The sequence below is a fragment of the Streptosporangium brasiliense genome (assembly GCF_030811595.1).
GTDB lineage: Bacteria > Actinomycetota > Actinomycetes > Streptosporangiales > Streptosporangiaceae > Streptosporangium > Streptosporangium brasiliense.
Genome location: NZ_JAUSRB010000001.1, coordinates 628380 through 684678, shown reverse-complemented (window position 1 = coordinate 684678; position 56299 = coordinate 628380). Strand labels below are relative to the sequence as shown.

General features: G+C 71.8%; 51 protein-coding genes (2 of these 51 only partly in view). 27 read left to right on the top strand and 24 right to left on the bottom strand.

The window, feature by feature from the left end; genetic code table 11:
- Positions 1 to 258, bottom strand: the 5' portion of a protein-coding gene (locus tag J2S55_RS03025) for a MarR family winged helix-turn-helix transcriptional regulator (RefSeq protein WP_306857101.1). The gene continues 231 nt to the left of window position 1, outside the view; only the first 258 of its 489 coding nucleotides appear in the window; its start codon is at positions 256 to 258; the stop codon falls past the left edge of the window.
- 75 nt (positions 259 to 333) lie between these two features.
- Here J2S55_RS03025 and J2S55_RS03020 point away from each other — a divergent pair, with 75 nt between their 5' ends.
- Complete coding sequence (locus tag J2S55_RS03020) at positions 334 to 1227, top strand: EamA family transporter (RefSeq protein ID WP_306857100.1); 894 nt, start codon at positions 334 to 336, stop codon at positions 1225 to 1227.
- A 113-nt stretch (positions 1228 to 1340) separates the two neighbouring features.
- Here J2S55_RS03020 and holA read toward each other — a convergent pair whose 3' ends face one another.
- From holA to hutI, 6 genes are all read right to left on the bottom strand, one after another.
- Entirely contained in the window at positions 1341 to 2312 is a 972-nt protein-coding gene (holA, locus tag J2S55_RS03015) for a DNA polymerase III subunit delta (RefSeq protein WP_306857099.1), read from the bottom strand.
- 459 nt (positions 2313 to 2771) lie between these two features.
- Positions 2772 to 3239: a nuclear transport factor 2 family protein gene (locus J2S55_RS03010; RefSeq protein ID WP_306857098.1), complete on the bottom strand. Its 468-nt coding sequence runs from the start codon at positions 3237 to 3239 to the stop codon at positions 2772 to 2774.
- Between the two features lie 173 nt (positions 3240 to 3412).
- Positions 3413 to 5821, bottom strand: coding sequence for a ComEC/Rec2 family competence protein (locus tag J2S55_RS03005; protein WP_306857097.1), 2409 nt, complete (start codon positions 5819 to 5821; stop codon positions 3413 to 3415).
- A gap of 259 nt (positions 5822 to 6080) precedes the next feature.
- Entirely contained in the window at positions 6081 to 6512 is a 432-nt protein-coding gene (locus J2S55_RS03000; protein WP_306857096.1) for a ComEA family DNA-binding protein, read from the bottom strand.
- A gap of 1141 nt (positions 6513 to 7653) precedes the next feature.
- Positions 7654 to 8502, bottom strand: a complete 849-nt coding sequence (locus tag J2S55_RS02995) for a DegV family protein (protein WP_306857095.1) — start codon at positions 8500 to 8502, stop codon at positions 7654 to 7656.
- Between the two features lie 91 nt (positions 8503 to 8593).
- Positions 8594 to 9802 carry an imidazolonepropionase gene (gene hutI, locus J2S55_RS02990; protein ID WP_306857094.1) on the bottom strand — a complete coding sequence of 403 codons (1209 nt, stop codon included), beginning with the start codon at positions 9800 to 9802 and terminating at the stop codon, positions 8594 to 8596.
- Between the two features lie 880 nt (positions 9803 to 10682).
- Here hutI and J2S55_RS02985 point away from each other — a divergent pair.
- From J2S55_RS02985 to J2S55_RS02960, 6 genes are read left to right on the top strand one after another with little or no spacing between them, the layout of a single operon-like run.
- Positions 10683 to 11567 carry an STAS domain-containing protein gene (locus tag J2S55_RS02985; protein ID WP_306857093.1) on the top strand — a complete coding sequence of 295 codons (885 nt, stop codon included), beginning with the start codon at positions 10683 to 10685 and terminating at the stop codon, positions 11565 to 11567.
- Positions 11567 to 11947: an STAS domain-containing protein gene (locus J2S55_RS02980; protein ID WP_306857092.1), complete on the top strand. Its 381-nt coding sequence runs from the start codon at positions 11567 to 11569 to the stop codon at positions 11945 to 11947. Before J2S55_RS02985 ends, J2S55_RS02980 begins: the two co-directional genes overlap by 1 nt.
- Positions 11944 to 12345 (top strand): anti-sigma regulatory factor, encoded by a 402-nt coding sequence (locus tag J2S55_RS02975; RefSeq protein WP_306857090.1) that lies wholly within the window; start codon positions 11944 to 11946, stop codon positions 12343 to 12345. Before J2S55_RS02980 ends, J2S55_RS02975 begins: the two co-directional genes overlap by 4 nt.
- The gene (locus J2S55_RS02970; protein ID WP_306857089.1) at positions 12333 to 13343 is read left to right on the top strand and encodes an ATP-binding SpoIIE family protein phosphatase; all 1011 of its coding nucleotides are present in this window, start codon (positions 12333 to 12335) and stop codon (positions 13341 to 13343) included. The genes J2S55_RS02975 and J2S55_RS02970 overlap by 13 nt, the downstream gene beginning before the upstream one ends.
- Positions 13340 to 15031 (top strand): ATP-binding response regulator, encoded by a 1692-nt coding sequence (locus tag J2S55_RS02965; protein ID WP_306857086.1) that lies wholly within the window; start codon positions 13340 to 13342, stop codon positions 15029 to 15031. The genes J2S55_RS02970 and J2S55_RS02965 overlap by 4 nt, the downstream gene beginning before the upstream one ends.
- Positions 15024 to 16619 carry a fused response regulator/phosphatase gene (locus J2S55_RS02960; RefSeq protein WP_306857085.1) on the top strand — a complete coding sequence of 532 codons (1596 nt, stop codon included), beginning with the start codon at positions 15024 to 15026 and terminating at the stop codon, positions 16617 to 16619. The genes J2S55_RS02965 and J2S55_RS02960 overlap by 8 nt, the downstream gene beginning before the upstream one ends.
- A gap of 184 nt (positions 16620 to 16803) precedes the next feature.
- Here J2S55_RS02960 and hflX read toward each other — a convergent pair whose 3' ends face one another.
- A complete protein-coding gene (gene hflX / locus J2S55_RS02955; protein ID WP_370879586.1) occupies positions 16804 to 18261 on the bottom strand; it encodes a GTPase HflX in 1458 nt (485 codons plus the stop codon).
- A gap of 132 nt (positions 18262 to 18393) precedes the next feature.
- Positions 18394 to 19089, bottom strand: coding sequence for a DUF4097 family beta strand repeat-containing protein (locus J2S55_RS02950; RefSeq protein WP_306857084.1), 696 nt, complete (start codon positions 19087 to 19089; stop codon positions 18394 to 18396).
- Between the two features lie 249 nt (positions 19090 to 19338).
- Between J2S55_RS02950 and aceB the strand changes: the two genes are divergently transcribed.
- The 9 genes from aceB (at position 19339) to J2S55_RS02905 (ending at position 29602) form a co-directional block, all read left to right on the top strand.
- Positions 19339 to 20925: a malate synthase A gene (aceB, locus tag J2S55_RS02945; protein WP_306857082.1), complete on the top strand. Its 1587-nt coding sequence runs from the start codon at positions 19339 to 19341 to the stop codon at positions 20923 to 20925.
- 168 nt (positions 20926 to 21093) lie between these two features.
- Entirely contained in the window at positions 21094 to 22551 is a 1458-nt protein-coding gene (locus J2S55_RS02940; RefSeq protein ID WP_306857080.1) for an FAD-linked oxidase C-terminal domain-containing protein, read from the top strand.
- Positions 22551 to 23837: an FAD-binding oxidoreductase gene (locus J2S55_RS02935; RefSeq protein ID WP_306857078.1), complete on the top strand. Its 1287-nt coding sequence runs from the start codon at positions 22551 to 22553 to the stop codon at positions 23835 to 23837. The genes J2S55_RS02940 and J2S55_RS02935 overlap by 1 nt, the downstream gene beginning before the upstream one ends.
- A gap of 1 nt (position 23838) precedes the next feature.
- Positions 23839 to 25077 (top strand): (Fe-S)-binding protein, encoded by a 1239-nt coding sequence (locus J2S55_RS02930; RefSeq protein WP_306857077.1) that lies wholly within the window; start codon positions 23839 to 23841, stop codon positions 25075 to 25077.
- Positions 25078 to 25165: 88 nt separating this feature from the next.
- The gene (locus J2S55_RS02925; protein WP_306857076.1) at positions 25166 to 25906 is read left to right on the top strand and encodes an IclR family transcriptional regulator; all 741 of its coding nucleotides are present in this window, start codon (positions 25166 to 25168) and stop codon (positions 25904 to 25906) included.
- 186 nt (positions 25907 to 26092) lie between these two features.
- Complete coding sequence (locus J2S55_RS02920; protein WP_306857075.1) at positions 26093 to 27001, top strand: ABC transporter ATP-binding protein; 909 nt, start codon at positions 26093 to 26095, stop codon at positions 26999 to 27001.
- Positions 27002 to 27008: 7 nt separating this feature from the next.
- Positions 27009 to 27716 (top strand): ABC transporter permease, encoded by a 708-nt coding sequence (locus J2S55_RS02915; RefSeq protein ID WP_306857074.1) that lies wholly within the window; start codon positions 27009 to 27011, stop codon positions 27714 to 27716.
- A 7-nt stretch (positions 27717 to 27723) separates the two neighbouring features.
- Positions 27724 to 28968: a sensor histidine kinase gene (locus tag J2S55_RS02910; protein WP_306857073.1), complete on the top strand. Its 1245-nt coding sequence runs from the start codon at positions 27724 to 27726 to the stop codon at positions 28966 to 28968.
- The gene (locus J2S55_RS02905) at positions 28961 to 29602 is read left to right on the top strand and encodes a response regulator (RefSeq protein WP_306857071.1); all 642 of its coding nucleotides are present in this window, start codon (positions 28961 to 28963) and stop codon (positions 29600 to 29602) included. Before J2S55_RS02910 ends, J2S55_RS02905 begins: the two co-directional genes overlap by 8 nt.
- A 111-nt stretch (positions 29603 to 29713) precedes the next feature.
- On the opposite strand, the gene J2S55_RS02900 is transcribed toward J2S55_RS02905, so the two are convergent.
- Positions 29714 to 30646: an SPFH domain-containing protein gene (locus J2S55_RS02900; protein ID WP_306857070.1), complete on the bottom strand. Its 933-nt coding sequence runs from the start codon at positions 30644 to 30646 to the stop codon at positions 29714 to 29716.
- A gap of 168 nt (positions 30647 to 30814) precedes the next feature.
- On the opposite strand from J2S55_RS02900, the gene J2S55_RS02895 reads away from it, so the two are divergent.
- From J2S55_RS02895 to J2S55_RS02880, 4 genes are all read left to right on the top strand, one after another.
- On the top strand, positions 30815 to 31405 hold the full coding sequence (locus tag J2S55_RS02895) for an RNA polymerase sigma factor (protein ID WP_306857069.1): 591 nt from the start codon (positions 30815 to 30817) through the stop codon (positions 31403 to 31405).
- Positions 31402 to 32499 carry a CU044_5270 family protein gene (locus J2S55_RS02890; RefSeq protein WP_306857068.1) on the top strand — a complete coding sequence of 366 codons (1098 nt, stop codon included), beginning with the start codon at positions 31402 to 31404 and terminating at the stop codon, positions 32497 to 32499. The genes J2S55_RS02895 and J2S55_RS02890 overlap by 4 nt, the downstream gene beginning before the upstream one ends.
- Positions 32500 to 32566: 67 nt before the next feature.
- Positions 32567 to 33508 (top strand): pirin family protein, encoded by a 942-nt coding sequence (locus tag J2S55_RS02885; protein WP_306857066.1) that lies wholly within the window; start codon positions 32567 to 32569, stop codon positions 33506 to 33508.
- Between the two features lie 143 nt (positions 33509 to 33651).
- Complete coding sequence (locus J2S55_RS02880) at positions 33652 to 33990, top strand: PepSY domain-containing protein (protein ID WP_306857064.1); 339 nt, start codon at positions 33652 to 33654, stop codon at positions 33988 to 33990.
- On the opposite strand, the gene J2S55_RS02875 is transcribed toward J2S55_RS02880, so the two are convergent.
- The 6 genes from J2S55_RS02875 to miaA form a co-directional block, all read right to left on the bottom strand.
- Positions 33991 to 34659 (bottom strand): HNH endonuclease family protein, encoded by a 669-nt coding sequence (locus J2S55_RS02875; RefSeq protein WP_306857062.1) that lies wholly within the window; start codon positions 34657 to 34659, stop codon positions 33991 to 33993.
- A gap of 90 nt (positions 34660 to 34749) precedes the next feature.
- Positions 34750 to 35112: a phosphomannose isomerase type II C-terminal cupin domain gene (locus J2S55_RS02870; protein ID WP_306857060.1), complete on the bottom strand. Its 363-nt coding sequence runs from the start codon at positions 35110 to 35112 to the stop codon at positions 34750 to 34752.
- 123 nt (positions 35113 to 35235) lie between these two features.
- Positions 35236 to 35994 (bottom strand): SDR family NAD(P)-dependent oxidoreductase, encoded by a 759-nt coding sequence (locus tag J2S55_RS02865; RefSeq protein WP_306857058.1) that lies wholly within the window; start codon positions 35992 to 35994, stop codon positions 35236 to 35238.
- A gap of 245 nt (positions 35995 to 36239) precedes the next feature.
- Positions 36240 to 38516, bottom strand: a complete 2277-nt coding sequence (locus J2S55_RS02860) for a tetratricopeptide repeat protein (protein WP_306857057.1) — start codon at positions 38514 to 38516, stop codon at positions 36240 to 36242.
- A 61-nt stretch (positions 38517 to 38577) separates the two neighbouring features.
- Positions 38578 to 39384 (bottom strand): diaminopimelate epimerase, encoded by an 807-nt coding sequence (gene dapF, locus J2S55_RS02855; RefSeq protein WP_306857056.1) that lies wholly within the window; start codon positions 39382 to 39384, stop codon positions 38578 to 38580.
- Between the two features lie 94 nt (positions 39385 to 39478).
- Entirely contained in the window at positions 39479 to 40384 is a 906-nt protein-coding gene (gene miaA, locus J2S55_RS02850; RefSeq protein ID WP_306857055.1) for a tRNA (adenosine(37)-N6)-dimethylallyltransferase MiaA, read from the bottom strand.
- 181 nt (positions 40385 to 40565) lie between these two features.
- On the opposite strand from miaA, the gene J2S55_RS02845 reads away from it, so the two are divergent.
- Complete coding sequence (locus tag J2S55_RS02845; RefSeq protein WP_306857053.1) at positions 40566 to 40913, top strand: antitoxin; 348 nt, start codon at positions 40566 to 40568, stop codon at positions 40911 to 40913.
- Positions 40914 to 41000: 87 nt separating this feature from the next.
- On the opposite strand, the gene J2S55_RS02840 is transcribed toward J2S55_RS02845, so the two are convergent.
- Entirely contained in the window at positions 41001 to 41516 is a 516-nt protein-coding gene (locus tag J2S55_RS02840) for a methylated-DNA--[protein]-cysteine S-methyltransferase (protein ID WP_306857052.1), read from the bottom strand.
- 19 nt (positions 41517 to 41535) lie between these two features.
- On the opposite strand from J2S55_RS02840, the gene J2S55_RS02835 reads away from it, so the two are divergent.
- Complete coding sequence (locus J2S55_RS02835; protein ID WP_306857051.1) at positions 41536 to 42516, top strand: ribonuclease Z; 981 nt, start codon at positions 41536 to 41538, stop codon at positions 42514 to 42516.
- Here the strand turns inward: J2S55_RS02835 and J2S55_RS02830 are convergent.
- The 4 genes from J2S55_RS02830 to miaB form a co-directional block, all read right to left on the bottom strand.
- Positions 42468 to 43601: an aminotransferase class I/II-fold pyridoxal phosphate-dependent enzyme gene (locus tag J2S55_RS02830; protein ID WP_306857050.1), complete on the bottom strand. Its 1134-nt coding sequence runs from the start codon at positions 43599 to 43601 to the stop codon at positions 42468 to 42470. The two genes, J2S55_RS02835 and J2S55_RS02830, sit on opposite strands and share 49 nt — an antisense overlap.
- The gene (locus J2S55_RS02825) at positions 43598 to 44215 is read right to left on the bottom strand and encodes a helix-turn-helix transcriptional regulator (protein ID WP_306857048.1); all 618 of its coding nucleotides are present in this window, start codon (positions 44213 to 44215) and stop codon (positions 43598 to 43600) included. The genes J2S55_RS02830 and J2S55_RS02825 overlap by 4 nt, the downstream gene beginning before the upstream one ends.
- 119 nt (positions 44216 to 44334) lie before the next feature.
- A complete protein-coding gene (locus J2S55_RS02820; protein ID WP_306857047.1) occupies positions 44335 to 45003 on the bottom strand; it encodes a class III extradiol dioxygenase subunit B-like domain-containing protein in 669 nt (222 codons plus the stop codon).
- A gap of 313 nt (positions 45004 to 45316) precedes the next feature.
- On the bottom strand, positions 45317 to 46813 hold the full coding sequence (miaB, locus tag J2S55_RS02815; protein WP_306857046.1) for a tRNA (N6-isopentenyl adenosine(37)-C2)-methylthiotransferase MiaB: 1497 nt from the start codon (positions 46811 to 46813) through the stop codon (positions 45317 to 45319).
- Positions 46814 to 47052: 239 nt separating this feature from the next.
- Between miaB and J2S55_RS02810 the strand changes: the two genes are divergently transcribed.
- The 5 genes from J2S55_RS02810 to J2S55_RS02790 all read left to right on the top strand — a co-directional run bounded on the left by J2S55_RS02810 (position 47053) and on the right by J2S55_RS02790 (position 52368).
- Entirely contained in the window at positions 47053 to 47808 is a 756-nt protein-coding gene (locus J2S55_RS02810) for an amino acid ABC transporter ATP-binding protein (RefSeq protein WP_306857045.1), read from the top strand.
- Between the two features lie 34 nt (positions 47809 to 47842).
- Entirely contained in the window at positions 47843 to 48652 is an 810-nt protein-coding gene (locus tag J2S55_RS02805) for a glutamate ABC transporter substrate-binding protein (protein ID WP_306857044.1), read from the top strand.
- 59 nt (positions 48653 to 48711) lie between these two features.
- Positions 48712 to 49380, top strand: coding sequence for an amino acid ABC transporter permease (locus J2S55_RS02800; RefSeq protein ID WP_306857042.1), 669 nt, complete (start codon positions 48712 to 48714; stop codon positions 49378 to 49380).
- A complete protein-coding gene (locus tag J2S55_RS02795) occupies positions 49377 to 50315 on the top strand; it encodes an amino acid ABC transporter permease (protein WP_306857041.1) in 939 nt (312 codons plus the stop codon). Before J2S55_RS02800 ends, J2S55_RS02795 begins: the two co-directional genes overlap by 4 nt.
- A gap of 175 nt (positions 50316 to 50490) precedes the next feature.
- The gene (locus tag J2S55_RS02790; RefSeq protein WP_306857039.1) at positions 50491 to 52368 is read left to right on the top strand and encodes a S9 family peptidase; all 1878 of its coding nucleotides are present in this window, start codon (positions 50491 to 50493) and stop codon (positions 52366 to 52368) included.
- 1 nt (position 52369) lies between these two features.
- On the opposite strand, the gene rny is transcribed toward J2S55_RS02790, so the two are convergent.
- The 3 genes from rny to recA form a co-directional block, all read right to left on the bottom strand.
- Complete coding sequence (gene rny / locus J2S55_RS02785) at positions 52370 to 53986, bottom strand: ribonuclease Y (protein ID WP_306857038.1); 1617 nt, start codon at positions 53984 to 53986, stop codon at positions 52370 to 52372.
- 429 nt (positions 53987 to 54415) lie between these two features.
- Positions 54416 to 55312 carry a recombination regulator RecX gene (gene recX / locus J2S55_RS02780; protein ID WP_306857037.1) on the bottom strand — a complete coding sequence of 299 codons (897 nt, stop codon included), beginning with the start codon at positions 55310 to 55312 and terminating at the stop codon, positions 54416 to 54418.
- A 13-nt stretch (positions 55313 to 55325) separates the two neighbouring features.
- Positions 55326 to 56299, bottom strand: partial view of a recombinase RecA gene (gene recA, locus J2S55_RS02775; protein ID WP_306857036.1) — the 3' portion only. It continues 124 nt past the right edge of the window; the window shows 974 of its 1098 coding nt (coding positions 125-1098); its start codon lies beyond the right edge, outside the window — the gene reads right to left on this strand; it ends in the stop codon at positions 55326 to 55328.

The following is a 56299-nucleotide window of genomic DNA, read 5'->3' as shown; positions in this document are numbered from 1 at the left end:
GCCGCCGGAGGTCAGCATGAGCGTGGCGGTCATGGCCTTGGGTGACAGCGTGTACGGCTCGCCGGCCCGGCGGAGGGTGGCGAGCACGTCGAACTCACCCCGGCCGATGCCGTAGGCCGCGTACACCTCCTCTATGCGGTCCCCCATGAGCCGGGCGATCCGGTAGATCCGCCCGAAGATCCCCATCGGCGACGGCTCCAGGTCGGGCCGCTCCCGCTGCCACTGCATCACGATCCGGTCAACCGGGTCCTCAGTCATGCGATCAGGATAGCTTGACTATAAATAACTTAGTGCTAAGTTACTTGCTGCTGATCTTATTGAAGGAGTCCCCCCGTGACAGCCCCGCGTCCGGCCCTCATCGCCGCCACCGCTCTCGCCCCCGCCGTCTGGGGCACCACCTATATCGTGACCAGCGAGTTCCTCCCTCCGGACCGCCCGCTACTGACCGCCCTGCTCCGCGCGCTACCCGCCGGGCTGCTCCTGATCGCCGTGACGCGAGTGCTGCCCAAGGGCGACTGGTGGTGGCGCGCGTCGGTGCTGGGCGCGCTGAACATCGGCATGTTCTTCCCCCTGCTCTTCCTGTCCGCCTACCGGCTGCCCGGTGGTGTCGCGGCGGTCCTCGGCGCCATCCAGCCACTCCTGGTCGCCGGGTTCACCCGCGCCGTGCTGCGTGAGACCGTCCCGGTCCACCGCGTGCTCGCCGGGATCATCGCCACGGTCGGGGTCTCCCTCGTCGTGCTGCGGGCCAACGCCGCTCTCGACGCCGTCGGCATCGTGGCGGGCGTCATCGCCGCGGCGGGCATGGCGGCCGGAGTCGTCCTCACCCGCTCCTGGGGGAAGCCCGCAGGCGTGGGCGACCTGGCCCTCACCGGCTGGCAGCTCACCGCGGGCGGCTTGGTGATCGCTCCGGTGGCCCTCGCCATCGAGGGCATGCCGCCCGCGCTGGACGGAGCCGCCATCGGCGGCTACCTCTGGCTGGGCCTCGTCGGCACGGCCGCCGCCTACACCCTGTGGTTCCGCGGCGTCTCCCGGCTGCCCGCCCCCCAGGTCTCCCTGCTCGGCACCCTCAGCCCGCTCACGGCGGCGCTGCTCGGCTGGATCGCCCTCGGCGAGTCCCTGAGCCCGCTCCAGCTCACCGGCTTCGCGCTGGCCCTCGCCGCGACCGTGCTCGGCCAGCTCCCCTCGCTCCGCCGCACCCGCGCCACCACGAACCCGCAGACCGCCTAGACACCACCACGAACCCGCAGACCCCCCAGGCACCGCCCGAGCTTTCCGGCCATCGGGGCGCCGGGCCCCGCCCCGGACGGCACCTCGCCGCGGCAGAGCCGGCAGGACAGGGGCTAACGGCCCGTACGGCTGGCGACGACGGTCTGGATCATGTGCTCCAACGCGTAGGCGGGGTCGGCGCCGCCACCCTTGACCTGCTCGTCGGCGGCGGCGGCGGCCTGGAGCGCCCGGGCGATGCCGTCGGGGCCCCAGCCGTTCAGCTGCCGCTGGACCCGGTCGATCTTCCAGGGCGGCATACCGAGATGGCTGGCGAGCTGCCCGCCACGCAGGTTGCGCGGGGCTCCACCCACCTTGGCCAGCGAGCGCAGCCCTCCGGCGAGCGCGCTCACCAGCAGGACCGGGGCCGTCCCGGTGGCGAGCGCCCAGCGGAGCTGCTCAAGGGCATCACCCAGGCGTCCTTCGACGGCGGAGTCGGCCACGGTGAACCCGCTGACCTCTGCCCGGCCCCGGTGATAGCGGGCGACGGCCGCCTCGTCGATGGCCTTGCCCGGAGTGTCGAAGGCGAGCTGGCTGCAGGCCGCGGCGAGCTCTCGGAGGTCGTTGCCCACCGCGTCGAGCAGGGCGGCGGCCGCGTCACCGCCGATGGTCCGTCCCGCCCGCTTCAGCTCGGCCTTGACGAACGCGAGCCGTTCGGCCGGCTTGGTCAGCTTGGTGACGGTGACCACGTGGGCGCCGGCCTTCTTGACCCCGTCCACCAGAGCCTTTCCCTTGACCCCGCCGGGGTGGACCAGGACCAGCGTGACGTCCTCGGCCGGATGCGCGGCGTAGGAGACGATCTCGGCGATGACCTCCTTGGCCAGATCCTGGGCCGAGCGGATCGCCACCACCGACCTGTCGCCGAACAGCGACGGCGAGGTCAGCCGGGTCAGCTCCCCCGACTCCACCTTCCCACCGGTCAGATCGTGCACCTCGGTCCCCGGATCCGCCGCCCTGGCCCCCGCGATCACCTCTCCCACCGCACGGTCGGCCAGCAACTCCTCGTCGCCGAGTATCAGGGTCACGGGTGCTGGAACGGTCGCCGCCATGCTCAGCAGCATGCCATGCGCCGGTGACCGGATCACAACAAGCAAGCCATTCGCAATCCGAATGCAGGCGGCCTGGGGCAGTCTTGGAGCGAGCAAGAAAGGCGAAACCCACGATGAACTCCACCACCTGCCGCCAGGCCTGCCCGCACTGCGGGACGGCCCTCGACGAGGGCCCCATCATGTACCGCTGCGCACCCTGCAGCCGTTCCGTGTACGCCGCCGACGTGGACACCGAGTTTCACCGCCCGGCCAAATCCTCAGCCTGACCCCCATACGGGAGGACCTGCCCCCCGCATGGGGACCTGTCCCCCACACGGAGGGATCTGATCCCGCACGGGAGGGCCTGACCCCCGCACGGGGGGAGACGGGGAGAGCACGTGCGGGGGCCCACCGGGGAGCCGGCGTTCCTCGCGGCCCTGGCCGGCAGGGAGGTCCGTGGAGCGGGCGGCCGTAAGGCGGTCAGGCGCTCTGCGGGGCCTCATTCCATGCCTCGGCCCACCCTCCCTGCACCATGGTCTGGAAGACCCACCTGCCGCCGGCCTTCACCAACAGGTCCGCATAGCGCATGCCGTACGCCTCGCCGTTCATGGTCATCGTCGCGTCGGTGACCACGACGACCAGGTTCTTGGTCAGGAAGTGCGGCGTGCGGGTCGACTCCATCTGGATCTCTCCCTGCTCACCGCCCCCCATCACCTCGGACATCGTGCGCATGAACCGCTCGCGCGTCCACTGGGCCGCGAGACCTTCGCCGTCGGCGCTGTCGGTCACCACGTTGAGGGGGAACATCGCCATGTCCGCCATCCGCTCGACGTCGACCTTCGCGCTGTGGGCGTCGTACTCGGCGAACCACGCCTCGACGCTCTGCCGGTCCTCGGCCGTCGGGGTGAAGGCACCGCCATCGAACGGGGATCCCTGGGTTTCCGTCACTGTCTGCTCCTTCGTGATCGGCACTCTGCCCGGCACACGGCCACCGACCCTCCGTCCTCGACGGGGCCCGCCCCGGGCCTCCTCCGGCGCCATATGAACCGTACGCTGTACCGTACATGGTACGGCAGATTCCGGCCACCCGGCGCCGCCGCACGGCCGGCTGGTCGACGCCGTCAGGGCCATGGAGATCCCATCCGGCCGGGACGGCCCCGAGGGATGACGGCCAGTCCGCCTTGGCGGGCCACCACGGCGAGGTCTCCCGACAGGTCGGTCCGGTAGACGCGCACGCCGAGCCCGTTCAGCCGGGCCAGAGTCGACGGGGCCGGATGGCCGTAGTCGTTGTCCGTTCCCACGCTGATCAGCGCGGCACGGGCACCCGTGGCCGCGAAGAACGCCGGGTCGTGGCCGGCCGATCCGTGATGGGGGATCTTGAGGATGTCGGCCCGGGGAAGACCTCTCCGGAGCAGCTCCGCCTGAGCCTCGGTCTCGATGTCTCCGCTGAGCAGCGCCGTCCCGGCCGTCCAGCGCACATGGACCACGACGCTGGCGTTGTTGACCACCGCCCCTTCCCCTCCTCCCACCGGGGGTGCCTCGGTCGGCGGGCCGAGGACGGTGAGCTCGGAGGGGCCGAACCGCCAGGTCGCGCCGGGCCGCGCCAGCCACTCGACGGTCCGGCGACGGGCGAGGCCGGCGCTCAGCCTGGTGCTCTCCCGCTCCGCGACTCTGTGCGGGGTCACCACCACCGCCCCCACACGGCGACCTCGGAAAACGCCGTCCAGTCCGCCGACATGATCGAAGTGTGGGTGGGTGAGGACGACGAGCGGCACCTCGCGGACCCCCATGGACCGCAGGCACCGGTCCATCAGCACCGGGTCCGGTCCCGCGTCCACCACCACGGCCCGGCCCGGCCCGGCGGCGACCAGCAGCGCGTCCCCCTGGCCGACGTCGCACGCGACCAGCAGCCAGTCTCTGGGCGGCCAGCGAGCGGCAGCCGGCGTCACCACGGCGACGGCGACGACCACCCCGGTCACCACGGCCAGGGCGGCCCGGCGCGACCACCGGCGGCGCAGCACCAGGACGGCGATCGGGGCGGCGACGGCCAGGATGATCAGTCCGGTGACGCCGCCCGGCCACGGGATCACCGCCAGAGGGAGTCCGGCGGCGTGCTCCGCCACCTCGATGATCCACCCGGCGGCGAGACCCGCCGGCCGCACCAGCGATTGAGCCAGCCCCATGTGCAGGGGCGCGACCAGCGCCACGACGGATCCGAGCAGGGTCGCGGGTGCGACGGCGGGCCCGGCGAGCAGGTTGGCGGGGATCGCCACCGGTGCGAGCTGGCCGGACATCAGGACCAGCACCGGGGTGACCGCCGCCTGGGCCGCGGCGGGCACGGCGATCGCCTCGGCGGCCCAGCGGGGCATCCGCCCCGCGAGGCGGTCCCGCCATCGGGGGGCGAGGACCAGAATGCCGCCGGTGGCGCAGACCGACAGGGCGAAGCCGTAGGACCGGGCGAGGACGGGGTCGAAGAGGATCAGCCCCAGGACGGTCACCGACAGTGCCGCGACACCGTCGCGCGAGCGGCCCGTACCGAGCGCCACCGCGGCGACGGTGCCCATGAGGAGGGCACGGAGCACGCTGGGCGACGGGCGGGCGACGACGGAGAAGGCCAGCATGGCCGCCACCGCCAGCAGTGCCCGGGCCGCGAGCGGCAGCCCCGCGGTCCGGGCCAGCGCGACCGCCGCCCCCGCCATGACCGCCAGGTTCGCCCCGGAGACCGCGGTGAGATGGCTGAGCCCCGCCTCCTTGAAGTCGGCCCTGACCTGCCGGTCCAGATGGGAGACGTCACCGACCACGAGCCCCGGCAACAGGCCGCGCTGCAGCGGCGGCAGCACACCGGCCGCCTCCCGCAGCCCCAACCGGAACATCCCGGCCGTGCGCTGCACCCATGAGGGACCGCTCATGACTCGCGGCGGTCCTCGTACGAGCACCACCGCCGCGAGCAGCTCTCCGGAGCCGGCCGGGCCGAACCGTCCCTGGACGGCCACCCGCTGACTGGGCAGCAGCGACCGCCATTCACCTCCCGAAACGAACATCACCACCGGAGCGCGCAACGTGATCCTGCCCGCCGGCGTCGCGATCGACTCGATGCGGGCGGGCACCACGGAACTCTCCCTCCGGAACGTCCCCCCGCGCTGGGGCAGCTCCCGGGGGTCGTCCGTGATCACCGCCTCCACCACCGCCGAAGCGCGCCTGTCCACCAGCTCGGCCACCGGCCCCGTGCCGACCGCGTGCACCCGGAAGGCCACCGCCGCGGCCACGGCCGCCGCGCATCCCAGCACCGCGATCAGGACGTTCCGCCAACCGGCCATCCCTCCGCCGGGGACCGCCACGGCCACCAAGAGCGCGCCCACAGCCGCCACCACGGCCACCGCGGCCCCCGCCGAGGGAGAGCAGCCCAGCAGGACGAGAGCGGTCACCCAGGACGCGAGGGCGGACGGGACCAGGTGGAGAGCATGTGCGCGCAGGCCCCTCTCGGCGGGGCCGTCGTCCCGGACCATGGCGGAGGCACCGAACCGGCTCATGACCGCGCCCTCCGGAGACAACGGGCCGACGACCGCATCCCCCGAAAGGTCCGAGCCGACGACCGCGCCTCCAAAGGCGCCAGATCAGAACCCACAGCTCCTGAAAGCACCGACCCGATGACAGCGCCCCGAGAACACCAGCCCGACGGCCGCACTTTCAAAGACACCAGATCAGAACTCACAACTCCTGAAAGCACCGCCCCGATGACAGCACCCCGAGAAAACCAGCCCGACGGCCGCGTCTTGGGAAGGAGCCGGGTCATACGTGGACCTTGTCTTTCAGCTCGGCGTATTTCCGGTCGCCGATGCCGCTGACGTCGCGGAGCTGCTCGACTGTGCGGAAGCCGCCGTGGCTGTCGCGGTATTCGGCGATACGGCGGGCGAGCACCTCGCCGACACCTGGCAGTTGTTCGAGCTGTTGCTGAGTCGCGGCGTTGAGGTCGAGGACGGCCGCGGCGGGGTCGGCCAGAGCGGGTGCCGCGACGGCGGGACCGGAGGCGCCCACGACGATCTGCTCGCCGTCGACGAGCTTGCGGGCGAGGTTGAGAGGGCCGGCGGCGGCCCCTCTACGGACGCCGCCGGCGGCCTGGACCGCGTCGGCGACTCGGGAACCGGCGGGCAGAGTGATCACTCCGGCGCGGCGGACCTTGCCGGTGACGTGAACGGTCACCTCGATGGCACTGCCGGACAACGGAGCACCGGGCTGCGGAGAACCGGGCCGTGAGGAACCGGACTGCGGGGAAGCGAAAAGGGTGGAGGCCGGTGTCGGGAGAGGAGGACCGGAGACGGGCGAGGGCGGCGCCAGGGGCTCGGGCTCCGGCTGCGATCGCCAGAGGTGGACCCCACCGGCGACGGCCGCGACCAGGGCGATGAGGAGGAGCAGGCGCAGTCCTGGGCGGCCGGGGGCGAGCATGGGCCCCTGGGTGGCGACAGCCGTACGGAGGGCCTCGAAGGAGGGCGGGATCGGGCCGGAGCGTATCCGGGCGGCGGGTCCGTCAAAGTGCGCCGGACCACCTGCAGAGGCGACGCCACTTGCAGAGGTGGAGCCACCGGCCCGCGCCCGCCTCTCCGGACCTGCGACACCACTCACCCATACCCGACGGGCCAGATCAGACGGGCCACCGGCCCGCGCCCGTCCCTCCGAACGCTCGGAGCCACCCGCCCGTGCCCGACCACCCAGATCGGACGGGTCATCGACCCGTGCCCGTCCCTCCGGACCGGCGACGCCACCCGGCCATGCCCGACGGACCAGACCGGCGGCGCCATCGGGCCGTGCCTGGCTGTCCAGATCGGCGGAGGCGGCAGAGTGGACCGGGCTGTCCGGAGCGCCGGGTGTCACGGAGGTGTCGGACCGTGCGGGAGCGACCGGGCCGTCAGAACGGGCCCGGGGGCCCGGGCGGTGGGGCAACGGCGGAAAAGGGGTGGGGGCAGGAGCGCCGGACGCCGTCAGCATCCGCAGTCGTGACGCGGCGCGCAATCGCTCGGTGGCCTGCTCTGTGGTCCGCACAACCCGGACGCTACGGCGGTGCCACCGGGCGATCGCTGGCCGAACGCGGCTCTGTGTACAACCTGTCCGCCCTACGGCGAGGCTGTGGACATCGCTGTCCGGACACACCCGGGCATACTGTTCGAGGTCGACGCCACCGCGGTCCGGCCCTGATCCCGGGTGCGGCACCCGTGACGGGCGAGCGCGGCCGATAAGGCGTTACGCCACGTCGGTCCGGTGATCGTTCCGACGCGCCATGTCGGCGACCGACCGCGACGAGTACGGCGGCGCGCCAGGAGAAACCGGGACGCCAAGAAGGACCGAGGCGCCAGGAGGGATCGGGGCGTCAGGCGCAGGGCGAGACGGTCAGGCCGAGCATGCCGGGGCCCGCGTGCGCCCCGATGACCGCGCCCATCTCGACCACGGTGACCTTGGCGATCCCGGGGACGCGCTGGGGCAGGCGTCCGGCCAGGGCCTCGGCACGGGATCGGGCGCCGAGGTGCTGGACGGCGACGTTCACCGGCCCGGTCCCGGCGGCCTGGACGGCGAGGTCTTCGAGTCGGGCGATGGCCCGGGCGGCGGTGCGGACCTTCTCCAAGGGGACGATCGCCCCCTCGGCGATGTGCAGCAGCGGTTTGATCATCAGAGCGGATCCGAGCAGGGTCGCCGCGGCGCCGATCCGGCCTCCCCTGCGCAGGTATTCCAGGGTGTCCACGTAGAAGAAGCTACGGGTGGAGGCCATGCACCGATGGACGGCGTCCGCCACCTCGGTCCGGGTCGCGCCCCGGGCCGCGGCTTCGGCGGCGGCGAGGACGGGGAAACCCAGCCCCATGGCGATCGACCTGCTGTCGATGACCTCGACGGGGATCAGCGCGTCTTCGGCCCCGGCACGGGCCGCCTCGACCGTGCCCGACATCTCCCCGGACAGGTGGACGGAGACGACGCCGACCGCGCCCCGCGCCGCGGCCTCGTCGTAGACGTCGGCGAAGCGCTGGGGAGCGGGCCGGGAGGTCGTCACCGGGGCCCACTCCCTGAGCGCGTCGTTCATCCTCGCGCCGTCGATCTCCGCCACGTCGTCGAGCGGCCGGCCGCCCACCACGACCTGGAGCGGCACCACACTGATCCCCAGCCGGGAGGTCTCCTCCCGCGGAAGATAGGCGGTGGAGTCCGTGACGACGGCTACCGGTGGCGACATATGCAGAGATTACCCAGCTGAGAATGCCTGATCGGGACCGGCGTCACCGCCGGGCCGCTCTCCGTACCGCGCGCCGGACGGCGGCGCGGCCTTACTGGACGGGGGTGCCGCCGCGCCAGACCCGGCGGGGCTTGAGACCGAAGGCCCAGGCGAAGGCGCCTTCGTGGTCGGCGTCCCACTGGACGATGTCGGCCAGGCGGCCAGGTGCGAGGACACCTCGGTCGGGGACGCCGAGGACGGTGGCCCCGCCGAGCGTGGCGGCACGGAGCGCGTCACCGACGCTCATGCCGAAGGCGGCCACGGCGAGGCTGATGACCAGGGACATCGAGGTGATCCCGCAGTGGCCGGGGTTGTGGTCGCTGCCGAGGGCCACCGTGACGCCCTGGGCGAGCATGCGGCGGACCGGGGGCAGGCTGCCGCGCTGCAGGGCGGTCCCCGGGCAGACCACGGCGGGGACGCCGTAGCGGGCCAGGATCGCGATGTCCTCGTCGGAGGTGTGGTGGAGCAGGTCGGCGGAGGCGCAGCCGAGCTCGGCGGCGAGCTGGACGGCGCCGCGGCGGCTGTAGGCGCCGGCGTGCACGCGCGGCAGCAGGCCGACGTTGCGCCCCGAGGCGAGGACCCAGCGGGCCTCGTCGGTGGTGAAGTGACCTTCGTCGCAGTAGACGTCTACGCTGTCGGCCCCGGCCGCGGCGGCGTCGGCGCACCAGGCGCCCACGGCCTCGACGTAGTCGCGCTGGCGGCCGAAGTATTCCGGCGGGACGACGTGCGCGGCCATGAACGTGACGTGCACACGCGGCATCATCGGCTCTTTTTCGAGCTCACGCAGGAGCCGCACGTCGGCCAGCTCGCCGTCGCGGGTGAGGTGGTAGCCGGTCTTGGCCTCCACGGTGGTGGTGCCGCTGAGCAGCCAGTCGCGCAGGCGCTCGCGGACGCCGTTGCACAGGGTCCACGGGTCGGTGCCCCGGGTCACCGTGACGGTGGAGCCGATGCCGCCGCCGGCCGCGGTGATCGCGGAGGGGGTGGAGCCGCCGGAGCGCATCGCCATCTCGGCGTAGCGGTTGCCCGCGTAGACCGGGTGGGTGTGGGCGTCGATCAGGCCGGGCGTGACCAGCGCGCCGCCCAGGTTCTCGACGTGGTCGACGTCGACGATGTCGTCCACCACGCCGGGGACGCTCTGCGGCAGGTCGGCGGCACGGCCGACCCAGGCGATCCGGTCGTTGTGGACCAGGATCGCGGCGTTGCTGCACACGTCGTTGCCGGTCCAGAGCCGGCCGATGTTGGTCAGAAGGCGGACCGTCATCGCATCACCGCCTTGTCGCAGGGGAAGACGTCGGGAGGGAGACCGCTTCCGGGAACGAGGGGCGGACCCAGCCGATGCCGGGCTCCATGCCCACCGGATCCATTGTGAGTCCGGACGACATTGGGGGGTCTCCTGCTCTCATCCGCATATTCGTGGTGCGGCGACAGTATCGCCGGGATCATGATCAGGCGATTTCAGTTCAGTTACGTTATTTCACAAGTGAGCTCGCTGTACAGGCTAATTGGGAAGAACGCCGCTTCGCCGTAGCCGCCTCCGGCGGACCGGTTTCTCGGTCACACTCGGCCTTGAACGTGTTTTCACTGCTCAGACCACTTCTTTCCCGCCTGTCACAGCAGTCGCCGGGATAACTTGCACCCTAACATCTCGGCAGATTTGCCTTATGGTAGCAATCCAAACCGCGGCCGACCACTGTCATCTTTGGGGCTTTTGTACCGCTTTCGCGTGCCATCAGTGCACATCACAAGGCCCCCCCAGGGCAAGCCCGCTCATTGAAACATGGCATCCGATCCCCCTAGCCTGGAAGATCCGTCCAGTCCGGAAGCGGGAGGACCGGCGGGCGGGCCGCCGCCGGGCCCCGTCCCGCTCCACGGGCGATCACGTTCCCTCCCGGCCCCCGAGCTCTCCCGGCCCCCGAGCGGTCACGCCACCGGAGAAGTCGGTCACGCCACCGGAGAAGTCACTGGAGAAATCACGGTCACGTCGCCGGAGGGATTCTCGGAACGGGTGGCGGGACCGGCTACGGTCCCCCGGTTCGGGGCTCCCGCGACTCTGCGCGGGACCTGCCCGCACCCCCGGAAATAGGCTCTAAGCAGGACGTTCAGTGTAATCTTTCGTGCGAGCTGTCCATAAGGCCGCACATATGGGAGTTACCTTGTCCGTCCACGCGGACGCCAGCCGGCGTCGCATCGAAGAGCTGCTCCAGGAGAACGAGGCGCCCGTCCTCAAGCGTTGGCTGGAGATAGCCGGCTCCTCCTCCAACGGTCAGGTGGACCGCGGTGACCTCGCCGGCCAGCTCCGTGAGCTCTACCAGGCGCTGCGCCGGTCGTTCGGTGACTCCACCGACTCCAGCGACTCCAGTGACCTGCGCGGACTGCTGGCCGAGCTGTCCCGGACCCGGGCCCGCCAGGGGTTCACCCCGACCGATACCGCCATCGTGGTGTTCGGACTCAAGGAGGCGCTGTACGAGCTCGTCGAGAGCGACGGATCTCCCGAGGCCCTGCGAGGTTTCATCTGGTTCTCTCAGGTCATCGACGAGCTTGGGCTCTTCACGGTGGAGAGCTACGCGGCGGCGAGGGAGAAAATCATCATCGATCAGGCCGAACAGCTCCTGGAGCTGTCCACCCCGGTGGTCAAGCTCTGGGAGGGCATCGTGGCGGTGCCGCTGGTCGGCACGCTCGACTCGGCCAGGACCCAGGTGGTGATGGAGAAGCTGCTGCAGACGCTGGTGGACACCGGTTCCGAGCACGCGGTCATCGACATCACCGGTGTGCCCGCGGTGGACACCCAGGTCGCCCAGCACCTGCTCAAGACCGTGGTGGCGGCACGGCTGATGGGCGCCGAGTGCGTGATCTCCGGCATCCGCCCGCAGATCGCCCACACCATCGTCACCCTCGGCATCGAGTTCGGCGACATCGTGACCAAGGCCTCGCTGGCCGACGCGCTGGCGCACGCGCTCCGGGAGAGCGGCGTCGAGTTCGTCAAGCACAGGGGGACCCGCATCGCCGTACGGACCGTGGAGGAGTGATGGACCGCGTACCCGTCCTCAAGCTCGGGGACATCCTCATCGTCTCGATCCAGATCGACCTGCAGGACCAGAGCGTGCTCGCGCTGCAGGAGGATCTGGCGGACCGGGTGGTCGCGACCGGCGCGCGAGGGGTGATCATCGACATCACTGCCGTGGAGATCGTCGACTCCTTCATCGGGCGCATGCTCGCCACCATCGCCGCCATCTCCCGCATGCTCGACGCCGAGACGGTCGTCGTCGGCATGCGGCCCGCGGTGGCGATCACCCTTGTGGAGCTGGGCCTCTCGCTCGGCGGCGTGCGCACCGCGCTCAACCTCGAAAAGGGCGTCGCGCTGCTGAACCACATCGACGGCGCGCAGATCGTCGCGGCCGACCGGTGACGACCTCCGACGAGCTGCCCATCAAGAGCAACAGCGACGTCGTCCTGGTGCGCCAGCACGTCAGGACCGCCGCTGTGAACGTCGGGCTCTCCCTGGTCGACCAGACGAAGGTGGTGACCGCGGCCAGCGAGCTGGCCCGCAACGCGCTCGTCTACGCCGGAGGAGGGCAGGTGCGGATCGAGATCGTGCACAACGGCATACGCCGGGGGCTACGGCTGGCCTTCAGCGACGACGGGCCCGGCATTCCCGACATCGAACAGGCGCTCACCGACGGATGGACCACCGGCGGCGGCCTCGGCCTCGGCCTCAGCGGCTCGCGCCGTCTGGTGGACGAATTCGACCTGCGGTCGGCTCCCGGTGAAGGAACGCTGGTCACGGTGACGAAATGGGCACGGTGATCCGTTCCCAGAACGACACCTGGACACGGGCCGAGGACGCCAGCGCGATCGGCTCCCTCCGCCGTGCCGCCGTCACGCTCGCCGAGGCCCGGGGGTTCGACGAAGAAGACGCCGGGCGGGTGGCCGTCGCGGTGAGCGAGGCCGCCTCGAACCTGGTCAAACACGCCGTCGAGGGGACCATGCTGATCCGGCCGCATCCCGAGCTGGACTCGGCGATCGAGGTCATCGCGATCGACCGGGGGCCCGGCATGCGCGACGTCTCCCGCGCCCTGCGCGACGGCTACTCCACCGCGGGCACGCTCGGCATCGGCATGGGCGGCATCGCGCGGATGGCGAGCGGATACGAGGTTCACTCCATGCCCGGCCGGGGCACGGTGCTCGGCATGTACTTCACCGCGCGCGGCGCCCCGCGCCCCGAGTCGCGGCTGAGCGGCGTGACCCGGCCGATCGGCGAGGAGGCCGTCTGCGGCGACGCGTTCGCCAGCGCCGGTACCGGCACGACGACGAGCGTGATGCTCTGCGACGGGCTCGGCCACGGCAGCGCGGCGGCCTACGCCTCGCAGGAGGCGGTACGGCTGTTCCTCCGGCACGCGGACCTCGCCCCGGCCACCGTCCTGGAGCGGATCCACCAGGGGCTCGGCTCGACCAGGGGCGGCGCGGTCGCCGTGGCCCGGATCGACCGGGCGGCGGGCGTGGTGAGCTTCGCCGGCCTCGGCAACGTCGCGGCGTGGATCACCCACCAGGAGGGCCGGCAGGGAATGATCTCGGTGCCGGGCATCGCCGGGCACAAGGCCCGCACCCTGCGCCAGTACGAATACGCCGTGCCGCCGCACAGCATGATCGTGCTCCATTCCGACGGACTCTCCGACCGCTGGGACATCACCTCCTATCCCGGACTCGTCACCCGCACCCCCTCCGTCGTCGCCGCCACGCTGCTGCGCGACGCGGGCACCCGCAGGGACGACGCCTGCGTGGTCGCCGTGAGGCCGTGGACATGACGGCCGACACGACCGGGCAGGAGCTGATCCGGATCCCCGTCCTGAACGACCAGGACGTCTTCGCCATGCGCAAGCTGGGCCGTGAGGTGGCGGAGGCGGTCGGGCTGGAGAGCCAGGACCAGATCCGGGTGGCCACCGCGCTGAGCGAGATCGGGCGGGAGGTCCTGAGCGAGGGCACCGGCGCGTCCGCCGCCTTCCTGCTCGGACTCGACAGCCTGATCATCAGGATCGACCTGTCGGCACCGGCCGACCTGCGGCCGGCCGACGGCGTGACGCTGGCGGGGCGTCTCGTCGACGCGATCGAGCTCGATCCCGCCATGGGACGGATAAACATGCTCAAACGGCTCCCGAGCGGCCGCCCCAGGCCATCCGTGGAGGAGATCCGCGCCAAGCTCGGCCGGCTGACCCCGGCCACCGCCCTCGAGGAGCTGCGCCAGCAGAACCGCGAGCTCGCCGCCACCCTGGAGGAGGTCCTGCAGCTCAACACCGAGCTGCAGGAGACCAACCAGGGCGTGCTCGCCCTGTACAACCAGCTCTCGGAGGAGCTGGAGGAGACCAACCGCGGCGTCGTGGCGCTGTACGCGGAGCTGGATGAGAAGTCCGCGCAGCTGCGGGAGGCCAGCGACGCCAAGAACAGGTTCTGGGCCACGGTCAGCCACGAGCTGCGCACCCCGCTCAACTCGATCATCGGCCTGGTCCGCCTCCTGGTCGGCCCCGGCGGCGACCCGCTGGCGCAGGAGCAGCTCCACCAGATCCAGCTCATCGGCTCCTCGGCGGAGACCCTCCTGTCTCTGGTGAGCGAGCTGCTCGACATGGCAAAGGCCGAGGCGGGGCGGCTCGACCCGCAGCCGTCCGCGGTGGACCTGGTCGCGCTGGCCGAACGGCTGCGCATGACACTGCGCCCCACCAGCGGCACCGACCTGGTCACGCTCTCGGTCGAGGTCACGGACGGGGCGGAGGAGCTGTTCGCCGACGAGGTGATGCTCACCCGGATCCTGCGCAACCTGCTGTCCAACGGGCTGAAGTTCACCGAGGAGGGCGAGGTCGGGCTCAGCGTGCGCGTCGACGCCGGCACCGAGGAGATGGTCTTCGAGGTGACCGACACCGGGATCGGCGTCCCCGCGGAGCATCTGGAGCACGTCTTCGAGGAGTTCTTCCAGGTGCCGGGGCCGATCCAGCTACGGACCAGGGGGACCGGGCTCGGCCTGCCGTACGCCCGCCGCCTCGCCCAGGCGATGGGGGGCACGCTCCGGCTGGCCAGCGCGGTAGGTGAGGGCACCACGGTGACCCTGCGGCTGCCGCACCGGCACGGCGCGGCGCCGGTGATCGGCCGGGTGCTCGTCGCCGACGACGACGAGGAGTTCCGCGCCACCGTCCGGCGGATGCTCACCGGGTTCGCCGCCCACGTCGACGAGGCCTCCGACGGGCTGGTGGCACTGGAGGCGATGACGGAGCACCCGCCGGATCTCGCGCTGATCGATCTGCTGATGCCCCGGCTCGACGGCGCGGCCCTGATACAGCGGATGGCCGACGACGAGCGGCTGCGCGGGGTGCCGGTGCTCGTGGTCACCGTGGCCTCCTCCAGCCAGTACCCGCGGGGAGCCGCTACCGTGATCTCCAAACACGGGCTGAGCAGGGAGAGCCTGCTGGAGGCCGTACGGAACACCCTGGGGCATCGCGATGAATGAGGGATCCGCGACGGTGCTGGTCGTGGACGACACGCCGACCAAGCTCTACATCCTGTCCAGCTGGCTGCGGCGCTCGGGGCACCAGGTCGTGCAGGCCACCGGCGGTCTGGAGGCGCTCGCCAAGGTCAGGGAGCTCCGGCCGGACCTGGTCGTCCTCGACGTGCGGCTGCCCGACATCAGCGGCTACGAGGTCTGCGAGCAGATCAAGGCCGACGCGGCGACCTCCTCGATACCCGTCATCCAGATCTCCGGGGCGGCGATCAGCCCCGCCGACCGGGCCCAGGGCCTCGAACGCGGAGCCGACGCCTACCTGGCGGAGCCGGTCGAACCCGACGAGTTCGCGGCGACGGTCGAGGCCACGCTGCGCTACTACCGCGCGCGGCAGCGGGCGGAGCGGATGGCCGAGCGGCTGGCGTCCCTCACCGAGGTCACCCTCGCGATGAACTCCGCCGACACCTTCGAGCGGCTCCTCGCCACGGCGGTCGAAGGCGCCGCCCGGATCCTCGGCAGGCACGCGGGAGCGCTCGCGCTCCCGCCGGACGGCCGGATCCGCAGGTTCACCGCCAAGCCTCCGCAGAGCGTCGCCACCTCCAAGGCCGCGGCGCCGGAGACGCTGCTGGCGCTGAGCGCGATGTCCCTGGGCAACGCGGCCGGCACGGAGGTCTTCACGATCTCGACCGGCGACTGGCTGAAGCTGATGCCCGACGCCGACATCAGCGGCGACGTCTCGGCCGTGCTGTGCCGCACCAAGGTCGGCAGACCGCCCGTCTATCTCGGGGTGGAGGCGGCCCAGCCGCTCGGCGGGGACGAGCTCAACATCCTTCGCCAGCTCGGCCAGGCCCTGGCCCTGACGGTGGACGCGCTGCGCGCCTACACCGAGGAGCACGCGATCGCCCTCACCCTGCAGCGCAGCCTCCTGCCCGCGCGGATCCCGGAGACGCCCGGACTGGCGATCGGCTGGCGATACCAGCCGGCCGTCGACAACATCGAGGTCGGCGGCGACTTCTACGAGGTGCTGCGGCTGGGCGAGCGGGTGCTCGTCGCCATCGGCGACGTCCAGGGGCACTCCCTGCTCGCCGCGACGGTCATGGCGGAGCTCCGCCACGCGCTGCGCGCCTCGCTCATCGGCACGGTGGACCTGGGCACGTCCATGGCCCTGCTCAACGACGTGCTCCGGCGCTACCACCCGGGCATGACCGCCACCGTGTGCCTGATCCTCATCGACCCGGAGACCGGGGAGATGGAGATCGCCAACGCGGGCCACATCCCGCCCCTGCTCGTCGGCGGCGGCGAGCCCCGCTACCACCTCCTGGGCAACCTGCTGCTCGGCGTGGCCGAGGAGACCTACCGGGTCGACCGGCTGACCCTGCCGCCGGGGGGATGCGCGCTGATGTTCACCGACGGGCTCATCGAGGACCGCGACAAGCTGCTCGACGAGAGCCTGGAGATCGTGCGGCAGCTGGCGGAGACCGTGGAAGACGATCTGGAGCTCTTCTGCGACCGGCTCATCAAGCAGTTCGGCGCCCGCGAGGACGACGTGGCGCTGGTGGCGTTCCGCCGCGTGGCGGCCGGGAGCGCCTCTCCCTGAGCCCCGTCCGGTGCCGCCGCGGCACCGGCCCGCGGCCCCGCCGACCCTGGACATGCCCGGCCCCGGCCCGCGGCCCCGCCGGCCCCGGACGTGCCCGGCCCCGGACGTGCCCGGCCCCGGACATGCGACGCCCCGCCGTACCGCCCCCGGAGGGGGGTAGGGCGGGGCGTGACGTCGGCGGCCGTCAGACGGTCTCGACCGGCTTGGCGGTCCTCTCCAGCTCGGCGAAGAGGCTGGGCAGGACCCTGGCGTGCAGGATCGTGCCCTCCTCGGTGTGCTCGATCCCGAGCACCTCGCCCTCCTGGTGCGCCCGGGAGATCAGGTCACCGCGCTGGTACGGCACGAGCAGCCTGACCTCCTGGTCGAAGCGGGGCAGCTCACGCTCGATCACGGCCAGCAGCTCGTCGATCCCGGCGCCGGTGCGGGCCGAGACCACGACGGTGTGCTTCTCGCGCGCGGTCAGCTGGGCCAGCACCACCGGGTCGGCGACGTCGGCCTTGTTGATGACCACGATCTCCGGGATGTCGCGGGCGCCCTCGATGTCGGCGAACACCTCCCGCACGGCGGCGAGCTGCGACTCCGGGTCGGGGTGCGAGCCGTCGACCACGTGCAGGATCAGGTCGGCGTCGCCGACCTCCTCCAGCGTGGAGCGGAAGGCCTCGACGAGCTGGTGCGGCAGGTGCCGGACGAATCCGACGGTGTCGGCCAGCGTGAACAGCCGGCCCTCGGGCGTGTGCGCCTTGCGGACCGTCGGGTCCAGCGTGGCGAACAGGGCGTCCTCGACCAGCACGCCGGCCCCGGTCAGCCGGTTCAGCAGCGAGGACTTGCCCGCGTTGGTGTAGCCGGCGATGGCCACGGCCGGGACCTCGCGCTCCAGCCGCCGCGCCCGCTTGGTCACGCGCGAGGTGGTCATCTCGGCGATCTGGCGGCGCAGCTTGGCCATCCGCTCACGGATCCGGCGGCGGTCCAGCTCGATCTTGGTCTCACCGGGGCCACGGCCGCCCATGCCGACGCCGCCCGCGGCGCGTCCGCCCACCTGCCGGGACAGGTTGCCACCCCAGCCGCGCAGGCGCGGCAGCAGGTAGTTGAGCTGGGCGAGCTCCACCTGCGCCTTGCCCTCACGGCTCTTGGCGTGCTGGGCGAAGATGTCGAGGATCAGCATGGTCCGGTCGATGACCTTGACCTTGACGACCTCTTCGAGCTGGCGGAGCTGGCCGGGGCTCAGCTCGCCGTCGCACACGACGGTGTCGGCGCCGGTGGCGGAGACGATGTCGGCGAGCTCCTGGGCCTTGCCCGAACCGATGTAGGTGGCCGTGTCGGGCTTCTGGCGGCGCTGGATCACACCTTCCAGCACCTCCGAACCCGCGGTCTCGGCGAGGAGCTTCAGCTCCAGGAGTGAGTTTTCGGCGTCGGTCGCCGTGCCCGAGGTCCAGACGCCCACCAGAACGACCCGCTCAAGTCGCAGCTGGCGGTATTCGACCTCGGTGACGTCCTCGAGCTCCGTGGAGAGCCCCGCGACCCGGCGTAGCGCCTGGCGCTCGGCCAGGTCCATCTCACCGAGATCGGGCAGGTCGTCGAACTGGTCAATGTCCAGCGGCTCACGAGTGTCTATGTCGTTGCTCCATTCAGGTGCGTGGTTCATATGCGTCCTCTCCGAAGAGTTGAACGCCTGAACCCCTCGGGTCTCTTCCCTTCGATGGTGCCACGTGAACGCCCGCGTCTCATCTGGTTATCGACCGTTTTCGGCAGAGAACCCGGGGCGGGGCCGGCGTCCTCAGGAGGGCAGGACCTTGGCGTCCCCGGAACCCGTCCTCACCACGACGGTCCTGGGAGCGGAGGGGTCGTCGGTGACCTGGACGACCTTCTCACCGGCGCCGGCCTCGGCGGTGATGTCGTAGGGGCCCTGCGGCAGCCGTACCGTGGCGCCGCCCGAGCCGGTGCGGACCTCGACGTGGTCCGGCGCGGAGGTGAACTTCACCTCGACCTCGCCGCTGCCGGTCTCGGCGGTGAAGCGCTTGGAGCCCAGGGTGCCGGCCTCGACGGTGCCGGAGCCGGTGTCGGCCTCCACCTCGCCCGCCAGCCCGCGCAGCGTGAGGTTGCCCGAACCGGTGTCCAGCTTGACGCTGAGCCCCTTGGGGATCTCGATCCTGTAGTCGACCGAGCAGTTCCCCTTGGGGCACTTGTGGCGCAGCGAGAGCGTCCCGCCGGCCACGGGGTGCTCGGTCGTGGGCCTGTCGCCGCTGTCTCCGCTCCAGTGGAGCGTCTCGGTCACCCGCGCGCCGGAGCGGTCGGACCCGGTGACCACGATGTCCCCGGATCCGGTGTGGGCGTCCAGGACTTTCAGGTCGCCGGTGACGTCGTAGGAGACGACCTCCTGCTCCTGCCTGCCGAAGTCGAAGTTCATCTGGCAACCGGACAGCAGGAGCACCGAGCCCAGAAGCGCCCCCGCGACGATCGTGTTCTGCTTCATGAGCCCAATCCTCAACTCCGGGGAGGGATTCCGCCTCCCTCTCACGATCCGTTCTCGACTCCCTCCGCGGAGGGAGTCCCCCTCCGCGGAGGGAGTCGACTCAACTGTGACCGGGCGCGGGGCCCCGGCGTATCAGGGACTCCCCCGACTCTGCCCTTAGCCGACCCTGTCTTTGACCGGGAAGGGGCCATCCAGTAGCGTCGATTCCACAATTCAGAAGTTTTTTTCCATGATGTGGAAAGGAAGCTCATGGACGGCGTTGAGATCACCGGCCCCTCGCAGGACCGCTACGACGAGATCCTCACGCCGGAGGCACTGGCCTTCCTGGCCGCCCTCCAGCGCGAGTTCGGCGCCCGGCGCCTTGAGCTGCTGGAGGCCCGGCAGGTTCGCCAGGCCGAGCTGTCGGCCGGCGGCACCCTCGACTTCCTGCCCGAGACCAGGCACGTGCGCGAGTCCGAATGGCGGGTCGCCCCGCCCGCGCCCGGCCTGACCGACCGCCGCGTGGAGATCACCGGCCCGGTGGACCGGAAGATGACGATCAACGCGCTCAACTCCGGCGCCAAGGTCTGGCTGGCCGACTTCGAAGACGCCAACGCCCCCACCTGGGAGAACACCGTCAACGGCCAGCTCAACCTGCGCGACGCGCTGGACCGGGCCATCGACTTCTCGGCCGGCGGCAAGAGCTACGCGCTCAAGCCCGACGAGGAGCTCGCCACCATCGTGGTCCGCCCGCGCGGCTGGCACCTGGAGGAGAAGCACCTCACCCTCGACGGCGCCCCGTTCTCCGCCTCGCTGGTCGACTTCGGCCTCTACTTCTTCCACTGCGCGCAGCGGCAGATCGCCAAGGGCAAGGGCCCCTACTTCTACCTGCCCAAGATGGAGTCGCACCTGGAGGCGCGCCTCTGGAACGACGTCTTCGTCAGGGCCCAGGACCTGCTGGGCATCCCGCAGGGCACGGTCCGCGCGACCGTCCTGATCGAGACCTACCCGGCCGCGTTCGAGATGGAGGAGATCCTCTACGAGCTCCGCGACCACTCCGCCGGGCTGAACGCCGGCCGCTGGGACTACCTGTTCAGCGTGATCAAGAAGTTCCGCACCCGGGGCCGGGAGTTCCTGCTGCCCGAGCGGAACGCGGTGACCATGACCGCCCCGTTCATGCGCGCCTACACCGAGCTCCTGGTCCGCACCTGCCACAAGCGCGGCGCCCACGCCATCGGCGGCATGGCCGCGTTCATCCCCTCCCGCCGCGACCCCGAGGTCAACAAGGTCGCCCTGCAGAAGGTCACCGCCGACAAGACCCGCGAGTCCGGCGACGGCTTCGACGGCTCCTGGGTGGCCCACCCCGACCTGGTCCCGATCTGCCGCGACGTCTTCGACGGCGTCCTCGGCGACCGGCCTAACCAGCTCGACCGCCTGCGCGAGGACGTCTCCGTCTCCGCCGCCGACCTGCTGTCGGTCTCCAAGACCCCGGGCGACATCACCGAGGCGGGCCTGCGCAACAACGTGGACGTGGCGCTGCGCTACCTCGCCGCCTGGATGGGCGGTCTGGGCGCGGTGGCGATCCACAACCTGATGGAGGACGCCGCCACCGCGGAGATCTCCCGGTCCCAGATCTGGCAGTGGATCCACAACGACATCGAGCTCGCCGACACCGGGACCGTCGTCACCAAGGAGCTCGTCGAGCGGATCATCGACGAGGAGCTCGCCAGGATCAAGGCCGAGCCCGGCTACGACGAGGCCCGCTACGCCCAGGCCACCGCCCTGTTCAAGGAGGTCGCCCTCGACGACGACTTCGCGGAGTTCCTCACTCTGCCCGCCTACGCGCGCATGCCGTGACAGCGCGCCCGCCCCTGGACCGGTGGTCCGGGGCGGGCACGGTCATCGGGGCGCCGGCACCCCGATCCTGAGCGAGAATGCGACATAGAGGGATGTTGTCCTCGATCAACCGGGTGGCCGCGGGAGCAGGGGCACTGCCCAGCTCCCGCGCACGCGGGAGGAGGAACGATGGGGACGAAGACACTCGACGGACTGGCCGGGCGCCTGCTGGAGGTGCTCGGCCACGGAGCGGTGATCACCGATCCGGTGCGGCTGCGCACCTATGAGTGCGACGGGCTGACCCATCACCGGGCCACGCCCGGCGTCGTCGTGCTGCCGGAGACCGCCGAGCAGATCGCGGCCGTGGTACGGCTCTGCAACGACCACGGCGTGCCGTTCGTGGCCAGGGGCGCGGGGACGGGGCTGTCGGGCGGGGCGCTGCCGCGGACCGACGGGGTGCTGATCGTCACCTCGAAGATGCGGCGGATCCTCTCGATCGACCTGGCGGACCGGCGGGCCGTGGTGGAGCCGGGCGTCACCAACCTGGCGATCACCGAGGCGGTCCGCGACCAGGGCTACTACTACGCGCCCGACCCCTCCAGCCAGCAGGTCTGCTCCATCGGCGGCAACGTCGCGGAGAACTCCGGCGGCGCGCACTGCCTGAAGTACGGCTTCACGGTCAACCACGTGCTCGCCCTGGAGGTCGTCACCCCCGACGGCGACATCGTCGAGCTGTCGGACGCCGACCCCGGCTACGACCTGCTGGGCGCCTTCGTCGGCTCGGAGGGCACGCTCGGCATCGCCACCAAGGTCACCGTACGGCTGACGCGGGCCCCGGAGACCGTGACGACCCTGCTCGCGGCGTTCGACGGCATCGAGCGGGGCGGCCAGGCGGTGTCGGCCATCATCGGCGGCGGCATCCTGCCGGCCGCGATCGAGATGATGGACGCCCTGGCGATCGAGGCGGCCGAGGCGGCTGTGGCCTGCGCCTACCCCGAGGGCGCCGGGGCGGTGCTCATCGTGGAGCTGGACGGCCCCGCCGCGGAGGTCGCGCACCAGTTCGGCGAGGTGACCCGGATCTGCCGGGAGAGCGGCGCGTTCGAGCTGCGGGTCGCCGCCGACCCGGTGGAGCGGGCCGCGATCTGGAAGGGCCGCAAGTCGGCCTTCGCCGCGGTGGGCCGGATCAGCCCCGCCTACATCGTGCAGGACGGGGTCGTGCCCAGGACCGCGCTGCCGGAGGTGCTGGCGAGCATCGACCGGCTGTCGCGCGAGTACGGCATCCGGGTGGCCAACGTCTTCCACGCCGGTGACGGCAACCTGCATCCGCTGGTGCTGTTCGACGACGCGGAGCCCGGCGCGGGCGAGCGGGCCGCGCTGGTCTCGGGGAGGATCCTCGACCTCTGCGTCGAGCACGGCGGATCCATCACCGGCGAACACGGTGTCGGCGTGGACAAGTCGCGATATATGACAAAAATGTTCTCCGACGACGATCTCGACACCATGCAGCTGGTGCGCTGCGCCTTCGACCCCCGCGGCCTGTCGAACCCGGGCAAGGTCTTCCCCACCCCGCGCCTGTGCGGCGAGGTCCCGGGAGTCCGCAAGGGCGTGCACCCGCTGGTCGAGTCAGGACAGGCGGAACAGTTCTGATGGACGCCTTGCACGGGACGGGCGCGGCCCCTCTGACGGACGCGCTGCGCGAGACAGGCGTGACGGTCCGGCGGGCCGGGCCGGGCGACGCCGTGGCCGGGGTCCTGCCCCGCTGGGTGGCGCTGCCCGGAACCACCGAGGAGGTCGCCGCGCTGACGCGCCTGTCGGCCGAGCACGATCTCGCCGTGGTCCCGGTCGGCGGCGGCACCAAACTGCACTGGGGTCCCCCGCCGGAGCGCTGCGACCTGCTGCTCGACACCTGCGGCCTGAACCAGGTGCTCGAACACGCCTCCGGCGACCTCGTCGTCCGCGTCCAGGCGGGCGTGACCACGGACTCGCTGGCCGAGACCCTCGCCGCCAGGGGGCAGGAGCTCTCCCTCGACGTCCCGCTCGCCGGCGCCACGGTCGGCGGCGTGCTCGCCACCGCCACCGCCGGCCCCCGCAGGTTCCGCTACGGCACGGCCCGCGATCTGCTGATCGGCGTCACGGTCGTGCTGGCGGACGGCACGGTCGCCAGATCCGGCGGCAGGGTCGTCAAGAACGTCGCCGGCTACGACCTGGGCAAGCTGTTCACCGGCTCCTACGGCACGCTCGGCGTCATCACCGAGGCCGCCTTCCGCCTCCACCCGATCCCCGGCGACCGCCGCTGGATCACCGTCCGGATGCCCGCTCCCGGCCCCCCGGACGGCGACGGCCGGCCCGGCCCCCTCCCCGGCGTGGACGCGCTCGCCCTCGAACTCGCGGCCTCCCAGGCCGAGCCGAGCGCGATCGAGCTGGACTGGCCCGACCTCCGGGACGCGCCCACCGTGGCCGCCCTGGTCGAGGGGAGCGCGGCCGGGGACCGGGCGCAGGCCGTACGGGCCCTGATGGGTGAGTACGGCACCGCACGGGTCGCCGACCGCCCGCCCGGCTGGTGGGGGACGCTGCCCGGCGACGAGCCGCTGCTGGAGCTGCGGGTCCGGCCCGCCCGCGTGGGCGACGCGCTGCGGACGGTCGCGGCGCACGGGCCGCCCGCGCGGGTGCGCGGATCGGTGGCGTCGGGGATCCTCCAGATCGCCCTGCCTCCGGACGTCGAGGGCTCGGCGTTCGCGGGGTTCGTGTCGTCCGTACGCGACGGCCTCGGCCCCCTCGGCGGCGGGCTGACCGTGCTCGCCGCGCCGTACGGGCTCGCGCGCCGGGTGGACCGCTGGGGCCCGGTGAGCGCGCTGCCGCTCATGCGGCGGGTCAAGGAACGGTTCGACCCCGGCCGGAGGATGTCTCCCGGCCGGTCGGTGGGAGGGATCTGACATGGACCCCGAGCTGATCAACGACTGCGTGCACTGCGGGTTCTGCCTGCCCACGTGCCCGACATACGTCCTGTGGGGCGAGGAGATGGACTCCCCGCGCGGCCGGATCCACCTGATGAAGCAGCATGTCGAGGGCACGCCGCTGACGCCGGAGATGGCCGGGCACTTCGACGCCTGCCTGGGGTGCATGGCGTGCGTGACGGCCTGCCCCTCGGGGGTCAGATACGACCGGCTGATCGAGCAGACCCGGGCCGAGGTGGAGCGGACGCACGTCCGGCGGCCGGACGACCGGGCGCTGCGCGCCCTGGTCTTCCAGCTCTTCCCCTATCCCCGGCGGCTGCGGGCGATGCGGCTGCCGCTGCGGCTCAGCGCGGGGCTGCGCCGCAGGATCGCCCCGAGGCTGGAGCGGATCAACCCGTCCCTGGCGGCGATGGCCGACCTCGCTCCCCCGGTCCCGGCGAGGGTGCGGCTGCCCCGCAGGGTCGAGGCGAGGGGCAGGCGCAGGGCCACGGTCGGGATGCTCACCGGATGCGTGCAGGGCGAGTTCTTCCCCCAGGTCAACGCGGCCACGGCCCGGGTGCTCGCGCTGGAGGGATGCGAGGTGGTCATCCCTCCCTCGCAGGGCTGCTGCGGGGCGCTGTCGCTGCACTCCGGGCAGCAGGGGCAGGCGGAGCGGTTCGCCAGGCGGACGATCGCCACCTTCGAGCGGGCGGGCGTGGACACGGTCGTGGTCAACGCGGCGGGCTGCGGGTCGACCATGAAGGAGTACGCCGAGATCCTGGAAGGCGGGTGGGCGGACCGGGCCCGGGCGATCCGGACCGTCGACCTGACGGAATACCTCGCCGAGCTGGGCCCCGCGGCGCGGCGGCACCCCCTGCCGCTCACGGTGGCCTACCACGACGCCTGTCACCTGGCCCACGCGCAGGGGATACGATCCCAACCCCGTCAACTGCTCACCGCCATCCCCGATCTGGAGTTGAGAGAGATCGCCGAGTCAGCCATCTGCTGCGGTTCCGCGGGAACCTACAATCTCTTCCAGCCCGAGGCCGCCCGGGAGCTCGGAGACCGCAAGGCGGAGCGGGTGCTGGCCACCGGCGCCGACCTGCTGGTCTCGGCCAACCCCGGGTGCACCATGCAGATCACCTCGGCGATCCGCCGCCGGGGAGCGGCGGCGATCCCCGTCGCGCACGTCGCCCAGGTCCTGGACGCCTCCCTGCGCGGCCTGCCGGCGGTGCCATGAGCCGGCGGATCAGAGCGCGCAGCGAGCGGATCAGAGGGCACGGGACGTCCGCGGACGCGGACTCCGAGCCGCCGGGCGAGGAGGTCGCATGAGTGGGGTGCAGTCGGTCGACCGGGCGCTGGACGTGCTGGAGGCCCTCGCGGAGCGGGGCGGGCAGGCCGGGCTGTCGGAGATCGCGGCCGGCACCGGCCTGCCGTACGGGACGATCCACCGGCTGCTGCGCACGCTGCTCGACCGGGGGTACGTGCGTCAGGAGTCGGACCGCCGTTACGCGCTGGGCGGCGCCCTGGTACGGCTCAGCGGGGTCGCCGAGCGGATGGTCGGTGTCCGGGCGCAGCCGTACCTGACGAAGATGGTCGAGCTGTCCGGTGAGACGGCCAACCTGGCGGTGCTGGAGGGCGACTTCGTCGTCTACGTCGCCCAGGTCCCCTCGCCGCGGCGGCTGCGGATGTTCGCCGAGGTCGGCAGGCGGGTGCTGCCGCACAGCACCGCGGTGGGGAAGGTCCTGATGGCCGGGCGCCCGGACACCGAGGTGGCCGCGCTCGTCGAGCGGACCGGCATGCCCCGGCGGACCGCCGGCACGATCACCGACCTGCCCGGCATGCTCGCCGAGCTGGGGCGCGTGCGGGAGCAGGGATACGCGATGGACCTGGGCGAGGAGGAGTTCGGCGTGCACTGCCTGGCCGTGGGGGTGCACGACGGCTCGCGGATGGTCGCCGCGATGTCGGTGTCGGGTCCGGCCGAACGGATCGACGCGCTCGACCGGGAGGACCTCGCCAGGGACATGCGGAAGATCGCGCATGACTTCGGCTCCGAGCTGAGCTTCTGAGGCCCCCGGCCCGGCGGACCGGGCCCGCCCGGCGGGAGCGGGCCGCGGGACCCGGGCGGGAGGGGACGGCCGGGTCCGATGTCCCGCATCCACCGATCGGTGGATGCGGGACATCGACCGCGTACGGCTCCGGTCATGGCCGGCCGGGCGATCCGCGCGGGCACCCTCGGGGACCACGATTGGCCCATGGCAATCATCGAGGTGAACGACCTGGTCAAACGCTATGGGAAGCACACGGCCCTGTCGGGGGTGTCCTTCTCGGTGGAAGAGGGCGAGATCTTCGGCATCCTCGGGCCCAACGGGGCGGGCAAGACCACCGCGGTGGAGTGCGTGGAGGGGCTGAGGCGGCCGGACGGGGGGTCGATCCGGGTGCTGGGGCTGGACCCGGTCGGGGACGGCGACCGGCTGCACCGGCAGATCGGCGTGCAGCTCCAGCAGACCCAGCTGCCCGAGAACATCAAGGTGTGGGAGGCGCTGGAGCTGTACGCCTCCTTCTACCGTGATCCGCTCGACTGGCGGACGCTGCTGGAGCGGTGGGGGCTGGCCGACAAGCGCGGCGCGAGGTTCGGGAAACTGTCGGGCGGCCAGCAGCAGCGGCTCTTCATCGCGCTGGCCCTGGTCGGCAACCCCCGCGTGGCCTTCCTCGACGAGCTCACCACCGGCCTGGACCCGCAGGCCCGGCGCACCACCTGGAAGCTGATCCAGGAGATCCGCGCCACCGGGGTGACGGTGGTCCTGGTCAGCCACTTCATGGACGAGGTGGAGGAGCTCTGCGACCGGGTGGCGGTCTTCGACCGCGGGCGGATCGTCGCCGTCGACACCCCGGCCGGCCTGATCGCCCGGGTCGACACCGAGCACGAGATGCGGTTCCGGCCGATGGCCGAGTTCGACACCGGCCTGCTGGCGGACCTGCCGGGGGTCGTGTCGGTGACCCGGTCCGGCGGGCAGGTCGTCGTCTCCGGCACCGGTGACTTCGCCGGCACGGTGACCGCCGCGCTGGCCCGTGACCATGTCCTGGTGGCGGACCTGCGCATGGACCAGCGCACGCTCGACGACGCGTTCATCGCGCTGACCGGCCGCCCCTTCGAAGCCTGAGGAGATCATGATGACCGGCTTTCCCAAGCTCACCCTGGTGGAGACCAAGCTGCTGCTCCGCGACCCGGGTTCGATCTTCACTCTCATCGTCCCGCTCTTCATCCTGCTGGTCTTCAGTTCCACCAGTTCGCCCGGCGACACCGTGCTCCCCACGATGACGTTGACGATCGCCATCGGGCTGGTGGGCCTGTACATGGTGCCGACGACTCTGGCCACCTACCGTGAGAGAGGGATCCTGCGGCGGCTGTCGACCACCCCGGTCCGGCCGGTGACGATGCTGACCGTGCAACTGGTCCTCCAGACGGCGTTCGCGGCCGTCGCCGCCGCGCTGCTCATGGGGATGGCGCTGGCCTTCCTCGGCGCCACCGCGCCCGCCCGGCCCGCGCAGTTCCTGCTGACCTTCGTCCTGGGCGTCGCGTCGGTCTTCTCCATCGGCCTGGTGATCGCCGCACTGGCGCCGAGCGGCCGCGTCGCCAACGGCGTCGGCGTGCTGCTGTACTTCCCGCTGGCCTTTCTGGGCGGGCTGATGCAGCCTAAGGAGATGATGCCCGCCGTGCTGGCCCGCATCGGGGAGTTCACCCCGCTCGGAGCCTTCCGCCAGGCCGTCCACGACGCCTGGGCCGGGGCCGCGGCGCAGCCCCTGCTCATCTGCGTGATGGCGGGATACGCCCTGGCCGTCGGCGCGGTCGCGGCCAGGCTCTTCCGCTGGGAGTAGGCGGAACATGCGGCTCGACCTCTGGGAACGGCGCCTGGCACGGCTCACCGAAGCCGCTCCCTACGCGCTGCTGGCGATCTCCACGGCGCTGGCGTGGCTCACCGACGGCCGCTCCGGGGCCGACCGGCTGGGCACGCCGGCCATCGCCCTGCTGGCCGGCGCCTGGATCCTGTGGATGGTGACCCTGCGTCCCGGCGGGCAGGCGCGCCCGTTCCTGATGGGGATCTACTGCGCGGGGCTGCTGGTCCTCATCGCGGTGCTGGTCTCCAGGAGCTTCTGGTTCATCCCGTTCTTCGGCTTCACCGGCTACCTGCACTCCTGGCGGTTCCTGCCGGGGAGCTGGAAGCTGGCGGGGGTCACCGGCACCGCCGCGATCACGGTGACCGCCGTCTACGGAGGGCCGCCCGCCACCCTGTCCGCGGCCCTGTTCCACCTGCTGTTCGTCGGGGCCATCGTGGGGATGGTCGCGCTGTTCAGCTTGGTGGGAGAGGTGACGGCCGAGCAGAGCGCGCAGCGCAAGGAGATGATCGCGGAGCTGGCCGAGGCCAACAGCCGGCTGGAGGCGACGATGCGGGAGAACACCGGGCTGCACGCGCAGTTGCTGGTCCAGGCCCGGGAGGCCGGAGTGCTGGACGAGCGCCAGCGGGTGGCACGGGAGATCCACGACACGATCGCCCAGGGGCTGGCCGGGATCATCACCCAGGTCCAGGCGGCCAGGCAGGCCGGGCAGTGCCCCGCCGAACAGGAGCGTCATCTGGACAACGCCGTCCGGCTGGCCCGGGAGAGTCTCACCGAGGCCCGCCGTACCGTGCACGCCGTGGGCCCGCAGGTCCTGGAGACGGCCCGCCTCCCCGACGCGCTGGCGGACGTGGCACGTCGCTGGTCGCACATCAGCGGGGTGGCCGTCGAGGTCGCCACGACCGGTACGGCACGGCCCCTGCACCCCGAGGTCGAGGTGACCCTGCTGCGCGCGGCGCAGGAGGCGCTGGCCAACGTTGCCGGCCACGCGCACGCCTCCCGGGTCGGGCTTACGCTCTCCTACATGGGCGAGGTGATCACGTTGGACGTCCGTGACGACGGCGTCGGGTTCCGGCCCGGCCCCGCAGGCGCGGGCGGCGGCTTCGGCCTGGCCGCCATGCGGCAGCGGGTGAGCAGGCTCGCCGGGACGCTGGAGATCGAGTCGGAGCCCGGTCAGGGCACCGCCGTCTCCGCGAGCCTGCCGGCGATCTCGCTGGAGGCCCGCGATGGGTGACCCTCCCATCCGGCTGCTGGTCGCCGACGACCATCCCGTCGTCCGCGACGGCCTGCGCGGCATGTTCAGCCGCGATCCGCGGTTCGAGGTGGTCGGCGAGGCCGGCGATGGGGCCGAGGCGGTCGCCCTCGCCGAGGAGCTGCGCCCCGACGTGATCCTGATGGATCTGCGGATGCCCCGGATGGACGGTGTGACGGCGATCAGACGGCTGACCGAGCGCGGCGTCACGGCGGGCGTCCTCGTGCTCACCACCTACGACACCGACAGCGACGTCCTGCCCGCCGTCGAGGCGGGAGCCACCGGCTACCTGCTCAAAGACGCGCCGCAGGAGGATCTGATCCGGGCGGTCCAGTCGGCGGCCCGCGGCGAGGCCGTACTCTCCCCGTCGGTGGCGACCCGCCTCCTCGGCCGGATGCGGACCCCCGTGGAGCCGCTGAGCCCGCGCGAGCTGGAGGTCCTCGGCCTGATCGCCCGGGGGGCCACCAACCGGGAGGCCGCCCGCCGCCTGTTCATCAGCGAGGCGACGGTCAAGACCCACCTGCTGCACATCTACGCCAAGCTCGGCGTGAACGACCGCGCGGCCGCCGTGGCGGTGGCGTTCGAACGCGGCGTGCTGACGCTCGGCCCCCGGTAGACGCGCTGACACCCGGCCCAGCCGACGGGGGCGGCCGGAGCGCGCGGCCCCGGACCGGCCGCCCGCCGAGCGGCGGCGCGGGCCGTACGTCCCGCCGGCCGCGCGGGGTCGCTAGCGGTTCTGCGGGGTGATGTTGAGGTTGCTGCCCTGCGGGACCGGGACCACCGACACCTGCCCCTTCTGGATGGCCTGCCAGAGCACGGCGCCCTGCGGGCCGAGGACCTTGACGAGGTCCTTGATGGATTCGAGCTCGGTGCGGACCTTGGCGTTGCGCTGGGCCTGGGCGATGTTCTCCGCCTTGGCGGCCTGCTCGGAGGCGAGCGCGCTCACCAGGGCCTCCGGCGGCTCGGGCTTCTGGATCGTCAGGGAGATGTCGCCGCAGTCACCGCCGCCGGAGTAGTTCTGGTTGCAGAAGTAGTCGGCCCCGGCCGTCTCCTTGATGAACTCCCGGGCCAGCACCCCGACCCGCGCCTCCCATGCCTGCTTCACCTTGGGGTCGTTGAACAGCCCCCGCCACTCGAACTCCTGGGACGCGGCGTCCAGCGCCCGGTCCAGCGGCACCCGCAGGTAGATGTTGAGCATCCGCCGCCACCCCTCCGACTCGCCGTCCTCGTAGTAGGCGCGGTACTTCAGCCCGATCTTCTCGTGGAAGCGCTGCAGCGTCTTGCACTCGGTGTTCAGCGTGAACGTCGCCACCCCGGACACGGTCATCTCGACGTTGTCCTTGGAGACCACCGACAGCGGCTTGGACTCGGCGTCCTCGGCCCCGGTGAAGTCGAAGGTCCGCTGGCCGAACGGGTAGGAGTAGCCCGTGTCGCCGGGGCCGAGCAGCGTGGCGCCGCTGGAGGGGTTGATGCATTTCTCGAACTTGATGGCCTCGAAGGTGCCGCCCGCGTAGTGCAGGACCATCTCGTCGGGCTGGGTGCTCACCCGGGAGCACCCGCTGAGGACGAAGCCGGAGACCACCACCACGGCGACCGCCAGCAGGAACCCCTTCAGCAGCAGCCGCCGGCCGCCGGTCTTCTGCGCCTTCTGCGCGCTCATCGCCTCTCCCTTTGCTCCCGGTTCACCGAAGGCGGATCCTAGTGCCGCCCGGCGGCGTCCGGCAGGCCCCCGCCGGGCGGGAACCGGGGGACGCCGAGCGGCGGAGTAGGGGTGAGGGCGCGGACGCGCCCCGGAAGGAACTCTCCTGATGACTGGACGAAACGGGTGGTGACGCTGGCGCTCCCCCAACAGGCCGGAGTGCCCACGCTGCCTCCGCCCTCCGATGACGCGGCGCTGATCAAGGAGTCTCTGGCGGATCCCGACAGGTTCGCCGGGCTCTTCGACCGGCACGCCGACGAGATCCATCGGTATGCGGCGCGGCGGCTGGAGGACGTCACCACGGCCGACGACGTGACGGCCGAGACGTTCCTGGTCGCGTTCCGCAAACGGGCCCGCTACGACCTGCGCAGGACCGACGCCAGACCCTGGCTGTACGGCATCGCCTCGAACCTGATCTCCGGCCACCGCAGGGCCGAGGTCCGCAGGCTCAAGGCACTGGCCCGACAGGCCCCGGAACCGGCGGCCGAGTTCGAGGAGCGCAGCGCCGAGCGGGTCACCGCCGCCCGGCTCCGGCCCGCGCTGGCCGCCGCGCTGGCCGGGCTCAGCTCCGCCGAGCGGGACCTGCTCCTGCTGGTGGCCTGGGCCGAACTGACCTACGAGGAGGCCGCCCAGGCGCTCGGCATCCCGATCGGGACCGTGCGGTCCCGGCTCTCCCGCACCCGGACCAAGATCCGCCGCTCACTGGAGTCGCACGCATGAACAACGACGAGATCGAGATGATGGCCGGCATCCGCCCGGACGCGCCGCCGTACGGCCAGGAGGCGAAGAACGCGGCCCGGCGGAGGCTGGCCGCGGCCACCACGGCCACCGCGGGCCGCGGGCCGCTGTGGCGCAGGCCCTACGCGGTGGCACTGGCCGGAGCGCTCGCGGTGGCGGCCACCGTGGCCGTGACGGTCACGGTGCGGGCGCCGGAGCCGCAGATAGGCGGCGCCGAGGTGGTGGTGGCGATGCCCAAGATCGCCCCCATGTCGGCGACCGAGGTGCTCGGCAGGGCCGCGCGGGCGGCCGCGCGCAGCGACCTCGAACCGCGTGACGACCAGTTCGTCAAGGTCGAGTCGCAGACGATGTACGGCGCGTTCGGAGGCATGGGCACCGACGCCGACGGCAACACGCAGACCGAGTGGCGGTATCTCTACCGGACCAAGCGGGCCATCTGGCAGTCCGCCAACGGGGAGAAGGACGGCGCGCTGAGGATCGAACATCTGGAGCCGCGCGCCTATCCCGGCTGGCCCGTCCCGCCGGAGGCCCACCGCGACAGCGGCACCGAGTGGAGCCGGCTGCCGATCTGCGGGAAGGCCCCCGACCACCTGCGCACCGACTACGCCAGCCTGAAGAAGCTGCCCGCCGACGCCGAGGGGATGCGCGCCCACCTCTACACGGGCGAGCGCGGCGGCAACTCCAAGGACGGGGCCGCGTGGACCGCCGCCGGCGACATGCTGCGGGAGAACTACCTTCCCCCGGCGCAGCGGGCGGCGCTGTTCCAGGCCGTGGGGACGATCCCCGGGGTCGACGTCGTACGGGACGCCGAAGACGCGGCGGGCCGCCGGGGCATCGGCGTGGGCCGGGTCTCCGCGGGCGTGCGGGAGGACCTGATCTTCGACCCGGACACCTACGAGCTCCTGGGCGAGCGGGGCGTGGTGGTCGACGAGAAGACGGCCAAGTCCCCGGTGGGCAGCCTGGTCGCCTCGACCGCCCAGCTCTCGGTCACCGTGGCCGACTCCCCGCCCGACGCGCCCGAGCTGGCGGCGGACACGGCCTCCACCTGCCCGGAGCCGGTGGGCAAGACCGGGTGAGCCGGCCGGGCCGGGGCGGGCGGTCTCGGCGGCCGGCTGACGCTCCCGCGAGCCGTACAGTCAGGGGATGAGCAACCTGGAAACAGTCCCGAGGGAGACCCGGTGCACCGCGACCGCCGCGGCCAGGCCGGTCGTCGAGCGGCTGACCGGCCACGCGGTGGCGCTGGGCGGGCCACGCGCGATGACGGTCACCCGCACGCTGCCCAGCCGGGGGCGGCGGATGGTCGGCGCGTGGTGCTTTCTCGACGACTACGGTCCCGAGATCGCGGCCATGCGCGTGCCGCCGCACCCGCACACCGGGCTGCAGACGGTCACCTGGCTGCTCTCGGGTGAGGTGCTGCACCGCGACAGCCTCGGCAGCCTGCAGGAGGTGCGGCCGGGCCAGCTCAACCTGATGACGGCGGGGCGCGGCATCTCCCACTCGGAGGAGTCGGCCGAGGCGCTGCTGCACGGCGTGCAGCTCTGGGTGGCCCTGCCCGACGGCGACCGGCACACGGCCCCGCACTTCGAGCACCACGCCGACCTGCCGGTCCTGGAGGAGGGTGACGCGCGGATCACCGTGATCATGGGATCGCTGGGCGGCGCCGTCTCCCCGGCCCGCGCCTACACGCCGCTGGTCGGCGCGGAGATCACGCTGTCCGGCGGCGCCGACCTGCCCTTGGAGCCCGGCTTCGAGCACGCGGCTCTCCTGCTGTCCGGCGACGTCGAGGCGGCCGGCTCACGGCTGGAGCGCGGGGCGCTGCTGTACCTCGGCTCCGGCCGGCCGGAGCTGCGGCTGCGCGGGCAGGGCCGCCTCCTGCTGCTGGGCGGCGAGCCGTTCGACGAGGAGATCGTGATGTGGTGGAACTTCATCGGCCGCAGCCACGACGAGATCGTCGCCTTCCGGCAGGAGTGGGCGGAGGGTGCGGAGGACGGGGTCTTCGGCACCGTCCGGGGATTCGACGGCGCCCCGCTGCCGGCCCCCGCCCTGCCGACGACCCAGCTGAAGCCCAGGGGCCGCGTCCGCTGACGACCCGGCCAAAACCCAGGGGCCGCGTCCGCCGACCGGCCCGCGGCTGGGGCCGGCGCGGGGCGGTGCGCCGGCGCAGACGTGACGCTCTTTTTAGCGGAGGCTTAGCACGGCCCTATCTTGATCGCGGCAGATCTAGATCCATGAAACAGATCACCGCGATCGCCATCGCGACCATCGGAACCGCGGCCCTCCTGGCCGGCGGGGGCGGCACCGCCCTCGCCGCGGGCCGGGCCGCCTCCTCCGCCACCGTGTCCGCCGCCACCGCGCCGGCCGCCGTGACGGACATCTCCTACTACAAGGCCGCCGAGATCGCCCGCAAGCGCGTCCTCGGCGGGCGCGTGACCAAGGTCGAGCGCGAGTGGGAGTACGGCCAGGCCGTCTGGAAGGTCGAGCTGCGCAGGAACGACTGGGAGTACGACGTCCACGTGTCGGCCACGACCGGTGAGATCATCAGGCTCAAGCGCGACCACCGGGAGTGATCAGCAGGAGTTCAGCACGGCCTTCATGGCGTCCTTCTCCGCGGACGTCACCCACAGGTCGTACTTGACCTTCACATCGATCTGGCGCGAGACATAGGTGCACCGGTAGGCGCGGCGCGGCGGCAGCCAGGTCGCCGCGTCACCGGCGCCCTTCTGGCCGTTCAGCGGGCCGTCGGCGGCCAGCAGGTTGAGCGGGTCGTTGGCGAGCTCCTTGCGCTTGCTCGCCGGCCACTGCTGGGCGCCCTTCTGCCACGCGTCGGCGAGGGCGACCACGTGGTCGATCTGCACCGCCATGCTGGTCTTCTGGCCGCGCTCGAACTTGATGGTCTTGCCGCTGTAGGGGTCGTCGAGGACCCCGCTCAGCACGATGCAGTCATGGGTGCCCGGTCTGAACGTCTCATCCTTGAGGTCGCGCTTGAGGATGTCGTTACGGGTGTCACAGCCGTTGTGGTCGACATCCGACCAGGCGGGACCGAACTTCTCCCGGTCGAACCCGGTCATCGGGGCACGGCCCTTGACCTGCAACTTCTCCAGGCTCTTGAGCGCCGAGGCAGCGGAGGTCCCCTGGTCGGCGAGCCGGCCGTCGGCCCCCTGCCCCACGAGGCCGCAGCCCGCCAATGTGAACGCGGTCGCCGCGGCGACCGCACCTCGTCCCAGCGCCGACCGCACTCTGCCACCTCTCACGCGCATTGACTACCCATGAAGTGGCAAATTACCCCATATATCGAACGGATCGCGTGAGCCCCCGCCCGGGACGCCTCAGATCCGCCCGTAGGAGTCTTCGAGACGCTCGATGTCGTCCTCGTCGAAGTGGCCGAAGGCGATCTCCAGGATCCTGGTGGCCTGGCCGGCGGAGCTGAGGCGGTGGGTCTGGCCCGCCCGGATGAGCACGCGGTCGCCGACCGAGGGCTCGATCCGCTCACCGTCGATCTCGAACACCGCGCCGGGGTCGAGGGCCACCCACAGCTCGTCCCGGTGCTCGTGCCGCTGCAGGCTGAGCCGCTGCCCGGGCGCCACGTCAATGATCTTCACGGTGGACGTCTCGTTGAGCGTGTAACGCTCGAAGCCACCCCAGGGGCGCTCGTCGCGAACGATCGCGCCGAGCCGGTCGATCTCCAGCAAGATGCCTCCATCCGCTTCCGTCATATGACGGGAACTCTTGCACACGTGCGTAACGGATCCGCGTGCTCCACGGAACCGGACACTTAACCGGGAGAATACGATTACCTTCGGTGCCCGGGAGGCTCAGGTGACGAGGATGCCGCCGTCCACCGGGATCACCGCCCCGGTCACGTAGGAGCCGGCGTCGGAGGCGAGGAAGACCGCCGCCGCGACGAGCTCGGCCGGGTCACCGGGACGCTTCATCAGGACGCGGTGTTCGAGCTGCCACGCCATGTATCCCTCGGCGTACTGCTCGGTCATCTCCGAGGCGAAGAAGCCGGGCTCGACGCAGTTGACCCGGATGCCGCGCCGGCCGGTCCACTGCTGGGCCAGGTCGCGGGTGAGCCCGACGACCGCGGCCTTGGAGGCGCTGTAGGCGGCCTGCGGCAGTCCGGCCGTGGTCTCCCCCAGGACGCTGCCGATGTTGACGATCGAGGAGCCCGGCTTCATGACCCGGGCACAGGCCTGCGCCATCCAGTAGGTGCCGTGCAGGTTGATCTCCACGACCTGCCGGAACTGCTCGGGCGTCTCCTTGAGCGCGGGCACCGCCGTACCGACACCGGCGTTGTTGATCAGAATGTCCACCGCGCCCAGCTCGGTGACCGCCGCCTCGACCAGCGCCTGGCAGTCTTCGGGGCTGGTCACGTCGGTCACCACGGCCACACACCGCCTGCCGGTCTCCTCGACCAGGCGCCGGGTCTCCTCAAGGCGGTCCTTGCGGCGGGCGCCGATCACGATGTCCGCGCCCGCCTCGGCCAGGCCCCGCGCGAACGCGACGCCGAGCCCCGAGGAGGCGCCGGTGACGATCGCGACCTTGCCGTCCAGCCGGAATCGGTCCAGCATCCAGATCCTCCTCTTGCGCACCGGACTCGCCGCGCCCACGCACCGGGCTCACCTGGGAGCCCCGGGGCGCGGAACGCACAGAATGAGATTCTAGAGGCGGGGAGCGCACCGTCCGTGAGGGGGTCGCCTCACGGGCGGTGCGGTGAGTCCGGAGCCGGCGGCCGGGCGCCCGGGAGCCGGGGCCCCGCGCGGCGGTCGGACCGGCGCGCGGCCCCGGCGGCGCTCAGAGCCGCCGGAGAGCCCGCCTACAGGCCGTACTCCTTGGTGATGCGCTCGTGCCGCTCCACCTCGACGTCGACGGCCTTGGCCAGGTCGAGCCAGGCCAGCGGGTGCACCCAGCGCTCGGTGGCGTCGTCGAGCAGCGCGTCCACCTCGACCGGCGTGACGTCCGGCGGGACCGCGACCCAGCCGAACACGCCGGGCAGCCGCTCACCCGAGGTCGGGTGGGTCACGGTGTAGTTCTCGTCGCTGTAAACCCACATCGGCCAGCCGCGCTCGGCCATGACGTCGTTGAACTCGGTCCAGTCGGCCTCGCTGGGGGCCGCGCCGTCGAAGAACCAGCTCGTGTAACCGCCCGGACGGAGCATGCTGACCGCGGCGAACGGCGGGATGAAACCCTCCTGGTCCTCGGGCTTCTCCGGGATCGGCTCCAGCAGCTGCGGGTCGAAGACCACCAGGTCGCCGGCGTTGTAGTCCATGCCGGGGGGCTGCGGGATGGCCAGGCGGGCGGTCGCCGGACCGGTGCGCACGCTGATGACCGCGCGCTGGCTGCCGTCGGGGGCGGGCAGGATGATGCGCACCAGGCCCATCTCCTCCTCGATCGGCCCCTCGGTCGACTGCAGCGGCATGCCGACCGCGGCGGCGCCCGCGCGGACGGTCTCCCAGTCCTCGGCGGCCGTCGCCATGGTGATCATCCGCCAGATGTCCTCCTGCTCGACCTCCCCGGCGTCGAGGAGGTCACGCAGGATCTTGGCGCCCTTAGCGTTGTCGCCGGTCTGCTGCACCGCCATCGACCACAGCCGGCTCGCCTCGGCGCCCGCGCCGGCGGCGACCGCCGCCTCCCCCTCGGCCGCGGCCTGCTCCCAGCGCTCCCGGGCGCGGTGCAGGCGGCCCAGGGCCAGATGGCGCTGGGCGTCGGGGAGCCGCTCGGCCATCTGCTCCAGGCGCTCGTCCTGGCGGGCCTCGATCAGCAGACCGGTGAGGTAGGAGACGTCCTGCGGGTCGGCGGTCTCGATGCCGCCGGACTCGACCAGCATGGTCCAGTAGACGTCGGCGCCCTTGGCGGGGTAACCGAGGAAGCCCATCGTGGTGGTGTGCCGGCGGGTGGCCGCCAGGTCCTGCCCGGACAGCGGGGCCAGCCAGCCCACCCAGTCTTCGGGGTCGGCGTTGAAGCCGTCGGCGGCGTCGAAGTAGCCGACCAGCTCGGCCTGCGGACCGGGGGCCTCCTTCGGGGTGGTCCCGTCGGCGGCGGCGCGCAGCGCGGCGATCCGCTCGGCGACGTCACCGGGGGCCTTGAGCTCACCGGCGGCGGACTCGGCGACCTCGGCCAGCAGGCGGGCCTGCCACACACCCTGCCGGGCGATGGCCAGGTCACCGGCGACGAGCGCGAGGTCGACCCGCGCGCGGTAGCCGCCCATCATGGCGAAGTAGTCGATCCACTGCTTGAGCACCCGGCCGAGCTGCCAGCTGTTGGTGATCCGGCCGGACCCGGCGAGCTCGCGGATGGCGTGCGTCCACTCGACCCAGTCGCGCGGGTGCTCGCCGACCACGTCGAGGTCGGGCAGGGCGTCGACGGACTCCTGCACCTGGCCCAGGGTGGCGAGCACGAGCGCGCGCAGCACGCCCTCACGGTGCGGCTTGGCCACCGGGTCGTCGGGCTTGAACCCCGTCGCGGCGTCGAGCGCGGTGAGCGCGTCCTGCGCGCGGCCGGCGGCCAGGAGCGCGCGGACCGAGGCCGCGCCCAGCTCCCAGCTCGCCTCGCGGCCGGCGTCGCCCAGCCTCGCCACGGCGGACTCGGCGTGGATGACCGCCTCCGCGCCCCGGCCGGCGTCCATCAGGGCCGCGACGTACTGCTCGGCGATGGCGGAGAAGGCCAGCGATTCAGGGCCGACCTCGGCGGCGGCCAGGGCCGCCAGCCGCTCGGCCGCGTAGCCGGGGCCGTCGGTGTTGGCCTGCGCGACGGCCAGCGCGATGACGGCGCCGGGGGCGGCCGGGCACTCACGGACGTCTTCGCGCCCGGCGAACTCGACGAGCGTCTCCGCGTCGGCCATCGCGACCGCGCCCTGGGCCCGGTCGCCGACGCGGCCGATGAGGTGCCAGTAACGGGCGTAGAACTCAAGCCAGGGCAGCTCCAGGTTCTCCGCCTGCTGCGCGATGGCCGGCGCGAGCACGTCGAGCTGCGAGTATCGGCCCTCCAGCGCCTGCGCGGGCACATCGCCGATCGCCATGGCCAGACCGGTGTGCCCGGCTTCGTGCAGTTGCCGCTGGGTGTCGCCGACCCAGGCCCAGATGTCCACGTCCATGGGACGTCAGTCTGCCAGGTCGGCGAGCATGCCCCAAACGACTCGGCTCACGGGTGTGCCCTCACAGGGTGAGTTCGCCCGAAGCGACCAGAGTGGCGGGGCCGGACAGATAGCTGGTGTGCTCGTCGAGCGTGACCGTCACGGTGCCGCCCAGGACCTCGACCGCCCAGGTGCCGGTGGTCTCTCCGGACAGCTGCGCGGCGGCCACGGCCGAGGCGACCGCGCCGGTGCCGCAGGAGCGCGTCTCGCCCGAGCCCCGCTCGAAGACCCGCACCACGACCCGGCGCGGCCCCACCGGGTTGAGCAGCTCGATGTTCACCCCGGCCGGGAAGATCTCCGGGTCGAACGCGGGCTGGTGGCTCAGGTCGAGCTGGGCCACCGGGTCGCCGATGACGCAGGCCAGGTGGGGGTTGCCCATGTCGACGTGGAGGCCCTCGTACTCCCGGCCCGCCACGGACGTGCGGCTGCCGCCCAGCAGCCGGGGCAGCCCCATGTCGACGGTCACGTCGCCGGTCTCCGCCAGCCGTACGCGCTTGACCCCCGCCCGGGTCGCCACCCCGAACTCACCCGGCCCCGCCAGCCCCGCCTCGACCAGGTAGCGGGCGAAGACCCGCACGCCGTTGCCGCACATCTCGGGGATGCCGCCGTCGGCGTTGCGATAGTCCATGAACCACTCGGCCGCATCCGCCTGGTCGGCCACCTCGGGGCTGAGCTTCGTCGGCATCACGTGCAGCACGCCGTCGGCGCCGATCCCGGCGCGCCGGTCGCACACCGCGGCCACGAGCGCGGCCGACAGCTCCAGCTCACCGTCGGGGTCGGGAAGTATGACGAAGTCGTTCTCGGTTCCGTGTCCCTTTGCGAATCGCATATTCCGACTCTAGGCCCTGTCCGTCACAGCTCCCGCGGCGAGCGGGGGCCCGCCCCGGCGCCCCGGCGGCCCCCCGGCCCCCGCGCCGCCGAGGTCACCGGCGCACCCGCGCGAGCGCCTGGTCGAGGAGGTCCGGAGCCTGCTGGGGGAGCCAGACCACCCGGGGGTCGCGGCGGAACCACGACTCCTGACGGCGGACGAACCTGCGCGTCGCCCGTACCGTCTCCTCCATCGCCTGCCGCTCGGTCCACTCCCCGTCGAGGAAGCGCAGCACCTGGGCGTAGCCGAGCGCGCGGCTGGCCGTACGGCCCCCGGCGAGCCCCCGCGCGGCGAGCTCCCGGACCTCCGCCACCAGCCCGGCCTCCCACATGCGCTCCACCCGCGAGGCGACCCGCGCGTCCAGCACCTCTCTGGGCACCTCCACGCCCAGCTGCACGCTGTCGTAGACGGCGTCGTAGGACGGCATCGTGGCCGAGAACGGCCGTCCGGAGAACTCGACGACCTCCAGCGCGCGGACGATCCTGCGGCCGTTGCCGGGCAGGATCGCCTCGGCGGCCCTGGGGTCGCACTCGCGGAGGCGCTCGTACAGCGGCGCCGGGCCCGTGCGCTCCAGCTCCGCCTCCAGCCGGGCGCGGATCTCCGGATCGGTGCCGGGGAACTCCAGGCCGTCGAGGGCGGCCCGCACGTAGAGTCCGGAACCGCCCACCAGGATCGGCACGACGTCCCTGTCCCGCAGGCCGTCGATGATCGGCCGGACCAGCGCCTGGTATTCGGCCACACTCGCGGTCCTGGTCACGTCCCAGATGTCGAGCAGATGGTGCGGGACCCCACGGCGCTCGGCCAGGGACAGCTTCGCCGTTCCGATGTCCATTCCCCGGTAGAGCTGCATGGAGTCGGCGTTGATGACCTCGCCCCCCAGTTCGAGGGCGAGGTCCACGGCGAGATCGGACTTCCCGGCCGCCGTGGGCCCGATGACGGCGATGACTGGTAGTTGACGCACGGGACAAGTGTGTCAACTCATCAGGGGTGCATGAGAGACGGTGCTCGGCGGGACCGCGGGACGTCTTTTGACACGGGTTTCCGTTTCCCCGGACCCAGAACCGGACATATCCCATCAAGAAGCCATCAAACCGGTCCTTTTGCCCCATCAGTTCGCATCACGGTAATTGGGGGAACAGCCTATGTCGATCTTCGACAAGTTCCGGAGCATGCTCGGCGAGCACGGCGCCAAGGCCGAAGAGCTCGCCAACCAGGGCATCGACAAGGCAGCACAGATGGCCAAGGACAAGACAGGCGGCAAGTACGACCAGTACATCGACGCCGCGGCTGATCAGGCCAGGCAGCGGGCGGACATGATCGACGGCCGGACCGGGACGTCCCCGGCCCCCGGCGAGACGGTCACGCCCCGGGTCCCTGGCGAGCCCGACACCTCACAGTCCCTTGGCGAGACCGGGACGTCCCAGGCCCCTGGCGAGACAGGCGCGCCTCGGAGCTCCGGTGAGGCCGGCCGGCCTCCGCACACCGGTTGAGCGATGCGACTTCTGACGCGGACCGCCCGGCGAAGCCCCCGGGCGGCTCCCGCGCGTCCCGCCCGGCCCCGACCGGCCCCGACCGGTTCAGTCCCAGTCGAGTGTCGGCTGCAGGTAGCCCTCCATGGTCAGCAGCCACCGCTTGGACTCCACGCCCTCTCCCCCGCTGAAACCGCCCAGCCCGTTCCCGGCGACGACCCGGTGGCACGGGACGATGATGGGGATGGGGTTGGCCCCCATGATCGATCCGATCGCGCGCGCGGGCACCCCGGTCCCGCTCCGCGCGGCGAGCTCGCCGTAGGTCACGGCCTGGCCGTAGGCCACCGTCTCGTACAGCGTGCCGAGCACCCTGCGCTGCACCGGCGAGGTCAGCCGCCAGTCCACCGGGACGCTGAAGGCCCGCAGGTCGCCCGCGTAGTATCCGGCCAGCTCGCCGAGTGCCGCGGCCGTCCGGCCGGGGTCGTCCACCTCGACCAGCTTGAGCCCCTCCAGGATGCGGGCCCTGAGCCCCTCCCGGCTGCTCCAGCCGACCCCGGCCACGCCGGCCTCCGTGACGGCGACGAGCATGTCCCCCAGCGGTGTCGGGACACTCCCGAACGCCACGGTTCCTACCATGTGGACTGTGTCCCTTCGCGAACTCGTCGTCCTCGGCACCTCAAGCGCGGTGCCCACCCGCCACCGTAACCACAACGGATATCTCCTGCGCTGGGACGGTCAGGGCTTCCTGTTCGACCCCGGCGAGGGCACCCAGCGCCAGATGCTCCACGCGGGCGTCGGCTCCCACGACATCACCTGGATCTGCGTGACCCACTTCCACGGCGACCACTGCCTGGGGGTCCCCGGGATCGTCCAGCGCATCGCCCGGGACGGCGTCGCCCACCAGGTCCAGGCGGCCTATCCCGCCGGCGGTGAGACCTACTGGCGCCGCCTGCGCCACGCCAGCTCCTTCGCCGACACCTCGGTGATCGCCGAGCGTCCGCTCTCCGGGCCGGTCGCGGCCTTCGAGGCGGGCCCGGTGACGCTCACCGCGCGCCCGCTCTCCCATCCCGTCGAATCCTACGGCTACCGCCTCGACGAGCCGGACGGCCGCCGGATGCTCCCCGAGCTCCTCGCCGAACGGGGGATCGGCGGCCCGTCGGTCGGCGAGCTGCAGCGCACCGGCACGGCGACCGCCCCGGACGGGTCCGTCGTCCACCTGGCCGACTGCAGCGAGCCCCGGCCCGGCCAGAGCGCGGCGTTCATCATGGACACCCGGCTGTGCGAGGGCGCGTTCGCCCTCGCCGAGGGCGTGGACCTACTGATCATCGAGTCGACGTTCCTGTCCTCCGAGGCCAGGCTGGCCGAGGAGTACGGCCATCTGACCGCCGCCCAGGCGGGCCGGATCGCCGCCGAGTCCGGCGCCCGCAGCCTGGTCCTGACCCACTTCTCCGAACGCTACGACGCCGGCGACGGGCCCCGCTTCCTGGAGGAGGCCCACGGGTCCTTCGACGGCGACGTCGTCCTCGCCCATGACCTGATGCGCGTCCCCGTCCCCCGGCGGGACCACGGGACCTCTCACCGGCGGGCGCGCAGCCAGGCGGCGAAGGCGTCGAGCCCCTCCTGAGCCCCGTGCCGGCCCACCCCCAGGCGGAAGCGGTCGGCGGGGACGTCGGTGAGCTCGGAGCGATAGAGGCCCGAGGGCAGCAGCAGCACGCCGGCCTCCTCGACCAGGCTCTCGCAGAAGTCGTCCACCGAGCCGGGCCCCAGGTAGCGGGGGAAGCAGACGCAGCCGCCCTCGGGCGGCGCCCACTCGAACAGATCGGCGAACTCGGCGAAGAAGGCGTCGAAGAGCGGCAGGTTGGCGGCGATGATCCCGCGGTTGCGGGCCAGGATCGCCTCCCGTGACTTCACCGCGATCCGGGCGAGGATCTCGCTCGGCGCCGCGTTGCAGATGGAGGTGTAGTGCTTGGCCCGCTCCAGCCTGCTCAGCAGCTCGGGGTCGCGGCAGGCGATCCAGCCGACCCGCAGCCCGGGCAGGCCGTACGCCTTGGAGACCACGTTGAGCGACAGCGCCCGGGGGGACAGGTCGGCGGCCTGCGGCAGGACGCGCGCGGGGTCGAGCTCCAGCCCGCGGTAGACCTCGTCGCTGAACAGGCGGATCCCCCGCGCGTCGCACAGCTCCACCAGGCGCCGGAAGTCGGCCTCCGGGATCAGCTTCCCCGTCGGGTTGTTGGGGAAGTTCACCGAGACCACCCGGGTGTTGGGCCGCAGCGCCGCCTCGACCGCCCCGATGTCGAGGGCGAAGTCCCGTCCGGCGTCCAGCGCCACCCCGGTGACCTCGCACAGCGACAGCGGGACCGTCTCGGCCGCCTGGTAGTTCGGGGTGATCACGACGGCGTGGCCGCCGGGGCCGAGCAGGACCCGCATCGCCAGGTAGATGCCCTCCTCCGCGCCGGCGAAGCACAGGACGTCCTGGGGCCGCACACCGGTGTAGGTGGCCGCGATCGCCTCCCGCAGGCCGGGGTCGCCGAACGTCTCGGTGTAGCCGAGCCGCAGCTCCGCCCAGGCCCGGCGGTCCTCGTCGTCGGCGAGCGCGAGCAGCTCCGCCATCGACATGGTCTCCGCGTCCGAGGCGGTCAGGTGGTGGCGGGCGGCGAACTCCCACCGGGAGAAGTGGGTCTCCAGCTTGAAGTCGGGCAGGAAGGTCATGGCGTGCTCCTGAGATCGGACAGCAGGGTGTAGACGGTTGAACGGGACACCCGCAGCGCCCTGGCCACCACCGGAACGGCCCGCCGCACGCCGAACACGCCGAGCCGGTCGAGCTCGGCCAGCACGGCCAGGCGGTCCTCCCTGGTGAGCTGCTCCAGCGGACGCCCGCGGTCACGGACGAAGGCGCCCACGGTCTCGGCCACCCGTTCGGTCCAGTCCTGCTCGAACAGCGCCCCCGGCCGTTCGGTGACGGGCGCGGCGAAGGCGGTGAGCAGGGCGGCGGCCTGGTCCAGCGGGGTGCGGTCGACGTTGACGCACAGCAGCGCCGAGGGGCGCCCCTCGGCGCCGGTGACGACCGCGCTCACCGAGGACAGCCGCCGGCCGTCGGCGAGCAGCTTCTCGTAGGGCCCGTACACCCCCGACGGGGAGGGGGTCAGCCGGTCGAGCTCGCCGAGCAGCGAGGGGTCGCCGGGCTCCCGCCCGGACATCGGGTTCCAGATCGCCAGGATCTCGTCCCGCTCCGGGTCGTGCAGGACGACTTCGGCGTGCGGGGCGAGCAGGGCGGCGATCGCCGCGCACACGGGCGACCACTGCGCCACCCTCGGATCGTTCATGGTTAGGACAATAAGTCCAATTTGGACTTTCTGTCCAAACGATCGGCGTGCGGACGGGACACGGGGCGGACGCGGGGCCGTCCCCCTCCGCGGAGAACGCGCCGGTCACCGGCCGGGGATCACTCCACCCAGCGGGCGACGAAGTAGCCCACCCCGTAGGGGGCGTCGTCGTAGAGCACCTCGCCGTTCAGGGAGCCGCCCGCTCCGGCGAGGACCTGGAGGGCCGCACGGCCGGCGACCCACAGCTCGGCGGCCTCGCCGGGATCCAGCTCCGGGACCTCGCCCCGGGCCAGCGCCCCGACGATCGCGGCGTTGTACGGCTGCGCGCGGGGATCCAGGTATCCGGGGGATTTCTCGGTGAGGCGGGCGGAGCCGTCGGCCATGACCAGCATCGCCACCCGGCCGGGCGCGTCCGCCAGCCGCGCGCCGAGCGCGGCGCACGTCTCCGCGGAGGCGTCGAACGGCACGGCGTGGAACCGCGAGGCCGCCATCCCCTCCCGCTCCAGCAGCCAGCGGCCGACCGACAGGGAGAGCGGCAGGACGGGCTCACCGGCGCCGACCCGGACGTCGGCGCCCCATGGCGCGAGGCTCCCGGCGGCGTCGGCGCCATGGACTCCGGCCCGGTCGGCGCCGCCGACCACCACGATCGTGTCGGGCGCGCAGTCCCGCAGGGCGCCCAGTGCGGCGGCGCAGGCCGCCCGGAGCTCGTCGAGCTCCGGGGCCGCGGCACCGGCCAGCTCGGGGATCAGCAGCGGAGGATGCGGGCAGACGGCCACGGCGGCAAGCACCCGGCCAGACTAACGGAGTCCCTCCGCCGCGGCCGCCCGCCGCCGCAGGCCGGACGGGCACCGCGCCGCGCCGCGCACCGCCGGACGGGCACCGCGCCGCGCCGCGCACCGCCGGACGGAGCCGGACAGGCAGCGCGCCGCCGTACGGGCACGCGAGCAGCGCGCCGCCGTACGGCCGGACAGGCACCGCGCCGCCGTACGGCCGGATGGGCAGCATGTCGCCGTACGGGCACGCGAGCAGCGCGCCGCCGTACGGCCCGACGGGCACCGTACGGCGGGGCGCGGACGGGGCCGCCTCATCCGGGCGGCTCGCTCAGGGGCAGGTGGAGCAGCCCGCGGACTCCTGCGCCGGGGCGGGGCGGCCGATCGAGGGCATGCCGAGCATGACCCCGGGACCGGTGGCCGCCGGGGCGGCCTGCCGGGCCTGCCAGGCATCGCCCGCGCGGGTGCGGCGGAGCTTCAGCGCCGGGCCGTCGGCCACCAGGTGGTGGGGGGCCGCGTAGGTCACCTCGACGGCGACCATGTCACCGGGGCGCGGGGTCTCCTCGCCGGGGGCGAAGTGGACCAGGCGGTTGTCGGGGGCGCGGCCCGACAGGCGGCGGGTCGCCTCGTCCTTGCGGCCCTCCCCCTCGGCCACCAGCACCTCGAGCGTCCGCCCGACCTGCTTCTTGTTCTCCTCCCAGGAGATCTCGGTCTGCAGGGCGACGAGCCGCTCGTAACGCTCCTGGACGACCTCCTTGGGGATCTGGTCGTCCATGGTGGCGGCGGGGGTGCCGGGCCGGATGGAGTATTGGAAGGTGAAGGCGTTGGCGAAGCGCGACTCGCGCACCACGTCGAGCGTGCCCTGGAAATCCTCCTCGGTCTCGCCGGGGAAGCCCACGATGATGTCGGTGGAGATGGCGGCGTCGGGCATGGCCGCGCGGACCCGCTCGATGATGCCCAGATAGCGCTCGGCCCGGTAGGAGCGGCGCATCGCCTTGAGGATCCGGTCGGAGCCGGACTGCAGCGGCATGTGGAGCTGGTGCATCACGTTGGGCGTCTCGGCCATGGCCGCGATGACGTCGTCGGTGAACGCCGCCGGGTGCGGGCTGGTGAAGCGGACCCGCTCCAGCCCGTCGATGTCGCCGCAGGCCCGCAGGAGCTTGCCGAAGGCGAGCCGGTCGCCGAACTCCACGCCGTAGGTGTTGACGTTCTGGCCCAGGAGGGTGATCTCCAGCACGCCCTGGTCGACCAGGGTCCGCACCTCGTTGAGAATGTCGCCGGGACGGCGGTCCTTCTCCTTGCCGCGCAGCGCCGGCACGATGCAGAAGGTGCAGGTGTTGTTGCATCCGACGGAGACCGACACCCACGCGGCGTAGGCGGACTCCCGCTTGGTCGGCAGCGTGCTCGGGAAGGTCTCCAGGGACTCCTTGATCTCGACCTGGGCCTCCTGCTGGACGCGCGCCCGCTCCAGCAGCACCGGCAGCGAGCCGATGTTGTGGGTGCCGAACACCACGTCCACCCAGGGCGCCCTGCGGACGATCTCCCCCTGGTCCTTCTGCGCCAGGCAGCCGCCCACGGCGATCTGCATGCCGGGGTTGCTCACCTTCGAGGGGCGCAGATGCCCGAGGTTGCCGTAGAGCTTGTTGTCGGCGTTCTCCCGCACGGCGCAGGTGTTGAACACGACCACGTCGGCCGTCGCCCCTTCGGGCGCGGGGACGTAGCCCGCGTCTTCGAGAAGGCCCGACAGGCGCTCGGAGTCGTGCACGTTCATCTGGCACCCGTAGGTACGTACCTCGTACGTGCGGGCGCTCTCCACGGTGACAGTCATCTCAGTAGACAAGGGTAGGCGCTCCGCACGGCCTCCGGGACCGTCCCCCTCCGCCCACCGGGGCGCGGCGGGGACGGTCCCGGAGAGCGCCGTGCCGTGCAAACTGACACCCGATCCAGCCGCTTTCGCACAGATCTGACAGAAGCTGGTCCATTTTTTACCCGAAACTGGCAGGTCGTGATCTGATCGGTACCGCAGGGTTAGCCTTGGGTGCCCTTTACAGAATTACGTTGTCCACCATGACGGAGAACGGGGACACGACTCCTCTGGTTGTGCTTGCGGATGTCAACAAGCACTTCGGCAACCTGCACGTCCTGCGTGACATCAATCTGACGATCTCTCGTGGCGAGGTCCTCGTCGTCATCGGTCCTTCAGGTGGCGGCAAGTCGACCCTGTGCCGGACGATCAACCGGCTTGAGACGATAGACGGCGGAACAATCACATTTGACGGGCAGCCGCTCGCGGTTGAAGGCAAGACGCTGGCCAAGCTCAGGTCCGAGGTCGGCATGGTGTTCCAGTCCTTCAATCTGTTCGCGCACAAGACGATCCTGGAGAACGTCACGCTCGGGCCGATCAAGGTCCGCGGCATCGCCAAGGCCGAGGCCGAGCGGCGGGGCATGGAGCTGCTGGACCGGGTCGGCATCGGCGCCCAGGCGTCGAAGTATCCGGCGCAGTTGTCGGGAGGTCAGCAGCAGCGCGTGGCCATCGCCCGCGCTCTGGCCATGGACCCCAAGATGATCCTGTTCGACGAGCCGACCTCGGCGCTGGACCCGGAGATGGTCCAGGAGGTGCTCGACGTCATGATCGGCCTCGCCCAGGAGGGCATGACGATGATGGTCGTGACCCACGAGATGGGATTCGCCCGCCGCGCGGCGAACCGGGTGGTGTTCATGGCCGAGGGGCAGGTCGTCGAGGAGAACACACCTGAGGAGTTCTTCACCGCACCCCGGACCGACCGGGCGAAGGACTTCCTCTCCAAGATCCTTACGCACTAGCGGCTCACCCCCTTTAAGAAGAAGAGGTAGCAAGATGCGTGTACGTCGTATTGGAGCCGTGGTGATCGCGGTGGCGGCCGCGGCGGCGAGTCTCACCGCGTGCAGCGGCGGCAGTGACAAGTTCGTCGTCGGAATCAAGTTCGACCAGCCTGGCCTGGGACAGAAGCAGCCGGACGGTTCGTTCAAGGGCTTCGACGTCGACGTGGCCAAGTATGTCGCCAAGGAGCTCGGTTACACCGGCGACAAGGTCGAGTTCAAGGAGGCCATCTCGGCCAACCGCGAGTCCTTCATCCAGCAGGGCCAGGTCAACATCGTGATCGCGACCTACTCGATCACCGACGACCGGAAGAAGAAGATCGGTTTCGCCGGGCCGTACCTGGTGACCGGCCAGGACATCCTGACCCGCGCGGACGACACGACGATCAACAGCGTCGACGACCTGAAGACCAAGAAGGTCTGCGGCGCCCAGGGGTCGTCCTCGCCCAAGCGTCTGGTCGAGAAGTTCGGCGAGGCGTGGAAGGGCCAGTACCTCACCGAGCAGCAGGGCTACGGCGCCTGCCTGCCCCTGCTGGAGAACAAGCAGGTCGACGCGATCTCCACCGACGCGACGATCCTGGCCGGGTTCGCCACCCAGTCGCCGGGCAAGTTCCGCCTCGTCGGCAAGCCCTTCTCCGAGGAGAAGTACGGCATCGGCGTGAAGCTGGAGGACAAGGACACCCGCGAGAAGCTCAACGCGGCCGTGGAGAAGATGTTCAAGGACGGCAGCTGGAAGAAGGCCGTCGACGCCAACTTCGGCGAGTTCGGGAAGTTCTTCACGAACCCGCCGACCGTCGAGCGCTACTGATCGGCCACGAATCGGCCGGGGCGTGCGAACGCCCCGGCCGACGGCTATTGGAGGGATGAGTGCAGGCACTCTTCGACGAATTCCCGGTCATCCTGAGCGCGTTCTGGCTGACGATACGGCTCACGCTCGCCAGCGGATTCATGGCGCTGGTCCTCGGGACGATCCTCGCCGGGATGCGCGTCAGCCCGCTGCCCGTCCTTCGGGGGATCGGCACGGCGTACGTGAACATCGTGCGGAACACCCCGTTGACGCTGGTGATCGTGTTCTGCGGGCTGGGTCTCGGCCTGGTGCTGGACATCTCGTTCTCCACGAGCCTGTCCACGAACTATCTCTGGCTGTCCATCATCGGCCTGTCGGCCTACACGGCGGCGTTCGTCTGCGAGGCGATCCGGGCCGGGATCAACACGGTGCCGCTCGGCCAGGCCGAGGCGGCCCGCGCCATCGGCCTGACCTTCTTCCAGAACCTGCGGATGATCGTGCTGCCCCAGGCGCTCCGCGCGGTGGTCGCCCCGCTGGGCAGCGTCCTGATCGCGCTGATCAAGAACACCACGATCGCCGCCGCCATCGGGGTGGGTGAGGCCTCCCTGACGATGAAGACGCTCTTCGAGTCGCACGGCGACGCGGTCGTCCCGATCTTCTTCGGCTTCGCGCTCGGCTTCCTGATCCTGACTCTGCCCACCGGACTGCTGTTCACCTGGCTGTCCAAGCGCATGGCGGTGGTTCGATGAGCACGCTGACCGCGGAACCGAGAAAAACGCGTAAGCGCGCGTCCGCGCCGGATCGGGCCAGCGTCCTCTACGACGTTCCCGGCCCGCGCGCCCAGATGCGCAACACCGTGCTCACGGTGCTGGTCGTCCTCGTCGCGCTGTTCGCCGTCTACGTGATGGTGACCAAGCTGGATGAGAAGAACCAGCTCAACGCCGACCTGTGGACCCCGTTCCTCCGGGGCGACGTGTGGGTCAACCTGATCCTGCCCGGCCTGTTCAACACGCTCAGCGCGGCGGCGGTCGCCGCGGTGATCGCGGTGCCGTTCGGGTTCGTCTTCGGCATCGGCCGGCTGTCCGACCACGCCTGGATCCGCGTCCCGGCGGGAGCGGTGGTCGAGTTCTTCCGGGCCATCCCGCTGCTCATCATGATCTTCGCGGTGATGTACGGCGGGAGCGCGGTCTTCGGGCTGACCGTGACCCCGTTCATGGCGGTGGTGACCGGCCTGGTCCTGTACAACGGGTCGGTGCTGGCGGAGATCGTGCGGGCGGGCATCCTGTCCATCCCGCGCGGCCAGTCGGAGGCGGCACTCGCGATCGGGCTGCGCAAGGGCCAGGTCATGCGGATGATCCTGCTGCCGCAGGGGGTCACGGCCATGATGCCGGCGATCGTCGCGCAGCTCGTCGTGCTCCTCAAGGACACGGCCCTGGGGTTCATCGTCTCGTTCGAGGACCTGTTGAACGCGGGGGCGCGCGTGCTGCCGTCCAACTTCAACAACATCATCCCGGCAGTGATCGTCATCGCGATCGTCTACATCATCATCAACCTGATCGTCGGGGCCGTCGCCACCTGGCTGGAGAGGCGCAGCCGCCGCAGCCGTAAGTCGACGGCCCAGCCGGTCGCCCCGCCCGGAGCGGTCGTGGCGCCCGGAACGGGCGAGGTGTCCGCGGTGGACTGAGGCGGCCCCGCATACGGGCAGCCCCGGTTCCGGGGAGCTTGTCCAGGTTCCGCCGAGGGCGGTCACCGGTCGCGGTGGCCGCCCTCCGGCGTTCCGGGACACAGAATCACCGCATGTCGCGCGGGATGCGCGCCATACCGGCGACAGGCGGCGGGTTATCGGGCAGGATTACGCCATGTCCCCCGAGCAGGTCGTCCTGCCGTACGCCACCTGGCCTTCCCCGATCTCCAGCACCGGGGTGGCCCGGTCCGGGCTGCGCCTGGGATTCCCGACGGTTCTCGGCGGAGAGGTGTGGTGGACCGAGGACCGCCCCGCGGAGGGCGGCCGGACCACGATCGTGCACCGGGCCGCCGACGGCGCGTGCCGCGAGCTGCTGGCCACCCCGTGGAGCGCCAGGACCCGCGTCCACGAGTACGGCGGGCGCTCCTACGCGGTGGTCCCCGGCGGGGGCGTGGTGTTCGCCAACCTCACCGACCAGCGCCTCTACCTGCTGCTCCCCGGCGCCGAGCCGCGGCCGATCACACCGGTCCCCGACCAGGAGGCCGGGCTCCGCTACGCGGACATGGTCGTCCACGACGGGCAGATCTGGTGCGTCCAGGAGCGGCACCACGGCGGCGGGATCAGCCGCTCCATCGTGTCCGTCCCGCTGCACGGCGAGGACGCGCCGCGCGAGCGGGTCAGCGGGAGCGACTTCTACGCCGGCCTCGCGCTCTCCCCCGACGGCAAGCACCTGGCCTACATCTGCTGGGACCACCCCCGCATGCCGTGGAACGGCACCGAGCTGCGGATCACCCGGCTGGCCGACGGCGCCTCCTGGAGGGTCAAAGGAGGGCCCTCCGAATCGGTGCTCGCCCCGCAGTGGCGCGACGACCGGCACCTCTACCTGATCTCCGACTGGTCCGGCTGGTGGAACCTCTACCGGGTCGGGCTGCACGGCACCTCGCTCCAGGCGCTCCACCCGCTGGAGGAGGAGTTCGCCGGCCCGCTGTGGCAGCTCGGCGGCCCGCCGTACCAGGTGCTGGCCGACGGGCGGATCGCGGTCCTGCACGGGCGGGGGGACCCGCGGCTGGGCGTCCTCGACCCGGACAGCGGCGTGCTGACCGACCTGGAGGTGCCCTACGACGGCTGGGAGCAGGTCCTCACCTCGGACGGGCGCGTCCTGGCCGGGATCGGATACGGCGCGACGGCGCCTCGGTCGATCGTCCGGGTCGACACCGCCACCGGGCGGGCCGAGGAGCTCCGCCGCGACATCGGCGAGCTGCCCGACCCCGCCTACCTGCCGCTCGTGCGGGCCGTGGAGATCGAAAGCCGGTCCGGCCACCGGGTCCACGCATTCGTCTACCCGCCGTCGAACCCGCGGGCCCGCGGCGACGGCGCCCCGCCCTACGTGGTGTTCGTCCACGGTGGCCCCACCGGGCGCGCCAGCGGCGCCCTCGACCTGGAGAAGGCGTTCTTCACCAGCCGCGGCATCGGCGTGCTCGACCTCAACTATGGCGGCTCCACGGGCTACGGCCGGGCCTATCGAGACCGGCTGCACGGTCAGTGGGGCGTGGTCGACGTGGATGACTCGATCGCCGCCGCGGAGTGGCTGGCGGCCGAGGGCCTGGCGGACCCGGGACGGATCGCGATCCGGGGCGGGAGCGCGGGCGGCTGGACGGTCATGGCGGCCTGCTGCACCTCCGGCGCGTTCGCCGGCGGGGTCTCCTACTACGGCGTCAGCGCGCTCGCCCCGCTCATCGCGACCACCCACGACTTCGAGTCCCGCTACGTCGAGTGGCTGGTGGGCCCCGCCGACCCCGTCCTGTACGGCTCGCGCGAACCCCTCGGCCGGGTCGCCGGGGTGAGCTGCCCCATGCTGCTCCTGCAGGGGCTGTCGGACCCGGTGGTCCCGCCCGCCCAGTCTCAGGCCTTCGCCGAAGCCCTCGCCGAACGTGGCGTCCCCTGCACCTGTCTCACCTTCGAAGGCGAGGCCCACGGCTTCCGCCGCGCCGAGACCCGCAGCGCGGCGCTGGCCACCGAACTCGCCTTCTACCAGCAGATCTTCCGGAGCTGACTCAGCGCGCGAACTCCGTGGCCCTGGACTCGCGGACCACCGTGATGCGGATCTGGCCGGGGTAGGCGAGCTCCTCCTCGACCTGCTTGGCGACGTCACGGGCGATCACCTGGGCCTGGATGTCGTCGACCGAGTCGGGTTTCACCATGACCCGGATCTCCCGGCCCGCCTGCATGGCGAAGACCTTGTCGACGCCGTCGTAGGAGGTGGCGATCTCCTCCAGGCGCTCCAGCCGTTTGACGTAGGCCTCCAGGGACTCCCGCCGGGCCCCCGGACGGCCCCCGCTGATCGCGTCGGCGGCCTGGGTGAGGACGGCCTCGACCGTCTTGACCTCGACCTCGTTGTGGTGGGCCTCGATCGCGTGGACCACGTCCTCGTGCTCGCCGTAGCGCCTGGCGATCTCGGCGCCGATGAGCGCGTGGCTGCCCTCGACCTCGTGGGTGAGGGCCTTGCCGATGTCGTGCAGGACCGTGCAGCGCTTGAGCATCATCGGGTCGAGCCTCAGCTCGGCCGCCATGATCCCGGCGATGTGGGCGGACTCCACGAGGTGGCCGAGCACGTTCTGGCCGTAGGAGGTGCGGTAGCGGAGCTGGCCCAGCAGGGTGATCAGCTCGGGGTGCATCTCGGTGATGCCGAGCTCCACCAGGGCGTCCTCGCCGGCGCGCACGCACAGCTCCTGGACCTCGGCCTTGCTGCGCTCGTGCGCCTCCTCGATGCGCTGGGGGTGGATGCGGCCGTCGAGGACGAGCTTCTCCAGCGTCAGCCGGGCGGTCTCCCGGCGGACCGGGTCGAAGCACGACAGCAGCACCGCCTCGGGCGTGTCGTCGATGATCAGGTTGACCCCGGTGGTCGACTCGAAGGCGCGGATGTTGCGGCCCTCGCGGCCGATGATGCGGCCCTTCATCTCGTCGCCGGGCAGATGCAGGACGCTGACGACGGACTCGGCGGTCTGCTCGGTGGCCACGCGCTGGACCGCCAGCGTCACGATCTTGGTCGCCCGCTTCTCGCCCTCCCTGCGGGCCTCGCTCTCGATCTCCCTGACGATCAGCGCGGCCTCGCGCTTGGCCTGGTTCTCGATCTCCCTGACCAGCTCGGACCTCGCCTGGTCGCTGGTGAGCCCGGCCACCCGCTCCAGGATGGCCTTGCGCTCCTGCGCGACCCGGTCGAGGTCCTCACGGCGGTCGGCGAGCTTGGTCTCCGTCTCGGCGAGCTTGCGCGCCCGCTCGGCCTGGCGCCTGGCCTCCTCGTCGAGGCGCTGCTCCCGCTCGGCCAGCCGGTTCTCCCGGCGCTCGAGGTCGGAGCGGAGCTCCTTCAGCTCGTATTTCAGCACCTGGCTCTCCGCCTCGGCCTCCTTGCGCAGCTCGGCGGCGGTCTCGACGGCGGCTTCGGACCTGCGCAGGATCTCTTCGGCGTCATGCTGGGCCTTGGTGCGGATGTCGGCCGCCTCGCGTCTGGCATCTTCCAGCGCGGTCTGGATCTCGGCCTCCTGCTCGGGGGAGGGACCGCCCGTCCCGCCGCCCGCCCCGGTGCGGCGCAGCAACACGATCAGCGCGGCTATCGTCACCACGGCAAGAACCGCGACCGCCCCCGCCAATATGACGATCACAACCGGATCCATGCGCGCCCCGCCCTCCTCGCGTCGCAAATATCAAGCACGCGAGGGTCACACGCACGGCACGGAAAGCCCAGGCGCCGACGCCACCGGAACAGATATCAACCCAAGGCCGACGCTGCGCCGGTCACTCCCGCCGACACGCCGTCCGCCCACATCCGCCAAGCCTGCTCGTCCGTAAATTCGCCGTTATGACAATCCGCACTGCGCGGAGTAACTCCTCACTGCCGTCGAGATTAAGCGTCAAACAAGTCACGGGCAAGCAAAGCCCGGTTGGGGACCGTTCAAACATGGGAAGCCGATGTTTCTTTCCCCAACATCCCCGCCCGGCCCGGTGACATCGCCGGATCCCCGGCGGCGCCGAGGATCCGGCACCGGCCCGCGGAGCAGCCGCCGCCGGGGAATTCCGGCGGCAAATAACTCAGCGTGCTTTCGCTAGTCGGGTGGGTAATCCAACTCGGCGGAAAATGCGGGATTTTCCGCCTCTTCACTCTCAAGTGCCTCACGGACCACACGGAAGGCCAGCCCGGGGCCGTATCCCTTCCGGGCGAGCATGCCGGCCAGCCTGCGGGTCCGGACCGCCGGCTCCAGCCCGCGCGTCGAGGCGAGCTTGCGCGCCACGAGCCTGCGGGCCGTCTCCACCTCCTGCTCGGGGTCGAGCTGCTCCACCGCCTCCTTGACGGTGTCCTCGTCGACTCCGCGGTGGCGCAGCTCCGAGGCGAGGGCCCTGCGGGCGAGACCCCGCCCGACGTGGCGTGAGCTCACCCAGGCCGCGGCGAACGCCTCGTCGTCGATGAGCCCGACCTCGGAGAACCTCTCGAGGACGGCCTCCGCCGCCTCCTCGGGCACCTCACGCTTGCGCAGCGCCTCGGCGAGCTGGGCACGAGTGCGCGGCGCCATGGTCAGCAGCCGCAGACAGATCGCCCGGGCCACGGCCTGCGGATCCGCGGCGGGCCCCTGGCTCGCCGGAGACCCCTCGACCGGCCCGTCCGGCAGGATCTCCCGGGAGGTGCCCCGGGAGCGCTTCCCACCACGCCGGGAGCCACGACCGCCCCGGCTCTCCCCTCCGGAGCGGCCCGTCGCGTCTTCCGCTGGGCCGCCTTCTGGAGCGGGGCCGTCGTATGAGGCTGGACCGTCGTATGGGGCGGGGCCGTTCTCCCAGTCGGGGCCGGACGCCTCCCATGCGCCCGGCTGCCCCCGGCGGGAGCGCCGCGACCGGCCGCCTGCCCGCCTGCCCGTCCCGGAGGAGCCGGCCTCCGGCACGTCCGGCCAGGCGCCCCAGTCTCGCGGCCCGGCCGCGCCGGCCGGACCGGAGTCAGGTCCCGTCGTCATCGATCAACCCGGCTCAGACGTCACCCGGCTTGGGAGTGGCCGCCTTGGAGCCACGGCCGGACGCGGCCGGGGCCGGGGCGGCAGCGGCGGGCGGCGGAGTGGCCGGGCTGTCGAGGCGCGGGCCGATGCCGAGCTTCTCCTTGATCTTCTTCTCGATCTCGTTGGCCATGTCGGGGTGGTTCTTCAGGAAGTTGCGGGCGTTCTCCTTGCCCTGCCCCAGCTGGTCGCCCTCGTAGGTGTACCAGGCGCCGGACTTGCGGACGAAGCCGTGCTCGACGCCCATGTCGATCAGGCCGCCCTCGCGGGAGATGCCGACGCCGTAGAGGATGTCGAAGTCGGCCACCCGGAAGGGCGGGGCCATCTTGTTCTTGACGACCTTCACCCGGGTGCGGTTGCCGACCGCCTCGGTGCCGTCCTTCAGCGTCTCGATGCGGCGGATGTCGAGCCGGACCGAGGCGTAGAACTTCAGCGCCTTTCCACCCGTCGTGGTCTCGGGCGAGCCGAACATGACGCCGATCTTCTCGCGGAGCTGGTTGATGAAGATCGCGGTGGTGCCCGTGTTGTTGAGCGCTCCGGCGACCTTGCGCAGCGCCTGGGACATCAGCCGGGCCTGGAGGCCGACGTGGCTGTCGCCCATCTCGCCCTCGATCTCGGCCTTGGGCACCAGGGCCGCGACCGAGTCGATGACCAGCAGGTCGACGGCGCCCGACCGGATCAGCATGTCGGCGATCTCCAGCGCCTGCTCACCGGTGTCGGGCTGGGAGACCAGCAGCGCGTCGGTGTCGACGCCCAGCTTCTTGGCGTACTCCGGGTCGAGGGCGTGCTCGGCGTCGATGAACGCCGCGATGCCGCCCGCCCGCTGGGCGTTGGCCACCGCGTGCAGGGCGACGGTGGTCTTACCGGAGGACTCCGGACCGTAGACCTCGATGATGCGGCCACGCGGGAATCCGCCGATGCCGAGCGCGACGTCGAGGGCGATGGAACTGG

Excerpts from the sequence above, each read along its gene's own strand:
- J2S55_RS02805 (WP_306857044.1), top strand. The coding sequence starts at position 47,843 with ATGCGTGTACGTCGTATTGGAGCCGTGGTGATCGCGGTGGCGGCCGCG.
- J2S55_RS02790 (WP_306857039.1), top strand. The coding sequence starts at position 50,491 with ATGTCCCCCGAGCAGGTCGTCCTGCCGTACGCCACCTGGCCTTCCCCG.
- J2S55_RS02905 (WP_306857071.1), top strand. The coding sequence starts at position 28,961 with ATGGGTGACCCTCCCATCCGGCTGCTGGTCGCCGACGACCATCCCGTC.
- J2S55_RS02845 (WP_306857053.1), top strand. The coding sequence starts at position 40,566 with ATGTCGATCTTCGACAAGTTCCGGAGCATGCTCGGCGAGCACGGCGCC.
- J2S55_RS02890 (WP_306857068.1), top strand. The coding sequence starts at position 31,402 with ATGAACAACGACGAGATCGAGATGATGGCCGGCATCCGCCCGGACGCG.
- J2S55_RS02980 (WP_306857092.1), top strand. The coding sequence starts at position 11,567 with ATGGACCGCGTACCCGTCCTCAAGCTCGGGGACATCCTCATCGTCTCG.
- J2S55_RS02825 (WP_306857048.1), bottom strand. The coding sequence starts at position 44,215 with ATGAACGATCCGAGGGTGGCGCAGTGGTCGCCCGTGTGCGCGGCGATC.
- hutI (WP_306857094.1), bottom strand. The coding sequence starts at position 9,802 with ATGACGGTCCGCCTTCTGACCAACATCGGCCGGCTCTGGACCGGCAAC.
- J2S55_RS02885 (WP_306857066.1), top strand. The coding sequence starts at position 32,567 with ATGAGCAACCTGGAAACAGTCCCGAGGGAGACCCGGTGCACCGCGACC.
- J2S55_RS02965 (WP_306857086.1), top strand. The coding sequence starts at position 13,340 with ATGACGGCCGACACGACCGGGCAGGAGCTGATCCGGATCCCCGTCCTG.
- rny (WP_306857038.1), bottom strand. The coding sequence starts at position 53,986 with ATGGATCCGGTTGTGATCGTCATATTGGCGGGGGCGGTCGCGGTTCTT.
- J2S55_RS02920 (WP_306857075.1), top strand. The coding sequence starts at position 26,093 with ATGGCAATCATCGAGGTGAACGACCTGGTCAAACGCTATGGGAAGCAC.
- J2S55_RS02830 (WP_306857050.1), bottom strand. The coding sequence starts at position 43,601 with ATGACCTTCCTGCCCGACTTCAAGCTGGAGACCCACTTCTCCCGGTGG.
- J2S55_RS02915 (WP_306857074.1), top strand. The coding sequence starts at position 27,009 with ATGATGACCGGCTTTCCCAAGCTCACCCTGGTGGAGACCAAGCTGCTG.
- J2S55_RS02860 (WP_306857057.1), bottom strand. The coding sequence starts at position 38,516 with ATGGACGTGGACATCTGGGCCTGGGTCGGCGACACCCAGCGGCAACTG.
- J2S55_RS02880 (WP_306857064.1), top strand. The coding sequence starts at position 33,652 with ATGAAACAGATCACCGCGATCGCCATCGCGACCATCGGAACCGCGGCC.
- dapF (WP_306857056.1), bottom strand. The coding sequence starts at position 39,384 with ATGCGATTCGCAAAGGGACACGGAACCGAGAACGACTTCGTCATACTT.
- J2S55_RS02925 (WP_306857076.1), top strand. The coding sequence starts at position 25,166 with ATGAGTGGGGTGCAGTCGGTCGACCGGGCGCTGGACGTGCTGGAGGCC.
- J2S55_RS02940 (WP_306857080.1), top strand. The coding sequence starts at position 21,094 with ATGGGGACGAAGACACTCGACGGACTGGCCGGGCGCCTGCTGGAGGTG.
- J2S55_RS02960 (WP_306857085.1), top strand. The coding sequence starts at position 15,024 with ATGAATGAGGGATCCGCGACGGTGCTGGTCGTGGACGACACGCCGACC.
- J2S55_RS02985 (WP_306857093.1), top strand. The coding sequence starts at position 10,683 with ATGGGAGTTACCTTGTCCGTCCACGCGGACGCCAGCCGGCGTCGCATC.
- J2S55_RS02795 (WP_306857041.1), top strand. The coding sequence starts at position 49,377 with ATGAGCACGCTGACCGCGGAACCGAGAAAAACGCGTAAGCGCGCGTCC.
- J2S55_RS02930 (WP_306857077.1), top strand. The coding sequence starts at position 23,839 with ATGGACCCCGAGCTGATCAACGACTGCGTGCACTGCGGGTTCTGCCTG.
- J2S55_RS02900 (WP_306857070.1), bottom strand. The coding sequence starts at position 30,646 with ATGAGCGCGCAGAAGGCGCAGAAGACCGGCGGCCGGCGGCTGCTGCTG.
- J2S55_RS02910 (WP_306857073.1), top strand. The coding sequence starts at position 27,724 with ATGCGGCTCGACCTCTGGGAACGGCGCCTGGCACGGCTCACCGAAGCC.
- J2S55_RS02810 (WP_306857045.1), top strand. The coding sequence starts at position 47,053 with ATGACGGAGAACGGGGACACGACTCCTCTGGTTGTGCTTGCGGATGTC.
- J2S55_RS02935 (WP_306857078.1), top strand. The coding sequence starts at position 22,551 with ATGGACGCCTTGCACGGGACGGGCGCGGCCCCTCTGACGGACGCGCTG.
- J2S55_RS02995 (WP_306857095.1), bottom strand. The coding sequence starts at position 8,502 with ATGTCGCCACCGGTAGCCGTCGTCACGGACTCCACCGCCTATCTTCCG.
- J2S55_RS02865 (WP_306857058.1), bottom strand. The coding sequence starts at position 35,994 with ATGCTGGACCGATTCCGGCTGGACGGCAAGGTCGCGATCGTCACCGGC.
- recX (WP_306857037.1), bottom strand. The coding sequence starts at position 55,312 with ATGACGACGGGACCTGACTCCGGTCCGGCCGGCGCGGCCGGGCCGCGA.
- J2S55_RS03005 (WP_306857097.1), bottom strand. The coding sequence starts at position 5,821 with ATGAGCCGGTTCGGTGCCTCCGCCATGGTCCGGGACGACGGCCCCGCC.
- aceB (WP_306857082.1), top strand. The coding sequence starts at position 19,339 with ATGGACGGCGTTGAGATCACCGGCCCCTCGCAGGACCGCTACGACGAG.
- hflX (WP_370879586.1), bottom strand. The coding sequence starts at position 18,261 with ATGAACCACGCACCTGAATGGAGCAACGACATAGACACTCGTGAGCCG.
- holA (WP_306857099.1), bottom strand. The coding sequence starts at position 2,312 with ATGGCGGCGACCGTTCCAGCACCCGTGACCCTGATACTCGGCGACGAG.
- J2S55_RS02950 (WP_306857084.1), bottom strand. The coding sequence starts at position 19,089 with ATGAAGCAGAACACGATCGTCGCGGGGGCGCTTCTGGGCTCGGTGCTC.
- miaB (WP_306857046.1), bottom strand. The coding sequence starts at position 46,813 with ATGACTGTCACCGTGGAGAGCGCCCGCACGTACGAGGTACGTACCTAC.
- J2S55_RS02970 (WP_306857089.1), top strand. The coding sequence starts at position 12,333 with ATGGGCACGGTGATCCGTTCCCAGAACGACACCTGGACACGGGCCGAG.